The organism is Caproiciproducens galactitolivorans, assembly GCF_026672255.1.
In the GTDB taxonomy this organism is placed as follows: Bacteria; Bacillota; Clostridia; order Oscillospirales; family Acutalibacteraceae; genus Caproiciproducens; species Caproiciproducens galactitolivorans_A.
Map to the genome: position 1 here is coordinate 1 of NZ_JAPOHA010000006.1, position 57,671 is coordinate 57,671.

Sequence of the window (57,671 nt, forward strand, 5' to 3'; positions counted from 1 at the left end):
ACTTTTTCGAGACCTTTTGCGATACTTTCATTTTACCGAAAACACAGGTACTGCCTCTATATAGTTATTTCTATTAACTTTACCTAAATCATTGAATAAATCAAGTTGAGTTATTGAAGCATTTCCTTTTAAATATTTATTTGCTCTCAAATCAATTTGTGCTCCAATTGGACCTGAAGGTACATTTAATTTTATTCCGGGCTTCACTTTATATTCAACAACTTTCCCACAGTCTAGCTTCCAATCCAATTTAATTGCCATATCATTTCTAGCAAAATCTACACTAGGCACATCATTTAGTAATCCAAATCCGCCGGGTTTTGTTATTTTTTGTTTGCTATCCAAAACCATTTTAAATGTGTCTCCTTCCTTTAAAGTAATTATATTATTGTAGGGGTTATAACCATCAGGCCATGGTGACTGCTCTTTTATTAATTTAAAGTAATCATCAATTGTACCGTTTGGATTATATTTTGAAAATTCATTCCATGTCTTTTCTGAACCTATACCTGAATTCCTCCAAAAATTATCATATCTTGCCGCATCTTCTAAAGACATTAACTCTCCGGAATATACCCTGCCCTCAGCAACCTGTTTCGCTTCTTTTCCGATTATTTCAGGATTCCCTGCGGTTGTTACTTCATCGATTACACTTTTAGCCAGCTTTTCCTCTGCACATTTTGCTACTTTACCAAGTATCAGGGTTCCTCCGGCCCAAACGGCTGCACCTGTTACGAAATTACCCACGACACCTTCCGCGGTTACCGTTCTGCCGTCCTGAATACATCTTCCTGCATAAACAGCGCTGTCGATTGCCCCACCGGCATAAGAGCTTGCCACCAATCCTGCTCCGGAAACGATTACCGCTCCTGAAGCGAATCCCCCAATTGAGCCCCACATAAATCCGTCGCTGAATCCATCTATAAATGTTCCGCCGTTCTGTACACTTTCGATTCCTTCTGTTATTCCGCCGATTCCGCCTCCTACGACAGTACATACTGCGATGACCATCAGTTCCGGTCCGGCAATTACAACAGCCGCTATTGCAATCCCGGTAACCACGGTTCCCACCGCTATTTTGAACCAATTTTCTTGATACCATTCTTTTTTAAGTCCGGCTATGTCTTCCAGTCGATCGATAAAACTGTTTGATTCTTTTTCAAGGCGCGTTTCCATCTTTTCATATGTATCTTTTGAAGACGATATAAACAGGCTGATATTTTCTATTTCAGTATACAACGCTTTCATACTTTTTTGAATATCTGCGATGGACCCGTCGATATTTCTTCTCCGCTTTATCTTGGAATCCACGCTGCCAAATACATGATCCATAGAGGATTTTAAATCTTCTAATGTGATGGCTATCGTATGAAACTGCATTGCACAACCTGCCAGCTCGTCTAAAGATACTTTTATAGACCCCAAACCATAAATCCCCCTTTCGCTTAATTTTAAGGATATTTACATAAATTTATCTTGAGCCGTTTCTTGATCCCCGTTATCTTTTTCTAAAAGATAACGATTTAAAAATGCTTCCTCTTCCGCATCCTGATATCCCATAAAATATACTTTATGGATCTGGTCATGATTAAAAAGATACATGTAGTTTTCATTAATATTGCCTTCCGGGTAAAGACATCCTATGTAATCCCATTCTGTATCTGTTCCAACCTGAATCTGTTTGCGGCCATAAACCATAATTCTTTTTGTCCCGTTTTTTAAAATGACAACCGAGCCAATCGGTAAATATTTATCCATAAGAAATGCCTCCATAAATTTATTTTTTTAATCTTACTTATTGGGATTCTCTTTCTTTTTTCTTTGACTTATGAAAACGAGCGCGAATAATAGAATTGCAAATACACCTGTACCGGCAATGGAACCGACAAACAAGGGAGTATTGTTGAACCAACGCGTAAAAACGTTCGTAGTTACAAGGAAATTTTTAATTTCGACCGGAGTTTTATTCCCTGCCGCATCCAGCGCAACAATCCTTACGTTTTGTTTTGCGTTATCACTTGGAATACTGAAGCTGTAATTTTCACCATCAGCAGCATACTTTACCTCGTTATTGTTTAAATAGACGACAACTCCATCGAGAACTAAATTGTCTTTTACGGAAACGGTTGCATCTTTGCGCTCAAGGGCATATTGGCAGTTGCTTTGAAGGTCAAGCGGTTCAATGATCGGCGGGGTTTTATCAACACCGAATACAATCTCCGCTTTCTTTTTCTCATCAATATTTTCATTTACGTTTCCGGCGGAATCTTCCGAATAAATTGCTACCATATATTTCCCGTCACCCGAAAATAAGGATTTCTTTACCGTATAGATATACTGGCGCCACTGTCCGTTGCCGCCTTTTTGCGCTACGGTATAATCCTTGCCTTCCGTTAAATCGCTCGGAGTCCCGTTCTTTGTCATTTTCACGGAAATGGTATTCTGTTTCAGACTGTCAACATTTGTTTCCGTCATTACTACATCCATTTCATTCTTTACATATTTCCTGTCGATCTGCTGGAGGGAATTGTCCAAAGTATAAACAGAGCCAAAGCGGTTTACGGAAAAGGTGATGGTTTTATTTGTTGCATTCCCTGCAAGGTCCGTAATTTCGGCATTTAATGTATAGATATCATCCACATTCCGGGTTTTGGGGAAATTCACGAAGGTATAAACCCGGCCATTCGTAACGTTTTTATACCCGCCGTTCAGTGTTACTGCTTTTCTGTTGGCACCTTTCAAAGTGATCCGTACATTATTCGTATCAAAATTATTATCCGAATACGATACCACCGGTATGACATCGCCTTTATTCGCCGATTGATCTGCTATCCCTGTAATTTCGAGTGCCGGTGTTGTTTTATCAATATAGAATACCTGTTCCGCAAAATCAGCCGCTTTGTTTCCCGCAAGGTCGGAATACTGCGCTGAAAATGTGTATTTTCCGTCCGCCGCATATTGAATCGTTGCCGTATGTATGTCGCCGTCGGTCGTCCATTCGCTTAGCGCAGGAGCTGCAATCTCCCTGTATTCTCCGGTATCATTATTTTCGGCTTTTAAGTTTAATTGGAACGGAGCACCGTCAAGCCCCCAATTATGCTCGGTGACTTTTATGGTCGCGATTCTGTCCGCTTTGTAGTAATTGGTATTGCGTGCATCATTATTGTTGTAAGTAACTTCAATCACCGGTTTTGTATTATCAATTGTGAATTTTGTTGGATTGACTGAATTTCCGTAGTCAATCGCATTGCTTGCATTTTTTGCGAGATCCGTACAACTCACGGCAAATGTATAATCACCGTCGCCGAATGTGCCGTAATCAATCACCATCATCCATTTCTTTTGATTGTTACCCGTCTCATCGGATGCTACCGCCTGGAAAGCGGGAGTAATATTGATCTTTTTACCGTCCTTTTTAACATCCAAGATAACACCGGAATTTTTATAGTTCAACTCCGTAATGGTAATCATGGCTTTCCTGTTTATGTTATTTCCCAAATAGGTATTGTTTGAAAAGGCATTGTTGTCATAGGCAACTTGAATGACAGGCGGTGTAATATCCATTGCTAAGCCGATGCTTTTTTTATAAGAATTCCCGGTTTTATCCGTTGCAACAACCGTAATGGTTATATCATTGCTTTCAAATTCCTTTCCGACAATGAATGAGTCGTCCGCTTCGAACAGGTCTTTATCGACTTCATTCGAATCAAATTCGGAATCGCGGGAATTATATTCCTTCTCCTTGGCCTTTACCGTAATTACCTTATCCTTTTTACCCGGAGCAGAAATCGTTGTGACAACACTTTTGATTCCTGAAGCAATCCCGTTTGTTTTCGGATCTTTTACAACCACCCGGAAAGGAACATCGCTGTTGTACAATCCCACCTTTTCACTGGAAGGTAATGTGATTTGAATGGAATTCTCCGGTAAATTCGGTTCAACCGTAGGACTGATATTGTCAAACACCATTCCGTCCGAACGGAAGTAAGCGATATTTCCGGCGCCATCGGTTACCTTCGCGTAAATTACCGCCATTTTGTTTGACTTTTTAGACAGCTCAATTTTGGTTCCCGCCTCATACGGCCGCCAAGGAAATCCGGAAACATCCTTGCTTGATTCTTCATATTTCGAATTGCTTTCGTAATATTCAACGGACGAAACCGAAGAGAGATTGTCCGCTGCGGAAATCCGAACAGACTCCGATGAATCGTAAAAAAGCCCAAAGGATACCGTATTGATAAAAGAAGTCCAGATATTGTTGTCAACTGCGATTTTTGCCGTTGGTGCTGTTTTATCAAAACTGATTTTCTTCGTAACACGGTTTGTAATTTCATCGGTGGCAGACTTTTTCAGATAAAAAGTAGCCCTTATCAATTCATCGTTTGTATACGTCAGTTCATTTGTCCAGGCAGTACCGTCTGTACTGATCAGATCGTATCCGTTAACCGGTTTCACCACAATCTTTTCAAATTTTGAGTTATACCAGGCTGTTTCTTCCTTTATAGGGGCATCATTCACTGTAAAATCATGATTTGAAATATTGTCGCGGTCGATTGTTAATGGATAGGAGATTGTTTTCGCAAGATATAAGTCATCGGCAGCCCTTGTTGCGGTTACTATAATGGTCACCGAACCGGTCGCTGCATTTGCAGGCGTTTTTGCCATCGTAACGGTTCCACAGGCGTCAACATTTGCGTCGGCAGAATTCTCCGTGACCTGATAAGTTATTGGGCCGTTGCTTTGCCCGCCGCTCACAGGATTGGTAAACGTTTGTCCGTATTTAATATTTGCCGGTTTTGCCGTTGCAAAAGCCAGCCCGGTTTGCTCCGCTTTATCAATGGTTAAAGTATAGGAGGCATCAGCGGGATTATAAACTGCATTTCCGGCTTTCGCTGCCGTAACAACGACCGTTCCGCATTTTGTTACATTCCTGATTTCACCGGTACAAGAATCAATCTGCGCTTTTCCGGTATCTCCTGTAATGGAATACACAGGGGCCGCTGTCGTTTGGCCGCCGCTCACCGTATTGACAAACCGAAATCCAGAGGAATAGGTTTGTCGGGCAGGCGCAGGAGTAGTAAAAAGAAAATCGGTTTGATCGGCTTTATCAACCATCAAGGTATACGTCTTTGTTATTGGGTTATAAAGATCGTCTCCGGCTTTTGTTGCGGATACAACAATGGATCCGCAACTTGTCACATCCGTTATTTCACCTGTGGCCGCATTGATTTTTGCTGAATCCGACCCATCGATGATGGAATACGTAACCACACCGGTGCTCTGCCCGCCGGTTGCCGTATTTATGAAAGAAAATGATGGCGAGTATTTTATATTCCCAGGATTTTTATCTGTAAAATCAAAATCCGTTTGATCTGCCCGGTCAATTGTAACCGTATAGGCCGCACTCGTTTGATTATAATCGTCATCGCCTGCTTTGGTTGCAAGAATATCAATCGATCCACACTTTTTAACGTCTGTTAATACACCTGTAGAGGGGTCGATTTTTGCAACTCCTGTTCCTCCGGCGATGGAATAGGTTGGCTTCCCGTCTGTTTGGCCTCCGGAAGCTTTATTTTTAAAACTGAACTTAGGGAAATACGTTTGTTGTGGGGGGGCTGGATTCTCAAAAGCGAATCCGGTTTGTGAGCCTTTTTTAAAATTATACTCGAGTGGCAAACTGAATGAAGGGTAATATTTATCATCTCCACCGTATTCAGCCGTAAACGAATAGCGGCATACCGGCCCAATTGCCGCAAACTTTATCGAACGGTCTGGCAGTGTGACTGTTTTTATATTGATATTTGCGAATTTGAATGTTATTATTCCTGATGCATCTTTGGGAAGGCCTGTAGCAGTAAGTTCAATCGATTTCGGTCGAACCTGGCCGGTTGACGGGTTAGCGGCCAGCGTAAATGTTATGTCATTTTTCGAAACGTTGACCACCGCTTCCTGACTGCTCACATCTCCTAACACACCTGACATAACACAATAATATTTTCCTGCATCTGCTGAAGTGACCTTTGACAGGGAAAGGGTGGCATCATCAGAACCGATCATAATGATATCCGAAATATTTTTCTTGTACCATTGATAGTGCGTTGCATTCTCTGCCGTTACGGAAAGGGTCAATTGATCCCCAACATGTAAATTAACATTCTCTGGTTGCGCGGTAATCAAAACCGGTTTGGGAGAAATCACAATGGTTTGTTCCCCATCGGCCGGATCCGAATAGAAAGTATTGGCGGTGTAACTGCCGTACCCTGTTTTTGATACCGTAAAATGAGAGGAAGCTCCGCTGCCCTGGCATTCAATATTGGTTCGGTATATTTCATGGCATTTCGCATCGCCGTTTTGATCGGTTTCAATTTTAAATGCATATCCGCCCGAAGCCGTGTGCCCGGAGTCGTCAACGGAACCGGATTCCTTATACCCGGATTCTAACTTACCAGAATCCGTTACGTCGTCATCGTCGTAACCGTCAGGGATTGTCTGCCCGGAGACAACCGCGTTTTCAATCGGATTCTTACTATCCGTAACATGAATCGTATAGTATTTCGAAGTATCCGCCATATTGATTTTTACCGGATGATCGCCGGCCTGAATATGTTTTTCAACGGTATAATAACCCGTACGCTCCGCTGAAATATAATATTCATTTCCGGATATCAGTTCAAAAGTTGCGATACCGGAGGATGTATTCTGGGATTTCAGAAATTTCTTCATCGAATCTTTCACGGTAACTTTTACATCATCCAATGGATTTGTTCCATCCGATACATGGACCTCCACTTCGATATGCGTGGCGTAAGCGGTAACCCCATTTTGCGCTATAAAACCTGTAAACAGTGCTACGGATAAAATCAGTGCCATTACCCTTATCCTGAGTTTTTCTTTCGTACGGTTCATTTCGTGCATCCATCCCCGGTATTTTTATTTTTTGAATCCTGATACAAAACTTCATAGCGATTGCTATGAAAAATAAAATGCATTTCAAAATTAAAGAGCAAAGCAAACAATGCTGCTGCCTGCTGCCATAACGGCGGTCTGATAAAGAACATCAAAACATTTACAAAAACAGACAAAACAAAAAGAAGATTAAAGAAAAGCGCCGGTTTATTGGGATAAAACCATTTCGATTTTTTCTTTATTTCCGCCTTTTCCTGTCCTGTTTTTAAAGGAAATAAATAAAAGAAGGCGAATGCAAGAATAAGGAATCCCCAAAACACAGCGCCCGCGCATATACTGATCATTTTATTGTTATTTTCCTGTAGATATGGAAGCGCAAAAACAACAGAAGAGGAAGCAAACAACATGATGATGGTACCTGTCAGAATGATTTTCGAGCGCAGCAAGCTATATCACCTCATCCGAATGGATAACCTTAACATCTTTAACCAACTTGAACTGATATCCATCTTCCTTTTTATTCTGTTCATTATGGATTCCCGTTTCCGCCAGTACCTCGGTGGCATCTCCGTCGGCTAATACTTCTGTTGCATCTTCTGGAAGCACCTGTTCATCGAATAATACTTCTGTAGCTTGACGGGCTGCGTGATCTTCAATTGATTCTGCATCTTCTGCTAAAACATCGGTTTTTGGATATTCTTTAGGCAAAAAAACGGATTCTTCACGCAAAACTTCCGTTTGAAGGCTTTCTTCTTTAACCGTTTTGATTTTTTGTTTTGAATCGGTTGTCTTTTCTGTATTTCCTGACTTTGTAAATCGGGTACTTTTCCCCTTCGGTTTCGCGGATGGTTCCTGCTCTAAACGGAACACCCCCGGTTTATGATATTTGCCTTGAGCAGCAGTTTCCTCCCGGATTTTTTGAATTTGCTTTGATGCGGTACGGCCGCTCAAATCACCGATCACAGATACCATATTTTGTTTTAAAAACAGAAAAACCAGTACAAAGAGCAGGATTCCTGCAATTGAGAATCCGGCGATTGAAATCATCTGCCAGCTGGCTGCATCCATTTACATTCCTCCTATTGATTCCGATACGCATTTTCAATTGCCTTTTCCGTATCCGGAAAACGGCGCATGATACTCATTTTCATTTCTCCTGTTTTTTCTGTGGCGGCGGAAATATTCGCCGTGCTTTGTTTTACAGTATGAAATACGCTGTATACATCATTTTTCTGTATACCATCCGTCCGAAATTTCCTTGCATAGGTTTCGATGGAATAGGCTGCAAGCTTATAAACCTCCAGCTTTACGATTTCACTTTCCCCCTGATTCTTGTCAACGATGGACAGCAATTGTTTCATATTGTTCCAATACGGACCATACTTTCCTTTGTCCGATGCTTCTTCGATATTCAGCGTAATATCCCGGTTGAACTTTCCGATATCGCGGTACACCGCGGCCATGTAATAATAATCCGTATCTTTTATCCCGTAGCTCACCGCATCCTCAAACCACTGAATGGAGCTTTTCATTCTGGTTACTTGGTTATCACTTTGCTTCGTTTTGCCATAGTCGTAATAATACCAATACAGTTTTCCAACTTCAAAAGCCAAATCTGCGTAATCCTGCGTTTGCTTCAGCTGTGTTAAATGGGGGATTATTTCTTTTTTAAGCTTCTTTTCTTCCTCAACCGTAAACACCGCGTCTTCCTTGAACGCATTAATCATACCGATATACGCATCCTTGGAAGTCGGTTTAATTCCGGCTGCTTTCCTGTAATAATCAACCTTTTCAACGTCGGTCGACGCCTTTACCGCCATTTGAATATTGTTGCTGTAGTCGGCATTGTTCGTCCGCGTCTTCATTGCCTGTCCAAAAAAGCCCACGGCCAGACTCAAAAGAAAACAGGCGGCAACGATGCCAAACCTCCGTAATTTGGATTTTTGTTTTTCTCGGTACACGTCATCAATTTCTTCGTAATGGTTTAATGCGTATAGAAGTTCCGCACAGGATTGATACCGATCGTCGGGGTTGAGCTGTGTACATTTCTGTATGATTTTTTCCAGCCCGCCGGACAACTGCGGATTCCAGTGCCGAATGGGGTAAAGTTCATAAGGCGGTTCGCACGGATTTTGGCCCGTTACCAAATGATAAAGAGTCGCGCCAAGGCAATAAACATCCGTTCTTGCGTCCGTTTGTCCCTTTCCGCCGAACTGTTCCGGAGCCGCATATCCCTTCGTCCCAAGGCTCACCGTATCGGCCAGATTCTGTTCTTTATATTCTCTTGCAATACCGAAATCAATTAATTTCAAATAGCCATCGGGCTTAAGCATGATATTGGCAGGCTTCATATCCCGATAAATAATCGGCGGTTTCCGGGTATGCAGATATTCAAGCGCTTCGCAAAGCTGTTTTGCCCAATCAATCACTGCATCCTGCGGCTGCGCCCCGTATTCGTTTAAGACCTTGTCCAAAGGCTCTCCCTCTATATAATCCATGATTACATAGATCACATTTCCGTTATCGATGATATCCACGATTCTGGGCAGGCACGGATGATCGAGTTTCTTAATCATATTCGCTTCAACAATTGCGCTTTGAATGATCACCTGATTGTTTTTGTCTCTGGCTTTTTTTTCAATCTCTTTGACCGCCCATTGCTTGTTGAGACGTTTATCCATTGCAAGATATACCTTTGACATACCGCCCTGACCAATTAATTTCAGAATTTCATATTTTCCGTCTACAACCGATCCAATGGTTATCAAATTTCATTTCCCCCCGCTTGCATTTTCATAAGCAAAACCGTTATATCATCCGTTTCTCCCCGATGTTTGTTCCGTGCAACCAACTCTTTTGCCTTTTGTTCCATAATCATTTCCGTTTTCAGAACGCACGGAGAAAATGCCTCCAAAATTTCATTTTCCGTCAAGACATGGCGAAAACCATCCGTACAAAGCATATACACCGCATCCGGAACCGGCCTTCCTGCGACGAATTGCGGTACAAGCACTTTGGAAGCCCCGATACATTGCAACAGCATGTTCCTTCTCGGGTCCGCTTCCGCCTGTTGCGCAGTCATGATACCGCGTTTTACTTCGCGCCCTACAATCGCCTGATCTTCCGTCATGATTTCAATTTTATCGTGGATGACATACGCTCTTGAATCCCCCACGTGGCCGATGATGAAAAAGCGTTCTTCGAGGAGCAGCAGAACCGTCAATGTTGTACCGAGCTGAATATTTCTCTCTCTTCCGTAGGCGGCGATTTTTCTATTCTGCTCCTGTATGATTTGATTCCAGCGATACTGTATGGCATGAATATCCTTTTTGGCGATCTGCGAAGGGAGTTCCGCTTCAAACCATTTTGAAAAAGCATTGACAACGCTGGCACTTGCAACCTCTCCTTTTAAAAGTCCGCCCATGCCGTCACAAACAGCAGCCATCACGATTTCGCCGTATGGAGTATCCGCCGCCTTTATACAGAAGCTGTCCTGATTGATCTTTCTTTTTGTGCCTGCATCCGTACAAGATGCCGCTAACACTCTCATTTTTGCCTCCTGTTTCGTGCTCCGTTACAGATAGAAAACAAAGTTTTCATTTCCCAATCGAAGCTTTGTGCCGGAAAAAATTTCGGTTTCCTCCTGAGCAGGGATCGCCTTTTCATCAACATAAGTTTTATTGGTGGAATGATGATCGATGATATAGAAGCGGCCGTCTTTTGTAAGAATATCCGCGTGATTTCTGCTGACTGCGTTGTTATCGGAAACAATATAGTCACAATGCATTTCTTTTCCGATTTTAAAAATCGGTTGATCGATACCGATCTTTTCTTTTGTTTTATCCCGAATCAAATAGGGAGCCGTTCTTTTCTGTTCCTCATCGCCAAGTACCGTCGTGCCGTCAAACTCTTCAATTCCCAGCACAGAGGTTCCCTCGCTGAAACTTTGAGTATCGGTATGGTTTTCACATCCGTCCGGATTCTCAGCCAGTGCTTTTGAAAGAGGCGCCCCATTGAAATGCAAAGGATTGTATACTGTGCCTTCTTTGCTGTTTTGTTCGATTAACATCTCGCCGCAAGACGTACAAAAACGCACGCCGAAGGTGTTTTCCCTGCCGCATTTTTTACATTTTATTTTCTTTTGTATTGTAATTGGTTGACCCAATAATTCTTTTATGTATCCCTCTAATTCAAATAAGGAAAAATTGACTCCGCTGTTTATAATGCTTTTATATTTTTCAACATAACCTGTATCTTCGTTTTGCAAAAAAAGAACGGTATCGGCAATTTCCAGAAAAAAATCCTTTAATGTTTTATGATTATCAAAATGCTGGATTGGCACATAAATAAAAAAAACACGCCTTGTTGCGGGGTTTACCATAATATTTTTAAAATCCAGCAGCAAACATTTTTGATTAAAGAAAGATTTTTGCAGTGTTTGTAAAATCGTTAATATATTATCAATTAATACAGCAAATGCATTTTTATCCATGGGTGATTTTAAGTAAGCAGATAATGGTATATAGCCTGTTATGTTATAGCCAAGTTTAAAGGAACGTTCTTTTTGCTTTACGGTAACAGGAAGTAAACCGATGACTTCCTGATTTTTAATCGCTTCGATTTCACGCATCGTAAGCTGCTGCCCTTTTAAGCTTTTTATCCAAAAACAGGATTGGTTATCCCGGGTAATTGTTTTAAACTTGTTCATATTATCCTCAAATATTATGGGGTTTCATTCCTTGTTCAACAGCTCGTTGTGCCCTTTTTCTTGCTTCTCTCGCCGCTTCTTCCTCTTCTTCTTTTCGAATTTGCTTTGCAACCTCAAGGATATTATCGCTAAGTGTCTCTAATTTGCTGGATGTTGACTTTAATTTTGACAAGGCATTTTCAATTGCCTCGTTTACTTTTCCCATTTCTTCCGCCTGCCAATAACCGTTGAGCAGGTCTCTGGCGTCTGAAAGATTTTTATGGGACGATTTTAGTCGTACTACATATGTATTAAGCCGTGAAGACTGATCCCACGCTTTGAATACATTAATCATATACAGAGCCCCCATCTGAATTCTATTTCTGCCAATGGAACGCTTTAAGTACATGGGCGAAGAAAGGAATCTTCACCCACATACTTATTGGAGCATTATTTAAATAATCCGGCGTTATTCTGAATTGCACCTTCGGTTGTTTCATAGCTTTGTGCCGTAGCATCAAGAAATTTGCAATACGATTCAATAATCCCCTTGTATTCTTCAAAACGGGGTTTCAATGCGTTCATGTTCGCGCGGATGTCCGTCGCCGCATCGCTCTTCCAGGTTGCTTCCAAATCGTTCATTGACTTATTAATTTCCGCAAGCTTCTGGTCAAGCGTATTGTTGATTGTACGAACTTTCTGAGATGTATCCATCAATACTTGCGTTGTTACCTGAATTCCTTCAACAGCCATTTTTACTCCTCCTTCTTAGTTCACAAGCTTACGGGCCTGATCCATGATCGTCTGCTGTGTTTCCCGATATGCTTTGGCGCTTTTTTTAAGAAAATCCGCATAATTCATCATTAAAGTATGCATTTTTTCAAAGTCATCTTTGAAACCTGCAATTTGGTCGATAAACGCCAAATTATCCTTTCCGTTCCATGTTGATGCCATTGCGCCGGTTTCATTGTACAGCTGGTCATATTGTGTTTTATAATCCCCTGCAAGCCCCTCGATTTTGCCCGCAGATGTTTCCAACTGTTCCGGTGTTACCTGAATGATTCTTGCCATTGCATTTGACCTCCTTTTAAAAATTATATTAACATCAGCTTTGAGCCGTTTTTCAAACCGAGCTCATTCACCGATAGATTAATATTCAGGATTGTCCCATCTATTCGATTGCAGATCGCAGTATTCTCGTCTGCTATAAATAATCCTCCCGACAGTTGCGTCGCTAATTTACAGACCATTTCCAGCACCTCGTGCATCATAAGATGCGTTGGGATAAACATGTCATAGCATTTTTCAGCCACCGGTATATAAATTTCCACAAGCACTTTATTCATCGCCGTCACCCTCCGAACCGGAAGTTTTGGCACTGAGCGGCTTCACAAGCACCGGCTTGCCCCTTACAACGGAATAGCCGAAATCATCGCCGATTTCCTGATACAGGTCGCTCGTGATTTTACTTGCTTTCAGGACATACTGATCCGTAAAACCATCGCCAATCCAAATGCCGTCCGTACCGGACAGATGTTTTCTGTACCACGGTTCGCTGGAAAGGCTATTGAAATCATTTGCCGTATCCGCAATTACAATATGAATCCTATAAATCGCCTCGCCTCTTTCCAGCAGGACTTTCAGTTTGTCCCTGCCATCGACGGACAGTTGTTCATGGATACGTTTAAGGCCAAGGATTAGAATTGCTTTTCGATCGAATTCATCGAGGGATTTTGGATTCAGCTGGGATTCCTTATAGCGATTGTTTCGAATAAGAACCGTTGTAAATAAGTCCTGAACCGCTTTTTCAAAATCTCCCGACACATAGGTATAATCCGCATCCGGATCCGCTTTCAATAATTGTTCACCGTCCAGTACGGAAACCGCCGGCTTGCAGGCCGCGAGAACGTTTATGAAGCATTGCGTGAAGGACTGCAACTGACCGATATCCTGCGCAATAACGGGAAATAAATATTTTGAAGCCAGATTGATTTTTGCCGTTGCCAGCGACTTCTTCTCGATTCCGACCGGCAGCTGCTCAAGGTTTGAAATTTCAGCCCGAACCGTATCGAAACCGACGACATCCGGCAATACCGGTACCCGCTTCGCAAAGGTTTCTGCTTTTTCCGAAAGCTTACTGCAATACGCTCTGATAAATTCAAACTGATCATTGCATTTACAGCAATGCGCTGTCTGAAATTCATAAGTGCGGTCCAAATGGATGAGGCCCCTGCCCTTGCATTTCGAAGGAATCAGGCCGTCCGTTTTACCGACAATCGTGGAATAGTCATTAGGGTCGTTCAACTGCATGGTAAGCAGCTGCTTGAAATTTTGCAGGGTGCGGTAGCGGATTGCATTGGTGTTCCCTGCGGAAACGACAAAATGGATTCCACATTTGATTCCGTCCCTCGTAAGCTGTGTGAAAATTTCATCCAAATCCTCATATTGTTCTGCGAAGCCCAAATAGTTATTGAGGATCACAACAATGTTCGGCACAATTTTCCCGGAGTTCTTGCAATAAGAAGAATAATCCCCGCCAAATTCGGCAAAAAGCTGTTTTCTTTTTTCAAACTCCCTGTACAGCATTTTAAAGAGATTGGTAACTTTTTCGTTCTCATAGGAAAGCAGCACTCCCCCGACTTGAGGGGCCTTCTCAAATGCCCGAAGCGTTTCGGCTCCGAAATCCATTATGTAAATGTTTAAATCCTCCGCGGTATGGTTTTTCATCAGGGAATAAACCAATGTGGTCAGGAACGTTGTTTTCCCGTTCCCCGCAGCGCCGTATACTACACAGTTCCCTTCTTCGGACAGGGGAAGGGTCAATGCGCTCTGCCGCTGGTTGAACGGATCATCATATTCCCCTATGATCGGATTCAGCACCGTGGCGATCGTGCTGTGATGATATTTCTTTTCCAAAGTATCGACGTAAATCATGGGAGGGATTGGATCCAGCCATAGCTGGCGCTGTGTTATATGCTCTTCCGATGCCAAATCCGACAGATACTCCACAATGGCAACAACCTGTTCCGTTTTAGCGGCAGCATCGGTGGACTTTGTATTCGGTTTCATTTCTTTAACGACCCTGCCCATGTTATCAATGACCTGAATGCTGGAATCCACATGTTTTTCAACATTTTCTGTCGGTATGTATTTCGCCCCGCACCACGCCGACTGGCCGAGCGCAAACAATTCATTGAATCCTACCTGCAGATAAAACCTGCCCGTCTGCGATAACTCCGCTGCATCCGGACATTTAATCATATCCATACTGTCTTCTTTTTCCTGCACTTTCAGGCAAACCCGGAATTTACTGTTGCTCCAAATCTGATCGTTTACCACGCCCGACGGCTTTTGCGTGGCCAGAATCAAGTGGATGCCCAGACTTCTTCCGATCCGCGCGGCGCTGATCAGCTGGTCCATAAAATCCGGCTGCTGTGCTTTCAGTTCCGCAAATTCATCGGAAATAATAAACAAATGAGGAACCGGTTCCGTAACGACTTTATTTCTGTACAGCTGCTGATATTTATAAATGTCCATTGTACCTTCATTTGTCATTTTGCGGGCTTTATTAAAAATGGCCTGACGCCGCCGGAGCTCGCTTTGAATGGAAATTAAGGAGCGATTGATTGCCGCCCCGTCCAGGTTTGTGATCGTACCGGCAAGATGCGGAAGCTTGATTCCGCGGTCCTTATTTTCAAAAGCGCCCGTTAAGCCGCCGCCCTTATAATCGATGAGAATAAAGGCTACCTCGTCCGGATGATAGTTTACGGCAAGAGACAAAATATAAGTAATGATAAATTCACTTTTACCGGAACCGGTCATTCCGGCAACCAATCCATGCGGCCCGTGAAACTTTTCATGCAGGTCAAGCATAAAAGCTTCTCCAAGCGTATCGACGCCGATCGGCGTCTGGAGGGAAACCGTTGGATTATTTTCCTTCCATCTCGTCAGGGAATTCAAATGTTCCACCTTTCCAACATGAAACATTTCCAAAAAAGTAATCATTGTCGGCAGCGCAAACCGCTGACTTGACAAATCCATCTGAATATTTGCCAAGGACACGGCTACGTTTTCAACAACCGCATTCTTTACGGAATCCGCCGAAAAGGAAATATGTTTTCCCGTTATATCATCTTTCTCATAGATTCTGGATTGGGAACCGTTCACTTCAACAACAATGCTTGTTTCCTTGGGCAGGTTTTTTATTTCATCATAAAGAGTAAGGATGCTGAACCCGCGATTGTTTTTATACTTCAGCATCTGGCCGAATGCATCGCTTTTATCCGCAAGCTCTTTGCTGGCGGAAACGACGATATAATATGGCCAGAATTCGTTATACTCTTGATTCGAGTCGTCTTTTCTGGATAAAATATTTTTATCCAGAATCACGGAAAGCTCTTTTAACTCATCCAAAGTACTGGCGAAAAAACGAACGGTCTTTTCATCGTTCCATATATGCGGAAACCACTTTACAAAGTTCCACTCTTTTTGTTCTTCCCGGTCTACGATAAACATCAGTTTTACTTCGTCGTAGCTATGTAAGGCGGCCGTCTGAAGCAGCATGCTTTTTACCAGAGAAAGGACATCGGAACGATTTCCAATCAATCCGATGATAAAATTGTCCACCAAAGAGATGCTTATGGGAACATCGATCAACTGTTTCGGCTCATTTCCTAAAGAAAACAATGCGTCCTGTAAATTATCATCATCCATTGTAAAATGTTTTTCGGGATACTTGATATTGGCATCCAACGGCAGATTGCCTGTTCCCAGCTTCAACTGCAAAAAATCATCCTGACCCGGAATCCTTTCCCACAGGGTTCTTTTCACCATCGCTATGCGTTCCACACATTCTTCCACGGGAATAACGTTTTCGTTCAGGATATCGGTTTGCTCTTTACATTTCCTCTTAAACTCATCCCTTACCGAATCCAAATAAGCAAGATATTTTATCTGGCGTTTCTTCTCATTTTTTATGCGCATTTTCTTTTCATATTTTTTTGTAAGGATCGGCCATAAAACGGTGCCCAGCAGCATGCTGAAAGACATCATCAACGTGGGCATCGCCTGCATGATCTGCCCGCCGTTGTTCAGAACATTCAGTAACGTAAAAAGTCCCATGGAAAGGGAAGTAAGCCCCATCGTTATGGATGGACCCAACAGATAAGCAAGCGGTACCTGCTCGTTTTTTTGAATGGCCGGAGGAGGATCAATCACCATATCGGCCGTTTCGATTTCCCTTTTAAAACGCGGGGAACGGTAAAAAAATGTTATATCCCCGGTTTCATCACTGTCCTCTTTTTCTTCGATTTTCTGCCTTTTAAATTCGATTAAAGAATCGGACTTTACCGTAGCGGCATGATCGGGATTATTAATTGCAAAAAACTGATTTGCAACCACAATTTTAAGCCCCATGATGTAAATATAGTCTCCTGCATAAAGCGGCTGGGATTCTACCCGGTAGCCGTTTACAAAGGTTCCGTTCGTGCTGCCCATATCGATAATTGACCAAACGTTTCCGTCGTAAATCAGTTTCGCATGTTTACCGGAAACAAATTTGTTTTCAAAGTGAATACAGTTGTCGCCGGTTCTGCCGATCGTCAACTCACACGGTGATTGAACAACTATTTTCCGGAAGGTTTGTCTGCTTTCGGAAATTGGCTCGGAAAATAAAATGACTTTCTCATTGCTGTTTTTTATCTTTAAATTTAAAAAGCTTAAGGGATTTAAAATTGTATAATTAACCGCATTATTAGAAGAGTCCAGTACGGCAACCTTTTTGTTGCTTTTTATGACCCACTCCCCATTCACTGCTTCCACGCTGATAAGTTCCCTTGACTTCCCGCATTCATCAATATCCGAAATCCAGTATTGACCTTTAATTTTCGAGGGCAATGTCATGGAAAACATCTGTTTATTTTTAATTAAATTAACAACCAATCTTCAATACCTTCTCATGAATCGTATATTTTCTTAATCATAATTATCATATAAGATTATTATAATGATTCATAAATATTTGTCAAAGTATAAATTAAACAAAATTCTTCTAAATTTGGTAAATATATACAATGTTACATATAAAAAGTTACATAAAAAAAGCTAAACCTTCCTCTCACAAAAAGTTCAGCTTTTTTTATACCTTTTTTACTTTTAGGAAAATAATCAAATCAAAAGCACAATAAGAATTCCGCTCTTTCAGCGCCTGTGCTAAAGGTGAGGCCACGAAAAAGAGCATAGCTTTCGCCATGCTCTTTTTGTCGCTTAAATCATTGCTATTCGATATATTTTTCCTGCTCTGATGCGGGCACATTGAAGCGAAAAGCTTCCTCCTTTATAGAAGCCGGGTATCATTAATAATCAGTTCAAACTGCAGGCCGAGGTATTTTGCTGCCTGACGGCAAAGAACCATGCGCGTCATGAAAATTTCGAAATATTCCATTACCGGGCAGATTTCCGTATCAATTGTAATGTTGAGCGTGACGGTCTTTTTCTCTTCGTCCACTTCGGTGGAAGCCCGTTCAACGGCATAGTTTACACGGTCATGAATATCCGCGTGAACCGTCTCCCTGTCCCGCACGCGCGTCCGGCGCACATCCCCTTTATCGGATAGAATCAGCGCGGCGGCGACCGGATTGACGGCATTCGCGGTTCCCTCGTCATGGTTGCCGATTGCCGCGACGATCAGGGCGACCTCATCCGGCGGCATATGAAGGCGGTTCAGGATATCAAAAGCCATCAAGGCGCCGCTTTGCGCGTGGTTGGAACGGTTTACGACATTGCCGATATCATGCATATATCCTGCAATCGCGGCAAGCTCACAGGTTCGGGCATCATAATTCAGTGTCTGTAAAATGTAGCTGGCGTAGTTGGAAGAACGCTTCGCGTGGGCAAAGCCGTGCTCGGTAAACCCGATGACGCCGAGATTTTCATTTCCGTTTTCAATATACGCGTGAATTTCTTCATTGTGCAGAATGTCATCCAATGTGACGTGACTGTATTTTTCCATTATCTCCTCAGCTTATTTTGTGAACATGCGGTACATTGCCTCCAGGCAAATCTGTGCATGAACCATGAAACGGTCGATATCGATATTTTCATTCGTATTGTGCAGACGGCGGTCCGGCTCATCCGGGAAGAAGGGACCGAACGCCACGGCGCGGCCTTTGAATGCGCGCGCATACGTGCCGCCCCCGGTTGCGTATACGTCCGCCGGTTTCCCGGTTATCTCCGCGTAAGAATCCTGTAAAAGAGAAATAAACGGACTGCTCTCCGGGAGGAAAAGCGGTTTGGTATCGTTGTTCAGTTGGGATGCCAGCCCAAATTCCGCCGCCTGCTCCGCTATTTTCGAAAAGATTTTCTCTCCGTCTGCGGTAACGGGATACCGAATGTCAACTCCGACGGATGCTTCCCCGTCATGGATATTCACAAGCCCGATATTGAAGGTAAGCGGGCCTGACTCCTTATCCTGCTGGGAAACGCCAAGCGACTCGCCGTGAAGCTCCGTGCCGACCTTCGTATTCACAAACCGGACGAGACTGCCCAGTTCTTCTTCCTTGAAAACAACGCCGAGAAGTTTCATTAAATGTGTTGCAGAATTGAAGCCCTCCTGCGGCTGCATCGCATGCGACGCTTTTCCGACGGACGTAATTTTCGCGCCGTCCGTCGTTTTCTCAATCTCGAAATCCCCGGCAGCGTTTTTCGCGGCATCCTGCAATTTCCGGTATGTTTCTTCTGAACACACAACCTCCGCGATTGCTTTGGACGGTACGGCGTTCACGACCGTTCCGGCCGTGAATTCCTTGATTACGGAATGTTCCTTTTTTGCGGATATGGTAAAGCGCATAATTCCCTTTTCACGATTGCAGATACCGTAATCGGAATCGGGGGTAAAGGCCATAACCGGCATTTGTTCGGATTTCAGATACATTTCCAGGTCGTTGCTGCTGGTTTCCTCCCCCGCGCCGAAAATAACGCGAAGGCGGCGATTTCCTTTAATGTTCTCATCCTTCAGGGCTTTTAAACAATAAAGCGCAACGATCGCCGCACCTTTGTCGTCTGCGGTGCCGCGGCCGAAATACAGATTTCCTTTTTTGGTAAGCGTAAACGGGTCGGTGTCCCAGCCTTCGCCCTCCGGAACAATATCCATGTGCGCGACAACGGCGGCAACCTCGTCTCCCTCGCCGTACTCCGCGTGGCCGGCATACCCGCCGATATTCTTCGTTGCAAAACCCATCCGGTCAGCCATATTTAAAATCGAGTCCATGGCTTTGGCCACTTCCCTGCCGAACGGCATTCCCTCCTCCGGCTTGCCCTGAACCGAAGGAATCGCAACCAGTTCCGCCAAATCTTTTATAATATCCTCACGGTAATTTAAAATTTTACTTCCAAAACGCAATGCTGCCTCTTCCCTTCCTTAATTGTTGTTTTATTATATCACAAAATATCCCAAAAATTAAGAGCGAACCGAAGTCCGCTCTATAAAAAATCTTTGTAAAATCAGTCAATTGCAGACGGATTTTTCTCGCGAATCACTTTCAGCGCCGATTCATCGGCAACCACGGTCAGATCATTGTGAAGCTGAAGGATCGAAGCGGGAACTTCCGGTGTAACCGGCCCGAAAAGGGAACGGTACAAAATTTCCGCTTTGCTTTCTCCGTTTGCGACCAGCAAGATCTTTTTCGCCTGCATAATCGCTTTAATTCCCATTGTGATTGCGTAACGCGGAACATCCGCCGCATTTTCGAAAAAGCGTGCATTCGCATCGATCGTTTTCTGTTTGAGTTTTACGCTGTGCGTCGTTTTATCAAAATCAGAATCCGGCTCGTTGAAACCAATGTGGCCGGTATGGCCGATTCCCAAAAGCTGCAGATCGATTCCGCCAAGGCTGCTGATCACATGGTCATAGCGTTTGCACTCCGCGTCGAGATCCTTCGCCAGTCCGTTCGGAACGTTTGTGTTCTCCATCGGTATGTTGACATGTTTAAAAAAATTCGTATTCATATAATAACGGTAGCTTTGATCGTGATCAGGCGACAAACCGCAATATTCATCCAGGTTAACGCTGTGAACTTTGGAAAAATCAACATCTCCCTTTTTGTACCATTCCGCGAGCTGGCTGTAAACACCAAGCGGCGTTGATCCGGTTGCCAGACCTAAAACGGAATGCGGAAACAGAATAACCTGAGCGGAAATAATATTCGCCGCTTTTCTGCTCATGCTTTGATAATCCGGTGCGCTGATGATTTTCATTTGGATCTCCCTTTCCTTACATTAAAAAATAATTTTATTTTTATACCAAATATTAAAAATCTTTTCTACAACAGATTATAACACAAAATTCGAAAAAACTACAGAGCAAAATAGAACAATCTCACCCTGTAGTTTATTTCTTTTTAGCAAGTTTTTAATGTATCGAGCAGCGTAATCGCATTTTCGCCTGAAACAGGCTTGCTGATGTAATACCCCTGAATCAGGCTGCACCCGCAATCGGAAATACACTGCGCCTGTTCCTGCGTCTCCACTCCCTCGGCAATCACCTTGAGGTTCAGACGATGCGCCAGACGGATAATCATATCGACAATATCCCTCCCCACCTTGTCGGAAACAATTTCATCAATAAAGCTTTTATCAATTTTCACGGAATGGATCGGCAGTTCCTTTAAGTAAGCGAGAGACGAAAAACCGGTTCCGAAATCATCCAGATATACACAGATGCCGCAGTCCGTGAGGATGCGCAGTTTTTTCACCACTTCGTCAAAAGATTCAATCAGGCAGGACTCCGTAATTTCAATCGCCACACTCTGCGGCTCCAGTTCGTAGTAGCGGAAGCGTTCGATGACATAATCCGTAAAATCCGCCTGCATCAGCTCCACCGGTGAAGTGTTAAAGGATACCCGAATGCCCGGATTCTTTATCCTTTTTGCAAAGGCAAATGTCTGGTTGATAACCGAACGGCCCAGCTGCTTAATAAAACCGGTTTCCTCCGCCAGTTCGATAAACTGTATCGGGGGAACCATCCCGAATTTTGCACTATTCCAGCGGGCCAGCGATTCGAAGCCGACGATTGCTTTTTTGTCATAGTCGTACTGCGGCTGATAGTAACAGGTGAGTTCGTCGTTATATATGGAAAATTTCAGTTCCGACAGCATTTGAAAACGCCGCTCAATGGACGTGCCGAACTGGTCGTTAAAGATTTCATAGCCCCCTTTTGACGACCTTTTCGCCTCTTGCAGTACAAATTCTCCCCGGTTAATAATATCATCAAATTTATTTTCATTCACAACTTCGCTGTAATGAAAGAGGACGGCGCCGATACTGCAGGTTAACTGGATAACATTTTTCTGCACAAGAAAAGGTTTCTTAAATAATTCAACAATCTTTTTTGCGAATTCCTCCAGCTGCGCGGTTGTGCTGATATCGGAAATAAACAAAGCGTATTCATCGCCGCCGATTCTTCCGATAATATTCTTGTCGCCGGTGAACGCTGCCAGGCGCGCGGCAGCAGCGGCAAGAAACTCGTCTCCGATGTCATTGCCGAACGTATTGTTTACAGAACGAAAATTATCCACGTCGAGAAAAAAAGCTCCGCCTGTTTTGCAGTTCGTAAGGTTGAACCAGTCTTTTATATTTCTTTTCATTCCTTTTCGGTTCGGCAGATCGGTTAGCGCATCGTTATAGGTAAAATGACTGATTTCCTCTTCCTGGCGAAGCTTTGCTTCATATGTATTCTTTTTCAGCTTGAAAAAGTAAGCCGCGAAAACAAGAAATTCGAGGACCAGAAAGGCGATTAGAATCCCGCTCATAACAAGGATTTTGTTTGCCTGCGCCATAATTTTATTTTCATCTACCGTAACGGCAAACATCCAGCCGTCGGTACCCTGAATCGCGCTGTAACCGATCAGATTTGCCGCACCGTTTATAACACATGCACCCTTGCCGGATTGATTCTGCCGAAAATCCCTCTGCATTCTTTCCAGTTCATTTTTATCCGACTGCGCCCCGATATATTGAAAAAAATGATCGATTTCATTTTGGCCGGCTTTGCTGGAAATAACGGAACCATCCGGGGATAAAACATAAACGGAAGTATCCGCCCCGGCCACAATGTTATCCATAATATTCAGGTCACCGTTATTTTCGGCAGTTGCCACGATAACCCCGTTCACATTATTATTCCGGATAATCGGAACCGCATAAGCGATAATCTTACAATTTGCATCGAAAGGATCCATCAGCTCACCCGATGTATTTGCATATCCTTCCATTGCCCTTTGAAAATAATCGCGCTTATCCACCCGGACAGTTTTTCCGTCATTGGTAACCGCAAGGCCGGTTTTATCGGCATAACCGACTCTTAAAAAGTTTTTTCGTTTTGCTTCGCCGGAAAGAATCCGGATTTTATCCTCTGTATGACCGGGTTCTGAAAACTCTTCCTGATCGGAAAGGGTGCTGAGTGCATCCAGATTCCCCATAATGGACACATGAACCGCACTTGCACCCTGCTCGGAAATTTGCTGAAGCGAGGACTGGGTACTTGATGTAAGAATACTGCGCACCCCATAGACAAAACCGATCCCTATTGCAAGCAGTAATAGCACGATTATAGTGATTGCAGCAATTATTTTATTCTTTTTAAACACGCAATCACTCATTTCTATTTCATTATACGTTATTTCGACGTAATTTTTTGAATCATCTGAAACAGGTAGTTTTTAGTCAAAATATACTATTATAAATATTATCGGTCTTCTATTTTAAAATTTAAGCGAAAATGTATAAATTCATCCACCCTGCAAACAATTCGAATAGAAACCAAACGGGGTGATATAGGATGAAAAAAAATGCATTAATCTTTTTAACGGGAGGAACCATTTATCCGACACTGGAAATCCTTTGCAGAGGCAAAACGGATATTTCCATGGCCGCCGCGGGGGGAATCTGCCTGTGTTTAATCAACCGCGTCTGCAACCACGATATGAAATTGAAACCGCTGCCGGTAAAATGTTTCGTAGGTTCGGGAATTATCACAGTTGTGGAATTCGTTATCGGCATGATTGTAAATGTTGTGCTGAAATTAAACGTATGGGATTATTCCTCCATGCCCCTCAACGTAATGGGGCAGATCTGCGTTCCTTTCTCCATGCTGTGGTGCCTGCTTACCATTCCGGCAATGGGACTCTGCGCACTATGTGAAAAATCACATTTTATAGCGAAACAATGAAAATCCGCCCCTGTAATCATAGGGCGGAGAAAACTTTTCTTGGTAATTTGCACGAAGCAGTTTCGTTCTTTTCGTATACAATTTTGAAATATTTTCCTTGCCAAACTGTTAAATTACAAAACATCTCTTTTTTCGATTTTATTCGCTATTGAAAAAATAAAGTACATCTACTATAATTTAATCGTGGTAGACGGTTGTACAACAGGTCGTAAAGAGAAAGGAAGTGTTGTAAATGCAAAAAATTTTAGTAAGCCTTGACTCTGTAAAAAGGAAACTGTCGGAAATTGAAAATGATAATATGGAGTACATTGAGTTTAACATTGTTCCAAGGCAAGTAGATAATAAATACATACATCCTGCCTTTCTGCATTTCGATGGTCTGTCTGAAAACGGATTTCGAAAGGATTACGAAAGCATCGATGCTCTCCCACTGTGGACAGTCAGTCCATACAAATATAAACCGATTCTGATTCCTTTAACCTATTAATGGGATTTCGCTTACAACCAGCTGCCATAGAAACCGTAAAAGTCCCCCCGGCAAAACCGGGGGGCTTCATATGTACGGGCAAAACCCTGTATGAAAGTTTTTTGAACTCTTGGCAAGCCGGAATGATAAGACACTGACAGCGTTCCATAAAACCGTTTTATCGTGCTTGCCTCAAAGATGCATAAGAAAAAGCACCCTGCCGCCAAACAGGATGCCAATTTATTTTATCATTTCTCAGTTAATGTAACAACCCCTGAACAATAGGATATTTTATGGAATTTTGCACTGCAAAAATGCGGTGCTAATTTTTTAAAAATAATATAACTTTCATCGTTATCCCAGTTTTCCCCACTGTTTGCCTTACATTCTTCAAGTTCTTTTTCAGTTTCGAAAGCAACATCACCTATCAAGATTTTCCCATCCGGACGAAGAGACCTTTGTAATTTATGAATAAAAGCTATCTTTTGCTCATCGTTCAAATGATGGATCGCATAAGTGCAAATAATAAAATCAAACTTTATATTTTCGATCTCCGGCGGCAGTCCATTTGAAAAATCATATTGTATTAGTTCTGCTTTCGGCATTTTATTTTTAGCAATCTCAATCATCTTTTCTGAAAAGTCAATACCATAAATATCGAAACCATCATCGTAAAGCTTTTTTGTTAATATCCCCGTGCCAAAACCGATATCGAAAACAGATGCATTCTCCTTTTGTTTAACGGTTCTATAAATCTGGTTCAGAACGTTTTTATAGCCTGCGAAAGGATATTCATTTGTTTCTTCACTTAGGCTTACACTTTTATCATATCCGTTTGCCCATAAATCGAAGCCTTCTCTATCTAACATCATATTCCTCCCGCAAAATATCAATATATTATATAACGCTATAGTATCATAAAATTTGAAAGGTTTAAAGCTTTAAATAATTCTTATTTTTGATTTTTCCTTTTATTTGAATTAGAATTTGGAAATTTCCCGGACAGCCGTTTCCATTCTCACCGTGCTGATATAGATGGATAATTATTGTCGATCTACACATGCTAAATTCGAGGTGATGATTTTGGAATTTCCGAACGGATTTATGATGCCGATTTGGATACAACAGGCTTTCAGCGGCGATTCCGATCTTGAACGCTATTTTCATTCGCTCCCGGAAGAAGTTCAGAAAGCTTTAATCAATGAAGATATCCATTCTGAAAGAAGCCTTCGCGACAGCATCGAAAGGTATAAGCTTAAGGAATAGTTTTACAGTATTGCGGTCTTGCCTGATTGCGGGGCCGCATTTCTTTTCGTAATAAAAAGCAGGATGACCATTTCGCAAAGATTAAATTACAAAACCGCACCGTTACGAAAAAATCAGTAACGGTGCGGTTTTTACTTTGGTGCGCGAGACGAGACTTGAACTCGTACGTCATACAACACACGCCCCTCAAACGTGCCTGTCTGCCAATTCCAGCACTCGCGCGACTCAGCAAGGAGTATTATATCATTATCGGCTGGACAATGTCAACCCCATTTTATGAATTTTTAAAAAGTTTGTCGATGAGCCTGCAAAACGCATCGTAGCTGAGAATACTGTTCAAAACCCCAACCATCGAGTTCGGGGCCAGATGCTCGGGCAGGGAAAGTTCTTTCAGCAGAACCGCCCTTCTTTGCGCGCTGTTTTCCCCGCCGGAAAGGCCGGCCAGGTACAGATCCGTCTTTGTAATTTTGCGCCCTGCCGGTTTTTCATCCGAGTCGCAGACCACACCGGCACGCCGCAGGGCGTCAATGATCACTTCGGCGGGTACGCCCTCCACTCCAAGCTTTCCTTCCTGAGACGGCTTATCCTTCCGCCTTTCTTTGCCAAGAATGTCGGGAATATAGGCATGCTTGATCTTATCGGGGCTGACAGCACCCGAAAGGTAATGGCGGATCAGAAAGCCCGCGGAATCGCTGTCGGTTAAAACAAGGAGGCCGCGCGCATCCGCAAGCCGGCGGATCATATCCATCTGCTTTTTATTTTTAAATATTTGAAAGCCGTTCGTTTCAATAATCAGGCCGTCGATCATCGAAGACAGCTTGATTTTATCATATTTTCCCTCAACAATAACCGCTTCCTTGATTTTAATCAAGCCGTCCGCTCCTTTTCCGCAATCAGCAATAGCTCCGCAATCAGTTTTTCCATGACGATGCGCCGATCGCCGCGCGCGCCTTTCAGCGCGGTATCCGCTTGAAGAAGCGCCCGCAGACTCTGCCGGAGCATGTAAGTTGTAAGCCTTGCTCCGTCCCGTTCCGCATTGGTAAGCCGGAATTCTTTCCGGGCGTAATCAAAATATTTTGCCGGCTCCGTTGCGCCGAAGCCGCCCTGCACGGACATCCGGACACGGTACATATCGATATACGCGGAAGACAGGACCGCTAAAACGGATACCGGTTCTTCGTTCTGCTGAAACAAAAGGTCCAGCACCCTATACGCCCTGTCGTAATCTCCCGAAACAATCGCTTTCGATAGATCATATACCCTCGCTTCCAGATTTTTCACCACGAGCTGATCAATCGTCTGCGCGGTTATTTCTCCTTCTTTAACGTACGCACACAGCTTTTCCAGCTCATTAAAAAGCGTCTGCATGGAATTTCCGCAGTACCGAACGATACGGCCCGCATTCTGCCGCGAAAGCTCACAGCCGCGTTTTCCGGCCGCGGAACACAGCGCCTTTTCAAGATCGGGGTTGGAACGTTTCTTTATCTGAACCGTAACGCCCGCTTCATTTGCTAAACCGATAAACTTTTTCCATTTCTTATTGACTTTATAATCGATTTCAATAGAAGGAAGATAAATGACCAATACCGTGGAGTCCGGTATGTTTTTCACCAGTTCTTCCAGTTTCGCGGCTTCCTGCGCCCGCAGGCTTTCCACGTTCAAATCGGATACGGCAACGCACTTGCATTCCGCCATAAACGGGAGGGCCTCCACTGCGGAAGCAATCTCATCAATGGAAGCGGTATCATCGAACTGCTGTAGGTTAAAATCCGGAAAAACCTTTCCGCCCGCCTTTGCTGTCAATTTCTTCGCATAAAAGTCAATCAGATATTTTTCTTCTCCGTGCAGAAGGTACAGCCTGGAAAAACTGGATTTTTCGATTTGCTTTTTCAGTTCCGCTTCGGTAATCTCTGGCAAATTATTCCCTCCTTATTTTCATGGTTCGGTTCTCCTGCAACTCCAAAACCACATTTCCCGCGCCGCCGGTTACCACCGGGTTCCATCCGCGCACTTTTGAACCGGCCTTGCACAAGTCCTCCTGATCCATGGAAAGCACGGTACAGACCGGGTCCAGCAAATCCATTTGACCCGGCGTGGAATCGGTGACAACGAGGTCAGCGTCAAGCCATTCGATCGGCAAGCCGGACAGGTCCACTCCGTCCGGGCAAATCAAAACGGACACTCCGCTCGCCCGGATATGCGCCGCACAGGCATTCCCGTTCCATTGCACATTCACATTCGTATTGTTCCACAAATCCGAACGGGATACCGCGTTAAACACCGTTACCTCTCCGGTATTCGGCAATTCTTTCTGTAAAAAGCCGTCAATCAAACCTTCCTTTTGAATAACTACCTTGCGCGGGGTAAACGTATGAATCAGTTCCGATGCATTTTTCGACTCCTCGTTCGATAGTGTCAGCGGCTGAATGCAGTCCAGCCGGGTAATTCCCTCGCTTTGCAGATAGCTTTTGATGGGGCCGGAGGAAAATCCGCCGCAGCCCAGCACCGCCGCATGCCCGTTGCGCGTTAGGACAACGGCATTCGCGCTGCCGACGTCCAGCACGGCAAGGCGCGTAACATCACGAAGGAATATCTGGTTTGACAGAATCCCCGTTAAAAGCAAAATAGCGGAAAGCAGCGCGGTATTCTGATAAAGGCGCCGGCTTTTTTTCATCAGCATAGCCGCTGCAAACAGAAGGATTGTTCCGGAAAGCCACAGCATCACAAAACCGCCGGACGCGGGAACGCTGGCAAACGGAACCTGCGCAAGCATATGCGCACAGGCAAGCATAAATTTCGCCAAAAGCCCCGACGCCAGCGCAAACGGCATGGCCAGAAACGATTTGGGGCTTATCAGGTTAATAACGGATGCTATGGCGGAAAAATTCATCATCAGCGTGGAAGGAACCAGCTCCAGCAAATTCGCGGCAGGCGCCGCGAGGGAAACCCTTCCGAAGGTAAGAATGATGATGGGAAGTGTAAAAAGCACCGCCCAGACGGTTGTGCCCAGAATTCCGTTTATGCCCCGAACCAGCGATGAAATCTGCCGGACACGGTCGAATTTTGCATTCAGAGAATCGGCCGTTTTTCCGGAATATAAGATCAGACCCAGCGTCGCGGCAAAGGACAGTAAAAGGCCCACGTCCGCAGCCGCATACGGATTCCAAAGGCTGATCAGCAATACGGCGATTCCCAAAGAATTCAGCGAATCGGGGCGGCGGAAAACCACCATGCCCATAAGGTACAGCAGGCACATAATGCCGCTGCGCGTTACGGACGGGACGAAACAGGTAATTGCCATAAAGCAGATTACCCCCGCGCTGGCCAGGATACAAGCGGGTTTTTTCGGAATCCGCAGGAACAGCAAAAGCATCAGGATAAGCTGCGCCATTGTCGTCATGTGCAGGCCGGAAACGGACAGAATATGGGAAATTCCAATGGTGCGGAAATCCTCGGTGACCTGCTTGGGCAGACTGGCCGTATCCCCGAAAAGGACGCCGTTCACAAGCCCGGCTTCATCCGGCGGCAGCATGGAGCGCACCGATTTTAAAAGAGCCGACCGCAGACGGAGCGCGTAATAATACGGCGGCTTTTGCGTGGGCGGGCTTACCTTCACCCCTTCATATTCATACAGAAAAGCAAACAGGGGAATCCCTTTTGAAATATAGTATGAACGGGAGGAATAGCCCTCCCCACCGTTCGGCAGAAACAGATGTACCCTGCCTTTCACATGCGAATAAGGTTCCACATTCAATGCGTTCTGCGCGGAAAGGCGGATTTTAAACGGTTTCGGCGCGCTTTTCTGGGAAATGCTGTTTACTTCCACCACATAGTAAAAGCGGCCGTATGCTTTCGCAGGCAGCTCGCAGACCGTTCCTTCTATTACGGCGTCCTGCCCGGCGAGCTTCTGCACCGGCTCCACAACGGTTTCATGGAACCCATAAAACGCTCCAAACGCGATCGACACGGTCAGTAACGCGGTGGAAAACACGGCGGTGCCGCGCAATTTCGGGACAAATAGGGTTCCTATAAAACCCAATAAAGAGCCGCACGCGAAAACAAGCGACCATTTCGCACCACAATAAACGGCGGCCGCCAGCGTCAGCAGATAACAAAAACCTACCAACACCAGCGGCCGTTTCATGAACATTCCTCCGAATTTTGAATTGAATAGTCCGTTTTCCGCTTTTCAAAAGCATATCGGTTAAGGTGCGGCGTCTTTATGTATATGCGAAACAGGCTAATATTCAAATACTACTTCTTGTCTTTAAAGAAGAGGGGCAGGGGTTCCAGATAGATAATGTCGTCCCGGTCTTTCGCGTCGCCTTCGGCCAGTACGCAGGCACGGCCCACAATTTTGCCGCCGAACTGCCCGACAAGGTCTTCCATGGCGGCAAGCGATTCGCCGGTGCTGATTACGTCGTCCACAATCAGCACACGTTTGCCGTTCAGTCCCTTGTAATCGTCCTCCGCAAGGTACAGCTTCTGCACATGATCCGTTGTAATCGACTTTACCTCAACATGGATCGGATTGCGCATATACGCTTTTATGCTCTTGCGCGCCACGATATAACGGCGGCATCCCTGGCGCGCCATTTCATAGCAAAGCGGGATTCCCTTTGTTTCCGCGGTGACCACCACATCATGCTCCGGGCATTTTGCAAGAAGCGCCGCCGCGGTCTTTTCAGTAATTTCCACATCGCCGAGCATGACAAATCCCGCAATGTCCAGCGTGTCGCTGATCGGGCAGATCGGAAGACTCCGCTCGCAGCCCGCAATCGTCATCTTATAATACTCTTCCATTGTTATCGACCTTTCAGAATAAAATCATTCGGAAAATCAGCCCGGAGGCCACTTCATCGAGCGCCCGCCAAGCAGATGAAAATGCAGATGAGGAACACTTTGTCCGCCGTCTTTTCCAACATTGCTGACAACACGGAATCCGTTCGTTAGATTGTTTTCTTTCGCCAGCTTTGCCGCCACTTCAAAAATATGAGCGACAATCGCGCTGTTCTGCGGAGTAATTTCTTCCACAGACTGAATATGTTCTTTTGGAATAATCAGTATATGCACCGGCGCCTGCGGGTCAAGATCGTAAAACGCAAGCACTTTGTCGTCTTCATATGCTTTTTTACTCGGTATTTCCCCATTTGCAATTTTACAAAATACACAGTCCATACTGACACCTCCTTTATTGGCAATACAACAGATTCATTATAGTATTAATGAAGCATATTCGCAACCATTTTTTCTACTTGAGCAAGTGCCCCGTCCAGCTTTGAAAGATCTTTCGCCCCGGCCATGGCGCTGTCCGGCCTGCCGCCGCCGTTTCCGCCCGCAAGCTGCGCCACCTGGCGGACAATCTGTCCGGCATTTACGCCCTTTGCGAGCGCTTCTTTCGCAACGCAGGCGGCGATATTTGCCTTCCCGTCGTGGGTTCCGGCCAGTACGGCCACCATATTGGGTGAAAAATCACGCGCTTTGTCGCACATGACACGAAGGGCGTCCGGCTGAGCACCGGGAATCACCGCCGTAATCACCTGAACGCCGTTCACTTCTTTGGCGCCCGCAATCAGGCTGTCCATCCGGATGGCCGCGAGTTTGGAGTTCAGGGCTTCAATCGTCTTGTCTTTCTCCTTCAGTTCGGCGGAAAGCTGTCCCGCTCTCTGCACAAGCTCGGAGGAATTATTCAGCTTCAGCGCCGCCGCCGCATCTTCCATTTCCTGTAAAGTTGTATTCAGGAGCGAAAGCACGCCTGTTCCCGTAACGCCCTCAATACGGCGGACACCGGCGGCAACGGAACTTTCCGACACAATCTTGAACAGGCCGATTTTCGAAGTATTGTCTATATGCGTACCGCCGCAGAATTCCTTGGAGAAATCGCCGACGGAAACCACGCGGACAACCTTCCCGTATTTTTCGCCGAACAGCGCCATCGCGCCAAGCTTCTTCGCTTCTTCAATCGCCATTTCACGGCATTCTACCGGTGTGCCGCTTAAAATGACCAGATTGACAAGGGCTTCCACCCTCTGCAATTCCTCTTTTGTTAAAGCGGAGAAATGGGTAAAGTCGAAACGGACATGCTTTTCGTTTACAAGCTGACCGGCCTGCTCCACATGATTGCCCAAAACCTTGCGCAGGGAAGCCTGTAGCAGATGCGCGGCGGTATGGTTGCGCATAACCGCAAGGCGGTTTTCTTTATTTACAGATACTTTGACTTCTTCCCCGACACGGATTTCCCCGGCGGAAACCACGGCGTGATGGAGATAATTTTTCGCATGGTTTTTGGTCGTATCCCTGATTTCCAGAATCGCGTCGCCGGACTCGACCGTTCCGATATCGCCGACCTGTCCGCCGCTTTCCGCGTAGAACGTCGTTTTATCCAGCACCAGAACGATTTCATCGCCCGCCGTCGCGGACTGTGCACGTTCGCCGTCCCGGATGATGGCGATTACTTTCGCGGTCGTTTCAAACTCGCCGTAGCCAAGGAACTCCGTTTCCGGAACCCCGTCGAGAAGGTCGCTTTCGCCCTCCCATGCATCCGCGCCGGCGTTCTTTCTCGCCGCGCGGGCACGTTCGCGCTGTTCCAGCATCAGCCGTTTGAATTCTTCCTCGTGAACCGTCATGCCGCGCTCGGCAACGATTTCTTTGGTAAGGTCAATCGGGAAACCGTAGGTATCGCTGAGGCGGAACGCATCCGCGCCGGAAAAGATCTTTTTGTGAGCGTTTTCAATATACGTATTTAAAAGCTGGAGGCCCTGATCGATGGTTTTCGCAAAGCTTTCCTCCTCCACGCTGATCAGTTTCACAATCATGGCGCGCTTTTCATTCAGTTCCGGATATGCGTTCTTATTCTCGTCAATGACCGTATTGGCAACCTCGGAAAGGAACGTACGGTGAATGCCGAGCAAACGCCCGTGCCGCGCGGCACGGCGCAGCAGACGGCGCAGCACGTAGCCCCTGCCCTCGTTCGAAGGCATGACGCCGTCGCCGATCATAAAGGTGGTACTGCGGATATGGTCGGTGATGACGCGCAAAGAGATATCCTTTTTCGGGTCGTCGCCGTATTTCACGTCTGCAATGCGGCAGATATGTTTCATGATATTCTGAACGGTATCGACAAGGAACAGGTTGTCCACGTTCTGCATAATGCAGGCAAGGCGCTCCAAGCCCATTCCGGTATCGATATTCGGATGCTCCATCGGCGGATAATTTCCCTTGCCGTCGCTGTTGAACTGGGAGAACACGACGTTCCAGAACTCGACGTAGCGGTCGCAGTCGCAGCCCACGCCGCAGGTTGGGGAACCGCAGCCGTACTGCTCTCCGCGGTCAAAGTAGATTTCCGAGCACGGGCCGCAGGGGCCGGAGCCATGCTCCCAGAAATTGTCCTCCTTGCCCATGCGGACAATGCGGGACGGGTCGACGCCGACTTCCTTCGTCCAGATTTCAAACGCTTCGTCGTCGTCGGTATAAATCGTAACCCAAAGCCGGTCGACGGGCATCTCCAAAACCTTTGTGCAGAATTCCCACGCCCATGCGGTCGCTTCATGCTTGAAATAATCTCCGAAAGAAAAATTCCCGAGCATTTCAAAATACGTGCCGTGGCGCGCGGTAATGCCGACGCGCTCAATGTCCGGCGTACGGATGCATTTCTGGCAGGTGGTCACCCTTTTACGGGGCGGAGTTACCTCGCCGGTAAAATATTTCTTCATCGGCGCCATGCCGGAATTAATCAGCAAAAGGCTGTTGTCGTCCTTCGGTATCAGCGAAAAGCTTTGCAGGCGCAAATGCCCTTTCGATTCAAAAAACGACAGATATTTTTCGCGCAGTTCGTTCAAACCAGTCCATTCCATTGCAATAACTCCATTCCGCCTGTCAGGCAAAAATAATTAACATATTTGTTCAGCGCGCCGCAAAAAAAATAGACTTCACCATCCACAATGGGACGGAGAAATCCGTGGTACCACCCAAATTGCGCTGCCGCGCCGCTTGAATCCCTTAACGCGGGGAACGCCGCGGCTCGTCGCCGCAGGGCTGGGGGTTGGCTCAAGCGCCGGGCGATGCGGAAATCTTTCAGCCGGGGATTCCCTCTCTTTTGCAGTAACCGACGCGTTCGTACCCTTAAACGCCATTACATTTCCGACCGCCCGTTTCGAAAGCAGCCCAAAAATGCACATTGAATTTCATCCTGATTATAAACCGGATTCTTCCTCTTGTCAATAAATTTGACAGAGAAAGACTTGAGTACCGGAAAACTTGTCTGCCGACGGGAAATTGCGCCAAGGCGGTAAGCGCGGTAAATGAAGGAGCATACTTGCTGTATGTGACCATAACCTGCAAAGATGGACGAACAGAGGGCTTTCTGTAACAATTCCGTGGAGGAGCGACCGCTTATGCGGGCGCGGGGGAAACGGCAAAAGACGCTGTGCGTCTTATTTTTTGGCAAGTTCATCGGCAATCTGCCTGAACACCGGGCCGCAGGTTGCGCCGCCGCCGGTGCCGCCTTCGGCAAAAACGGTAATCACATATTTCGGGTTTTCATAGGGGTAAAATCCCGCAAACCATGATTCCACCGTTTCCACGCCGTTTACATATTTTCCTGTCTGCGCAGTGGCGGTCTTTGCACCCGCCCCGCCCGTTGTCGGTTTTCCTTTTTTGCTGGTACCGGTTTCTATGGATTCCTTCATAAAATCGCGAAGCAATTCCACCGTTCTGTCGGAAAGCACCTGCGTACTTTTTTGTTCCGGCGCTTTCGACGTGTATTTCAGATTTTCATCCACAAAACCTTCATAAAGGCTCGGCGCCGTAAATTTTCCGCCGCTTGCAACGGTATTGACCATCGCGGTGATTTGCAGGGGCGTTGCGGTAAGGTCGCCCTGACCGAAGGAAAAATTCGCAAGAGCGCGCGGAATACTCAGGCTTTCCAGCGTCGGCATATTTCCCTCGGAGGAGGAGATTCCGGGTGCGATTTCGAAGGCATGCCCAAATCCCATGTTCTGCGCCATCAACAGGAACTGCGCCTGCGGCACTTGCTGCATAATATTGACAAAGTATGTGTTGCAGGACTGGGCAATCGCTTTTTTCATTGTTTCAGCGCCGTGGCTTTCCCCGTTGAAGCAGTGGCACAACCCGCCATATACATCGATAGAACCGGTACAAGTGTATGGGGTATCCGGCGATATCCCGTACTCCAGAGCAGATGCGGCGGAGACAATCTTAAAAACAGAGCCGACGTTATAAGCGGAAAGACAGCGGTTCATCAGCGGAGAATCCTCCGATTTCAGGGCATCCGCAATATGATTCGGTGAAAAAGTCGGAAGGCTCACCATGGCCCGGATTTTACAGGAAGGAACCTCCGTAACGACAACCGCGCCTTTGGTAAGATATTTTTCAGCCGCCTGCTCCGCCGACTCCTGAATTTTTTTATCAATCGTCAGCACGACGCCCCTGTTTTCCAGATAGGAGGTATCGCTGATTTTTTTACTTTCCCCCTGTAGCACCCGGTTCAGGGCGTCCACCCGGTAGGTGACGGAAATTTCCCCCTGATTTTTCGTAAGCTGCTCATTAAACGCTTTCTCGATCCCCGTCGTGCCCGCCCCGGTGCCGTCCAGATAGCCGATAATATGCGCGGCCGTCTGTTTTTCATGATAGCGGGTATTGAGGCGGAACACGTCAATTCCGGGCGCGTTCAGATTTCCCGGCAGTTTCAGCGCGAAAGGCTTTCCCGCTGTTAAAGACGGATAAATTTCTTCCATTTCTTTTTCAGACAGGGTTTTACTGAGCGCCGCGGCGCCTTCCACACTGGGCGAAACCGCGGCCACATACTCGTTTCCCGACCTTGTAAACGGAACTTTATGGCAGTCGTAAATCGTACCTCTTGTTTTCGCAAGGACAAGCTTATAACTGCTCTGATTATTGGCGGTCGCCGCAAGCCGCGCTCCGCTGGATACGGAAAAGATACTTAATATGCTCAAAAACATGCACATCATCAGGATTGCAAAAAAAACAACCGTTCTTTTTTCCATAAAAAATTCCCCCGTATTGGATAGGATTCCCAATACGGGGGATTCTTATACATTATAGCCGTTTCTTACGCAGGATTGCGCCCTTTGCAATCGGGCGGTCCGTTTTATAATACACAGTCATCATGGCATGGGGCGCGGAATCGATCGGATTCCAATTTTCATCAAACAGCTCATTCAGCGTCAGAAGGTAAGGCTCCCTCCCTTTTTCCAGAACGTCGGCGGTATCGCCTTTGAAAAAGCGGTTCCGCTGGGACAGCGTGGCAACGCCGTTTTCGTATTTCTCGCAGACGGCGATCACATCATATTCCCGCACATAACCGCCGTTCTCATAGACCTGACCCGGCTCATTTCCAAAGTAAAAACCGGTGCTGTATTCGCGGTGGCTGATTTTATTCAGCTCTTCCACAATCCATGGGGAAACCTTTTGCTCCGGATGGCGGTAATATTCGTCAATGGCGTTTCGGTAAGCGTTCGTAACAACCGAAACATAGTAGGCCGATTTCGCCCTGCCCTCAATTTTCAGGCTGGTTACGCCGGCCCGAATCAGCTCCGGAAGATGCTCGATCATACACATATCCTTTGAATTCAGGATATAGGTACCGTTTTTATCTTCAAAAACCGGCATATACTGCCCGGGGCGCTTGGATTCCACCAGCGCATATTCCCAGCGGCAGGGCTGCGCGCAGTCCCCGCGGTTCGCGTCGCGCCCGGTAAGATAACTGGACAGCAGGCAGCGCCCGGAAAAGGAAACACACATGGCGCCGTGGACAAAGGCTTCGATTTCCAGTTCCTTCGGTGTTTTCGCGCGGATTTCCGCAATTTCTTCCAAATTCAGTTCCCGTGCAAGAACGACCCGCGAAGCGCCCAGATTGTACAGTTCCCGCGCGGCGGCGTAATTCGCGATTCCCGTCTGGGTGGACATGTGAATCGCCACGTTCGGCGCATAGGTTTTCGCCATGCTCATCACGCCGAAATCCGCAATAATCAGCGCGTCAATTCCAATGGACTGCGTAAACCGCAGAAAGTCCGGAAGGCGGGCAAGCTCCTCGTTATGGGGAACGGTATTGCAGGTGAGATAGACCTTCACATTCTTTTTATGCGCCAGCCGAACCGCTTTCTCCAATTCTTCGCGGCTGAAGTTAGAAGGGGCCGTGCGCATACCGAACTCCTGCCCGGCAAGATAAACCGCGTCCGCTCCAAATTCAATCGCCGCGTCCAGCCGTTCCCTGTCGCCGACCGGCGACAACAGTTCGACGCGATTGCTTTCGTCTTTCAAATTTTCCCCTCCAATTATTTCAGTCCCGCTTTTCTTAAATTCGCCTCGTGCTTTGCGTTCGTCGTCGCATAATAGGCCTTGCCGTTTTTATCGTGGCAGAAATAGAGGTAGTTGGTATTGGCGGGATTCAGCGCCGCGTCAATCGCATCCATACCCGGATTGCAGATCGGCCCCGGCGGCAGGCCCTTGATCGTATAGGTATCGTAACGGCTCTTATAAGTGGAACGGAGGTTGGACGGAACCGCGTCCTTCGTGCGATAAGGATAATAGGTTGTCGGGTCGGAACGCAGGCGCTGAAGGTCGCCCTCGTTCTTTGCAAGGCGGTTGAGAAATACCGATGATACTTTGTACATATCCTCTTTATCCGCCGCTTCGGCCTGTATCATGGAAGCCAGCGTCATCACCTGATCCAGCGACATGTTTTTCGCCGTCGCCTGATCCTGAATCTGTTTCGTCAGCTTCTTGCTGCAATTGTTCAGAAGCTTTTTGACAACCTGTTTCGGATCTTCATCCTTATAAAAATCATAGGTATCCGGGAACAGATAGCCTTCCAGTTTGTAATACCGGTCTTTCCCGTTGGAAATCGCCTTGATAATTTCAAAGCTGCTGTCAAAATCATTCGAATTTACGGCGGCAAGAAAGTCCTTTGCGCTGCAAACATTCTGCTTTTCAAATAGCGCCGCCATTTCGGAAACATTCATCCCTTCTTTGAGCGTTACTTTAATCGTATCGATGCGGTTCAGGTTGGACTGCAGGGTGGTGATAATCGCCTGATAATCCAGATTCGTATCGATTTTATAGCTGCCGTTCGTGTAACTTCCGTCCGCTTTGGTCAGCCTGGAATACAGCGCAAAGAAGTTGGTATCCCGAATCACTCCCGCATCCTTTAAAATATCCGCAACCTGCGCCGAAGTCGCTTTTTTCGGAATTTCAACCGTTACGCTCACCTTTTCTTTTCCGATTGCGAGCATGTCGTTAATTCCCGTAATCATATACTGCGCAAGCAGCACGGAAATAAAAAGCACCATGATAATCCAGAAAAAGCGAAAGAAGTTCTTATTCTTTCTTCCTTTTTCCAGGTTGCGGGCCTGGTGGGCGCGCTCGGCACGGATAGCGGCTTCACTTTGCGAAAGCTTCGCCTCGCGCGCCGCACGGGGGTCGCTGTAACTGTTGAGCACATTTTGATTCCGGGCGTCTTCCCCGCCGTCCGGCGGATCGGAAGAAAAATTTTCCCCCGGCGCCCCATAAAAATCCTCGTCCTTTATATTCAGTTTAAAATTCTGCACCCTTTTCTGATGGTAACCTTTTGGGTCCCTGTCATCATTCATGGATACAACCTCCTATAAATGCATTTCAGCCGTCTGTTCTTTGATTTGCCATTCGCCGAATGTACTTTTCGGTAATCAAAATATCCACGGGTTTATCATAATAGCCGTGGGGCAAATTCCACTGCACACAGCCGGAATAGCAGATACCGACCGTTGTTCCGCCAAAACCGGCAAGGAAACGGTCGTAATAGCCCTTTCCGTATCCAAGACGATAACCCTGCGAGTCAAAACTGAGTCCCGGTACAATGCAGAATCCTTTTGAAAAATCCGTTACCTTCCGGCATTTGGACAGAATCGGTTCCAAAACGCCAAAGTTGCCTCTTTCCAGATCATCAAGAGAAGTAATATAGAAAAATTCCATGTCATATGTATCCGGAATACACCTCGGCACGGCAACCTTTTTATGGTCGGCAAACGCGGTTTTAATCAGCGCAATCGTGTCAACCTCAATGGGTTTGCTGACATAAGTAAACATGGTATCCGCGCCCGCATATTCCCGCAGCGCAAGGAGCCGGCTTTGGATGTTGGAATCCATACCGCTTTTCTGTTCTTCACTCAGCCGCCCGCGGAACTGCCGGTAACGCGCGCGCAGATTCATTTTTATTTCTTTGATGTTTTTTATATACATTGCATCGACTTCCTAAGCGACTTTGATTTTTCGGAACCTAACAACTCCCCGACGATGGCCAGGGCAAACTCCACCGCTACGCCCGCACCCCGCGCCGTAATAATTTTTCCGCTGACGCAGACGGGGTCCATGGAAACGGTTTTTGCATTCAGCTCCGTTTCATAGCCCGGGAAGCAGCACGCGGCATGTTCCTTTAACAGCCCCATGTGCCCCAGAACGGACGGAGCCGCGCAGATCGCCGCAATGTATTTCTTATGGTCCGCGCAATAACGAACCGTTTCGCAAACGACCTTCGACCCTTCCAAATTCGGCGTGCCCGGACCGCCCGGCAGAATGACCATATCCAGACCGTTCAAAGAAACATCCTTCTCTTCCCGATCGGCGGTTACTTCGATTTTATGCGCGCCGGTGATTCTTTTCCCGCCCACGCCGACGGTAACCAGCTCCAAACCGGCGCGGCGTAATACGTCAACGGTTGCCAACGCCTCGATTTCCTCAAACCCATTTGCAAGAAAAAGATAGATCATAACAGAAACCTCCTAAATTAATCAAGCGGAAGTCCAAGATAGGGCATGTCCGTATCCTGTCCGATCTGGCGTATCGTGGAGCCCCCGATTGGTTTGATCATACCGAAATCCGTAACGCTGCCTTTTCGCCCCAGCGTACTGAACGCCGGCAGCCGGAAGATATATTGTTCAGCCGGCATATTATTGAGAATACCGGCAGCCAGATTCCGCATCGTATCCCTGCCTGCCATCAGTTCCAGAATCAGGCAGGAATTCTGCTCCGTTCTGCGGCAAAAAGCATAGGCGGGCCGATTCCCGGACCGGGCACAGATCATCCGGTCACCGTAAACCTTTCCCATCCCCTGCGCAAAAGCGAAGGATGCATCGCTCCATAAAACGCTTCCAGTCCGCCGAAGCAGGGCTTCATTCCGAACCGAATTCAGTTGCTGGTAGGTAAAAAGCACCTTCGAAGGACCGCCCGGATTGGCAAGCGTTCGCATGGTTTCCCGCGATACGGTATAATGGCTGACTTTAAAAAAAGGAGTATAGTCCGCTCTTTGATAGAAGCCGTAAAGCTGCGGCGTTGCCGGCAGTACGGCCGAATACTGATCGCCCCGTTTCGCGCCGACCAGCGCGGCGGCGGCCAGAAGAGCCGCCATATAGCCGCGGCCCCGGTAAGCGGGCAGCGTTGCCGCCGCATAAATATAATGCGCCTGTACCGGCTTCTTACCCGTGGAAATAGAAACAGGGAGCAGATAAACCACAGAAGCGATTCCCCTGGTTGTATGATAAACCAGGCAGTTCTGCGGCCGAAAACGATTATTTAAAAAGAACTTTGCCGGACGCGGCGGTTCCTGAAAGCAGGTTTCCCATATTCGGGCAAGTTCCCCGCGCATCCCCCAATCGGCAAAACAAATCATACCATAACACCCCAGAGATGACAAATGACAAACGGTGACCGAACTTTAAGCACAGGCAGCGCAGTAAGCATCTTTGTCATCTGTCTGAAAAATATTCTTTACCGCATTGCCTCCGTCACCCTTTGCATCACTTCTTCATGAATTTCCTCCACTGCCTTTGGATTTTCCCCCTGCGCACAGCGGATGATTTTCCAGTTTAAACGCTGCGCGGCATAGACCGCGCTTTCATGACAGGCGGCAAGATAAGCCCCGTTGCTCTCATGGATATCCTTTTTGCTCTCATTTCCGTGATAACGGCCGGTCAGGAGCTTTTGGGAGACTTCCAGCGGCATGCTGAGATAAATCGTCAGATCCGGCCGCGGAAGCCCCAGCTTGCCGTATTCGTAATCCTCCAGCCAGTCTATAAAAGAATCCCATTGCTCTTTTGGCAATTTGGAAAGCTGAAAAACAATATTCGAAGTGGTATAGCGGTCGGCGACAATGAAAGCGCCGTTCTGATAATCCTGTTTCCAGAACCGCTGGTAACTGGCGAACCGGTCTACCGCGTAAAAAGAAGAAGCGGCATAAGCGTTGACGTCATCGGGATTCGTTCCAAACTCGCCGTTCAGGTACATCTTAACCAAAGCGGACGAAGGTTCGTCGTAATCCGGAAAGGAAACGCGGCGCGGTTTCACGCCCTGCTCCGAAAGAGCTTTGCAAAGCAGCCCCGTCTGGGTAGCCTTGCCGCTGCCGTCCAGCCCTTCCATTGCGATTAATCTTCCATTCATCAGTTTTCCCCTATTCCATTAAAAAACTCTCGCACCTCTTTGCTTTTTCCGCAGGACATTTTTCCTTCGGGGCAGGCTCCGAGAAGGCACGCCGGACCGCTGTTCTTAAACAGATGCGGAGCCGCGCCGCGCGCCAGACGCAGCATTTCCACGGCAACGCCGCGGATTTCCCACTGGGCGCGGTTGCAGCAGCGGAGAGAAAAGAAATGCTGTAACGAGCGCGCGTTAAAAGTGCAGATCATTTTTGTATCGCATGCATTCGGCAGCACAAAACGCGCATCTTCAATGGATTGTTTCTGTGCGGCGCGGTCGGCCGACTTTTCATCCAATCCGGATGCAAGCAGTTCTTTCTTATGTTTTTCCTTCAGCAGCGCCGTCAGATTCTCATAGTGGCGCTGATCTTCCTCCATAGCGGCAAGAAATTCCGCCTTCGCCTCCGGAATCGCTTCGATTTCGGGAGGAATCACATATTCAAAATGCGATTCGGTTACATAACGCTGGCTTTGCACACTGTAAGAGGCAATGCGGTGGCGTGTAATCTGCGCTAAAAAGGAACGGGAAACGCCCTCGATTCCAAACGTAAAGGAAGCGTGTTCAATCGGGCTTTCATGCCCGATTTCCGAAAGCATGTCAACAAAGGAAGCCGTCTTTTCCTCCGTCAGGCCTTCGGATATCGTATCGATCGAAGCGGGAGAATAGCAGAGCTTTGCCGCCTGCGCAATCGTTTTTTCCGGATTTGGAGTATATGTAATCAAAGTTACCTTTGCCATGAGTCTTTCCCCTTTTTTTACATTTTAGTCGGTAATACTAGTATTATAGCAAACTATCGTATACTGTTCAATATAAAATAAAGGGCTCCAAAGTGCATAAAGAAAAGCCCACCCAAACAAAAGGTGAGCCTCGGATATTTCTGTTTTAAGTATTTGAAATGATAATCCGCTCCACAATATCGGCAACGTCTTCGCAATAATCCAGGGAACTTTCCAGCGTATTATATAAATTCTGCAAACGGATGACATCGATCATTTCCATTTTATTTTTGGGATCGAAAAGATCGCGCATCGCCTCGCTGAAAATCGCGTCACCCTCTTCTTCAAGATGGTTAACGTAAACGGTCTTCTCTTTGATTGTTTTATAATTCTTTTTATACTGCTCAAACTCATTCATTAATTCCTGAAGTCCTTCGCAGCTTTTTACAATCAGGTCCACCATTTTCACCGTAACATCGTTGCCCTTGGTTATATGCATCATATAAATCTGATTGCCGATATCGTCGATGCTGTCGGTGATCGCCTCAATTGCACCAACCATCGCCATCATGTCGGAACGGTCCAGCGGCGTAATAAAGGAATCTGCAATCAGGTTGGAACAAAAGTGGACGTGCCGGTCGCCCTCATGCTCGATTTCTTTGAGCTGGAGGATTTCTTTCTTATCGATTGGTCCTCCCGTAAACGAGGTTTGAAGCACTTTTGCAGCTTTGCACGAAATACCGATGCCCTTTTCAAACAATTCAAAATAGTCCGGCCCTTTAGAAAAAAAATTACTCATAACATTCCCTTACCCTTCAATAATAACAGATTATTTATTCTCTACATATTATATCAAAATATGAGTATAAACAGTTTGGTCATAACGTAACCAAGAATCATGCAGGCCGGGAAAGTGAGCACCCACGCCATCACCATTTCCTTGGCGATACTCCAGTTTACATCGGAAAACCGCCTTGCGGCGCCCGCGCCCATCATAGCCGTTCCTTTTGTGTTTGTTGTGGAAAGCGGTATCCCGGATTTCACCGTCGTAATCAGCATACAGAGGGAAGCGACGATCTCAGCGGAAAAGCCCTGATATTTTTCGAGTTTAACCATGTCGACTCCCATCGTTTTAATAATGCGGTAGCCTCCGATTGACGTTCCGATCGCCATAACAAGCGAACACAGAAGCATAATCCAAACATCGATGTGAACCGTAGAAGGAATCGGCTGATTATGTGCCAGCAAAATAACCAATACAAAGACGCCCATGAACTTCTGGCCGTCCTGCGCACCGTGGCTTGTAGCCATTAAAGCGGCGGAAGCAATTTGACCGATCGAAAAGAAGCGGTTTGCTTTTGCACGTTTTACGCGGCGGAACAGGTAACCGATCAGCTTTGTAACCAGGTAAGCTGCGATAAACCCGACAAAGGTTGAGATAAAAATGCCCCACAGCACTTTTTCAAATTCAGCCAGTTTAAAAGCGGAAAGCCCGTTATAAGCAATGCCGGAGCCCATAAGCCCGGCAATCAGCGCATGGCTTTCACTGGTGGGAATGCCGAACCGCCAAGCGGAAACGGACCAGATAACAATGGAAAGCTGCGCGGCGCAAATAGCGATAAGCGGATTCGAGCCGGTGCCGACATCGACCAGGTTTGCGATGGTGCTGGCTACGGCCGAGCCGAAGCACATGATGCCGACCAAATTAAAGATCGTAGCCATTACAACGGCCACCCTCGGAGAAAGAACCCTGGTTGAAACAACCGTTGCAATCGCATTGGGCGCATCCGTCCAACCATTGACAAAAATCGAAGCGCACACAAGTATAAGTGCCACGAAAAGTGCCGGTGACATTTAACAACCTCATTTCGTAGTCATATTTGATTGTCCTTTTCATTAACATAATTATAACAGAATCGTAACAAAATAGAAACAGAAAAAAAATTGTAAAAAGACGAATTAATGAACAAAATAGATTTGCATTTTGTACTTATTGTTCATTTAAAAAGGATTATTAATATATTTTAATGATTAATATTACTATATAAAAATGATTATATAATCATTTAAAAGTTCTTATCCTATTTTCAGTAATATACTTATAATCAGAAAATATTTCTGTAACACAATGAAACACCTACCATAAAATAGTATAGAGAATCAAGAATTCAACAACTGGAATAAAGGAGGATATTCTATGGATGGAAATTGCTCGGAAAACAGCACAAACGTTCAAAACAACGGAACTTTCAATGAAGCTGTATGCATAGACGGGTTACGTGTTTATGATTCATGCAGCGAACTGCACGCATCGGGATGGAAACCGTGAAAAAGCAAAAGAAGAACGGAGCAGTTCCGGATTCGGAGAACTGCTCCGTTCTTCTTGAAACTGTCCGGCTGCGGATCAATCCGAAGCCATACAGTCATTTTTTTGCAGATTACTCATACATTTTTAAAGTGGATAAGAGAAAAGCCGCCGCTTTCGCTTTTATTTCGTGAACCGGGCGAGCCGCCGGAACAGGTATTCATCAAGCTGCCGCTCAACGTCACGATGAAAAGCGCGTTTATACGCCGAACAGAACCGCCGGCAGGTTCGGTTGTTAAAACCGCTCTTGCACTTTTTGCACGGCATGCCGATCATTTCGTTATCCCCCCTTCCCGGACAGCATTGGCCGGTGTTTCGCCCGATTCGGGCATTTGCGCACCGTTCCAGTCAATTGTTGCCTTTATCAGGTAACCGTTTGCTTCACCGCATACCCATTCGGCAGCGCGCCGCAGTTCCTCCCGGTTCCGTTGTGCTTCGGCTGTCGTTCCGGAACGCAGATGAACGGTTACGCTTGGATTTCCCGCGTCACGCATGGTGATCACCTCATTCATAAAATATGATCGCCTGATTTGCCGTATGCTTTTATTCCTTTTCTTTCTCGGGTCCTTTTCCGGCCGGATGATGCAAATGAACTTATAAAGCGGGTGAAAGAATGAATATTGCCATTTATCTGCGCAAGAGCCGCGCGGAAGAATGCAGCGATTCCATTGAGGAAACTCTGAAAAGACATAGGGAAACCCTTTTGGAATTTGCCGAAAAAAACGACCTGAATATTCAGGAGATTTACGAGGAGGTTGTATCCGGAGAATCGTTATACGCACGCCCCCAAATGCTGAAACTGCTGTCCGATGTTGAGGCAGGAAGCTACGACGGCATCCTTTGCATGGATATCGACCGGCTGGGCCGCGGCGCAATGAGCGATCAGGGAATCATTCTGGAAACCTTTAAAAATGCAAACACCAAAATTATTACGCCGAATAAAACCTACGATTTAAATATTGAAACAGACGAAACATTTTCCGAATTCGAAACCTTCATGGCCCGTCAGGAACTGAAAGCCATCAAACGCCGCCTGCAGCGCGGAATCCGGAAATCCATCGAGGACGGGTGTTATATTGCAAACGCGCCTTACGGATACCGTAAAACAACGGTCGATAAACGTCCCACCCTTTCCGTAAACGAAGAGGAGGCGCGTTTTGTCCGGCTGATTTTTGAAATGTATGTGCAGAAAGGCTGGGGATGCCAAAAGATTGCGGATACGATTTATCTGATGGGTGCGAAGCCCCGGCGTTCCGATCGGTTCGGACGAACCTCCATTATGAAAATCATTCATAATCCTGTCTATATCGGGCTGATTGCCTGGAATCGAAAAACGCAGATTCGAAAAGGGGCAAGGGGCAATGCAAAGCAGATCACCATCTGCAACCCAAGGGAAAAATGGACGGTTGTAAACGGCATCCACCCGCCTATTATCAGCCGGGAACTGTTTGAACAGGCCCAGAAAATCTCGGCGGGGCGGAACCGTCCGCCTTCCAATACCGGTGTAATCGAAAATCCCCTTGCCGGCCTTCTATACTGCGCACACTGCGGCGCGTTAATGCAGCGGCAGGTTGTGCGGGGCCGCCCGTATTTGCTTTGCCAGAAGACCGGCTGCATGGCGTCTTCTTCCCTTTTGCTCGTGGAGGAAGCGGTTGTAAACGCATTAGAAGAGATGTTTAAAGAATGGAAAGTGAAACAGGAAAAGTCGCCGCGGGCCTTCGGGGACAACAAGATCATCCAAAAGGCATTTGAATCGGAAATCCGGACAACAGAGTATCAGATCAACCGGCTGCATGATTTATTGGAGCAGGGAATCTATGATGAAAACACCTATCACACACGAATTTCCCTGTTAGAAGAAAGGAGAGAAAAACTGGGAAAAAATAAAAGTGCTCTGTTCCGTGACCCGAAAGAAAGCGGCCGAAAAACAGGCGAATCGGAAATCTCGATTTGGGAGCTGTATAATTCGGCAGCGCCGCAGGGAAAAAACCGGTTAATAAAAGCTTTTGTCGACCGGGTCGTTTACAAGAAAGAAAAAGGAGCCAAACCAGCTCAGTTTTCCCTGGATCTTTATTTAAAGCCGTTATCATCGTTCCTAAATGGTTTCCAAATCTGATATAATCTTCCGATTCATTTCAATATTATCTAAATATACATAAATTTTTGTTCAAATCGCTTTTATTATTTGTTTATATATCCTATTTTTCCACATAACTGAAAAACACAAAAATTACGACTTTTTTCGCTATTGCAATTTTACAGAATATCTCTTAAAATACAAATTGTTGTGTAAATAAAAATTTTTGAAAGGATGTTTTAAAAATGCAGAAGATTAACATTGATACGAATTCCTTAATGGAGAAAGTAAGGGAAATTCAAAAGGACGGCATGGGTCTGGTGGAACTTTGCATCATAGCAGACCAGATCGACGGCAAATATAACAACCCCGCATTTCTTCATTTTGAAGGTGTTTCCGAAAAGGGGGAATACAAAGACTACGAAAGCATCGACGAATTTCCGATCGCACGGCATATGAACGTCAGTATGCCGGCATAGCAGGAGCTTTTTTATCTGGTACATACCCCCCGCACCGGGTACTGATAAATCGTTTTAACAAAGAATATCCAATGGGATTTATATCGAATATACATTTTTAAAGCTTCCATCCCGTTCACCCTTCCGATAAAGACTGCCTTGAAGATTTAAGGGTTTATTTCCCACCGGATAAGAATGAACTGATTGAACATGCGACCAATGTCCGGCTGAGAAGCGCCGAAGTCATTACGGTGTTCCTCGACCTGGAACCGGTACCATTTAACAAGGGTTTTTATTCGGTAGACATGACCTTTTTCTTCGATGTTTGTGTGGACGTATTTTGTCCGCTGGCTACAAGCCCCTCTATTGTTAATGGTGTATCCATATTCAGCAAAAGGGTCATTCTGTATGGCAGCGAGGGCAACGTAAAGATGTTCAGCTCCGACTGTGCAAAGGAAGAGTTAGTCGGGCAGAATTCAATGGGCGGCGATGTGCTTCCCAAAGCAACCTGCCAGGTTGCGGAACCGATCTGCCTTTCCGCCCGCATCTGCGACTGCCAGTCGCACTGCAACGAAGCCTGCTGCCAAATTCCGGACTGCATTTGCAGGCACTTCGGCGGACAGCTTGACTTTGCATCGAATCGTTCCGTCTACGTAACAATCGGTATTTTTACAATTGTTCAAATTGTCAGAAATGTTCAAATGTTGATCCCAGCTTACGACTTCTGCATCCCGGAAAAAGAATGTGTCACTACATCGGACGATCCATGTGATATGTTCCGCCGCATCGAGTTTCCGACCGACGAGTTTTTCCCGCCCAAGGTCAGTGACTGCGGCTGCAACAGTGATCGTACCCACAGATAAAAAGAAGCAAAAGTGCGCAGAGAACAAGTGAAGCCCGTCTGATTGTACAGACGGGCTTCACGGTTTTTTATTCTACGCCCTTTGCAGACGGGCAAAATTCGCCATCAGTTTCTTTGTTCCCACCTTGTCAAAGGCAATTTCCAAAAGGGTGTCGTTTCCCATCGGTGAAGCGGAAAGCACCATGCCTTTGCCGAAGGTCTTATGTGAAACACAGTCCCCCGCTTTAAACTGAGCGACAGGGGGTTCGCTGTGAATTAGGCTGGAAGGCCCGAAGCTGCGCGCGGATTCCATGGTAATCGCCCTCGCCTCAAATGCGGAGGTCGGCAGGCTTGTGCCCGGCTGCGGCTTCTTCCATTCCCTCGAACGGCTGCGTTCCACCAGCTCTTCCGGAATTTCTTCTATAAAACGGGAAGGTTTGTTTCGGGAGGTGCTGCCGAAAATCATGCGGCTCTCGGCATTTACAATATAAAGCTCCTCCTTGGCCCGGGTAATGGCCACATAGGCAAGGCGGCGCTCCTCCTCGATTTCCACCGGATTGTAAATTGCCTGCATTCCGGGGAAAATGCCGTCTTCAAATCCCGGCAGAAATACGACCGGGAACTCCAGACCTTTTGCGGAATGAATCGTCATCATGACGACGCTGTCGGAATGCTCATCGAAATTATCGATGTCGGTGATCAGGGACACTTCTTCCAAAAAGCCCGCCAGCGAAGTCTCCTTGCCGTTCTCTTCCTCATATTTTATCAGGTTGGAAGCAAGTTCGTTGATGTTGTCGATACGGTCCTGCGGGTCGTCGTTTTCAGAGGTGTAAAGGCTTGCGATATAATCGGTTTTATCAAGAATCAGATGATACAGCTCGTTCAGACTGGTATTTTCATCGTTCGACGCGTCGATCAGTTCCTGCATGATTGCGGCAAACTGCAGCAGCTTTGGCGCCGTGCGCTTAAGAGGCTCGTACTGGTCCGCGTGCCGGATAACCTCGAAGACGCTTTCTCCCAAACCGGCCGCGATTTCCGTCGCCTGCGCAACCGTCTTATCCCCGATGGAACGTTTTGGCTGGTTGATAATCCGGCGCAGGCGTATCTCATCATTCGGATTATTGATTACGCTTAAATAAGCGATCATATCCTTGATTTCTTTCCGCTCGTAGAAGCGCTGGCCGCCGATAATCCGATAGGGTATCCCGGATTTTACAAAGATTTTTTCAAGGATATTCGACTGGGAGTTCATCCGGTATAAAATCGCGTAATCGGAATATTTCCGGCCTTCCGCCACACCGGACAAAACTTTTTTCGCTATGAAATCGGCCTCGTCCTGCTCGCTGAAAGCGGTATGTACGCTGATCTGTTCGCCTGTTTTGTTATTCGTCCACAAGGTTTTTCCCTTGCGCTGGGCATTGTTTTCGATTACCGCGTTGGCGGCGTTTAAAATATTCTTTGTGGAACGGTAATTCTGCTCCAAACGAATTACTTTCGTGTTCGGGAAGGTGCTTTCAAAGCTCAGGATATTTTCAATGGTTGCGCCGCGGAATTTGTAGATGCTCTGGTCGTCGTCGCCGACAACGCAAAGGTTCCCGCTTTTTTGCGCCAGCAGCTTCACAAGCATATACTGCGCATGGTTGGTATCCTGATATTCATCGACCATAACATAATGGAATTTATTTTGATAATGATCAAGAACATCCTGATTTTTCTCCAGTAAAAGCACCGCATTGCAGATCAGATCATCAAAATCCATCGCGTCGGCTTCGCGGAGCCTTGTCTGATAAAGCTTGTACGCCTTGGCAATCAGGCACAGCCGATTGTCGCTGCCGGCCTGTTTCATAAACTCTTCCGGTAAAACCATGCTGTCTTTTGCGTGGGATATGGCGGATAATATGGATTTGCAGGAAAGAAGCTTATCGTCGATGTCAAGGGCCTTCTGGCATTCTTTCATCATACGGCGCGAATCGTCCGTATCATAAATGGTGAAATGGCTGGAATAACCCAGCTTTTCGCCGTCCCGGCGAAGCATGCGCGCACAGGTGGAGTGGAACGTTGAAGCCCAGATATCGTTTCCGGCTTCGCCGAGCATGTTGATCAGCCGGTTTTTCAGCTCACCCGCCGCTTTATTCGTAAACGTAATCGCCAGAATCTGCCAGGGGAGGCAGGGGTCCACCGACAGCCGGTCCACTACCTGCTGCGGCAAGGCCGTGTCATGGTCGATATACTCCCTGACGGCACTCAGCTCCTCATCCGATAAGGCGCCGGGAACCGTACGGCTGCCGTATGCATTTCCGTATTTTATGATATTGGCAATACGGTTTACCAGCACCGTTGTTTTCCCGCTTCCGGCGCCGGCTAAAATCAGCAGGGGACCGTTTACACTAAAAACCGCCTCACGCTGTCTGTCGTTCATTTTGTGAAATTCTTTATTCAGAACCTGTCTGCGAAGTTCAAGGATCTGCTCCGAAGTGATGTTGTTCATGTATTCACCTGAAATTCATTCAGGCGGCTTCCCGCCCGTTATTTATGGTTGATGTGTCTTTTTATTGTACAATATTTTCAGCATAATAGCAAATCCAAACCGAAACCATCAAAGAATACCCGCATTTGCATGCGGGTATTCCTGCTGAATTTTATTTTCTTTATCCTAAAATACTGATCAAAACACCCGCGGCTACCGCAGATCCGATGACCCCGGACACATTCGGCCCCATCGCGTGCATTAAAAGGAAGTTTCCGGGATTTTCCTCCTGACCGACCTTTTGGGAAACGCGCGCCGCCATCGGAACGGCCGAAACGCCCGCGGAGCCGATCAACGGATTCACCTTTCCATGGGAAGTCCAGCACATCAGCTTGCCGAAAAGAACGCCTCCGGCTGTGCCAAAGGAGAATGCCAGCAGCCCCAGGATGATGATTTCAATTGTCTGCATCGACAGGAAAACGGAACCGGTCGCCGTAGCGCCAACGGTAACACCAAGGAATATGGTGATAATGTTCATCAGTTCATTCTGCGCCGTATTGGAAATACGTCCCACAACGCCGCTTTCACGGAACAGATTTCCAAGCATCAGCATGCCGACCAGCGGGCAGGCATCCGGCAGAAGAAGCGAAACGATAACCGTTACAATAATCGGGAACAGAATCCGTTCCAGTTTGGAAACCGGACGAAGCTGCTCCATTACGATGCTCCGTTCCTTCTTCGTCGTCAAAGCCTTCATAATCGGCGGCTGAATAATCGGCACCAGCGCCATGTAGGAATATGCCGCAACAGCGATAGGCCCCAGCAGCTCCGGCGCAAGCCTTGAGGTGACAAAAATCGCGGTCGGGCCGTCCGCGCCGCCGATAATGCCGATCGCACCGGCCTGTTTCCCGGTAAAGCCCAGGAATATGGCGCCGATAAAGGTCGTAAAAATACCGAGCTGCGCTGCCGCGCCAAGCAAAAAGCTCTTCGGGTTCGCAATCAGCGGGCCAAAGTCGGTCATCGCGCCGATTCCAAGGAAAATCAGCGGCGGATAGATTCCAAGCTTGACGCCCTGATACAAGTAATAAAACAGCCCGCCCACCTGCGGAATCTGATAATACTGCTGGTTTCCGATCGTTACCATCGCATAATTTGCCGTGGCGCCGCCGTGGGCAGCCTGATAATCGCTGACAAGCTGCATCGTGGTCTGCGGCGCGGCCATAATGGCGGGGTAAAGATTCACAAGCAGCATGCCAAACGCAATGGGCAGCAGCAAAAGAGGCTCAAACTGCTTTTTAATCGCAAGATAAATCAGGATTCCGGATATCGCAATCATAACATAATTGCGCCAATCGTTGCTGACAAAGCCGGAAGCCTTGAAGATGCCCTCAACCGAATTGATAAATTCGTTCCAAATATCCATATCGTAGATCCGCTCCTTCCAATTTCTTCCACTGCTGAGCCGGTGTTAAAATGGACGAGTATTCTCCAATAAACCAGCCATTTTCCACGACGAACGTCCCGGCTGTACGGCACGGCGGATACTTTGTACTTTTCCGGCGGACGTACCGTACATAGCGTACACGGCGGCGGCAATCACCGCGACCGTTTCTTCCGGGATACCGGCTTCAACCGACGGAACCGGAACGAAAGCCTTTTGCGCGGCGGGTGCGGCTTTTGGAATATTCTTCGTTTTCTCATCCGGGTGAATGTTCCTAATAATCGCGCTATATCCTTTAATTAAATACGTAAGGAATATCAGCATAACAAATACGATAACAAGTCCGGTCAGTAAAACGATGATCGAAAGCTGTACTTTTTGATCGAAGTTCAATTTTATTCCTCCATTCCAATAAACATTCCAATAACTGATATTTTTTTATTTATAATTATTATACATTATGGAAAAATTTATTTCAATTCTTTTTGGTACTCTTTTTATTGCATAAGCTTTCGCCGCGAATTATAATGAAATTATATAGATTATTCAGCAGGAGGCTTTTAAAGAATGACAAGTGACGAATTCAGGCGTTCTTTCCGCGTTCCGTTCCATAACAGTCTGGGTTTGGCCGTATACAGCTGCGGGGTTCAGCGCTGCGGCTCCTGCCATTCATGGGGACCCGCCGTACGCGACCACTATCTGATTCACTATGTCGTTTCGGGAAAAGGTATTTTTTCCTGCGGTGGAACCGAATACCATCTGTCCGCGGGCGACGGTTTTCTGGTGGTTCCGTCCAAGGTCGTATATTACGCCGCAGACCGCGAAAACCCGTGGGAATACTGCTGGGTCGGCTTTAACGGAAGCGACGCAAAAAGGCTGATGGGACAAACGGGTCTGCTCGACCGCAGCCCGGTTTTTCATTACGATGACGACGCGCTTTTTGAGGAATTGTTAACGAAAGTCTGCAACGCCTCCGGATCGAAGCCAAGCGATGAAGCGCGCATGGAATCCGGCCTTCTGATTTTTCTGGCCGCGCTGATGGATCAGTTCGGGTCGCCGCCGGAACAGCACCCGGGCGGCTTTGAGTACGTGCAGAAGGCGATTAAATTTATCGAATACAACTATTCCAGCGATATCGGTATTACCGATATCGCTTCCAGCGTCGGCATCAGCCGCAGCCATCTATACCGGCTGTTTATGCAGCATATTTCCATGCCGCCGAACGAATATCTGATGCGCTACCGTATCAACAAGGCGTGCGAACTGCTGGAAAACAGCGGCCTGTCCGTGGGCGAAGTGGCCTATTCGGCGGGTTTTTCCGATCAATTATACTTTTCACGGGTATTTAAAAAATACATGAACACACCTCCCAGCCGTTACGCCGGCTATGAACGGGCGGAGAAAGTAAAGGAGAATTTAAAATGAGCGAAGCTTCCGATCGTATTACAAAATGGGCGGGGCAAATTGAAAAATACAGCGCAGTGGAATGGGACAGACTGCCTGAGATCTATTTATACATGGATCAGGTTCTGACCTATATGAATAAACAGCTTACTGTTTTTGAGCGGAACGAAAACACAAGCCTTCTGACTTCCAGCATGATCAACAATTATGTGAAGGACGGCATTCTTCCCCGCCCCGAGCAAAAAAAGTATTCCCGCGAACATCTGGCGCTTTTGATGGTCATCTGCATGCTGAAGCAGGTTCTTTCCATTCAGGATATTTCCTTCCTCCTGAAAACGCTTCTGGAGGACGCCGGAAAGGACGAAATGTACGCACGGTTCTGTGACGCGCATTCCGCGGCGATAAAGGAAGTCTGCGGACGCGTTGCGCAAACAGCCGAACAGGGCGATACGGAATTGACAAAGCTCGCCATCGAGCTGTCCATTGAAGCAAACGCCCGCCGTACGGCAGCCGAAAGGATTCTGAGCGAGCTTTCGGCCGCGGATGAAAAGGCGAAAAAAGAGCAGGATGACAGAGCAAAGAACGGGAAAAAAGAAAAATAAACCAAAACCGCCGGAAGGCCGTCCTGAAAAGGGCGGTCTTTTCTTTTCGAAAGCGAATTCTCCTTATGAACCATAACGACTGTTCCGCATAATATGAAGAGAAGCAAAAGAAGGAGAGGGATTGCTATGTGTGGAATTGCGGGATTCTGCGATTACAACGACGATCTGAGTGAAGAATCTTATTTCTGGGGCTCTCTTGCAAAACGGATGGGAAACCGTTTAAAGCACCGCGGCCCGGACGACAGCGGGGTCCATGTATCGGCTCACGCGGCGCTTGCCCACACACGGCTTGCCGTTGTTGATATCCCGGGCGGAAAACAGCCGATGACCGCCATTGCCGACGGCTTTCGCTATACCATTGTTTACAACGGGGAACTGTATAACAGCGCGGAACTGCGGGATGAACTGACCGCCCTCGGGCACACCTTTGAAACCAAAAGCGATACGGAAATCCTCCTGAAATGCTACATCCAGTTTGGATTTACCTGCGCGGAAAAACTGAACGGAATCTTTGCCTTTGCGGTTGACGATGAACGGCGCCGCTGCTGCTATTTATGCCGGGACCGTTTCGGAGTAAAGCCGCTGTTTTATACCATAGAAAACGACCGTCTGGTATTTGCCTCGGAAATCAAGGCGCTGTTTGAATATCCGGGTGTCAATCCCGTAATCGACCGGCAGGGCCTCTGCGAAATCTTCGGTCTGGGGCCCGCCAGAACGGAGGGCGTCGGCATATTCCAGAATGTCATGGAAATCAAACCCGGCTGCTGCGCCGTATTTGATAAATTCGGGCTGGAAACGGCTCCTTACTTTGAACTGAAAATCTATGAGCACCCCGACAGCTACGAAGACAGCGTAAAGCAGGTAAAATATCTGGTGGAAGACGCCGTAACAAGGCAGCTTGTTTCCGACGTTCCGCTTTGTACATTTTTATCCGGAGGGCTGGATTCCAGTATTATTACCGCCATTGCCGCCCGAAATTATCAAGCTTCAGGGAAAATTCTTTCTACTTATTCGTTCGATTTTATCGGAAATGAAAAATACTTCAAACCGACCGCGTTCCAGCCGGGCGCAGACCGGCCGTGGGTGGAAAAAATGGCGGAAATCTTCCAGACCGACCACCATTTTTTGGAGTGCAACAACGTTACGCTTGCCGATAAACTTTACGATTCGGTTATTGCGAAGGATTTGCCCGGGATGGCGGACGTGGACTCTTCCCTCCTGTATTTTTGCAGCCTGGTGAAAAAACATCATGTCGTCGGCCTCAGCGGCGAATGTGCGGATGAAATCTTCGGAGGATATCCATGGTTCCATAAAAAAGAAGCGTTCGAGGGGCACTGCTTCCCGTGGTCCCCGGATTTATCGATTCGTACCGGCCTGCTGCTGCCGGAGATCGCGGACGCCCTTCAGATAAACGACTACGTCAATATGCGTTATGAGGAATCCATTGCGGCCGTTCCGAAGCTGGCAGGGGAAAATGCCCGGGAAAGGCGCCGCAGGGAAATTTCTTACCTGAATATTCACTGGTTCATGTCCACGCTTCTGGACCCTGAAGTGCCGATTCCTTATACCAGCCCGATGTGTGCATAGCCGCCCGGCAGGAATTTTTAAAATCTGATTCATGTAACATTTAAGAAAAATCAGCCTGCCATGTGTGCGAACCTCCCCGGCAAGCGGACAGGCAATTCCCGCCCAAAGCCGTGCAAAGATTTATAGAACCGGTTTTCAGCGGACAATCTTTATTCCAGATACCGCCCACATATATTTTACCAATGAGAATTTCGCGAGGTGAAATATATGTCCGACGATTCAAAAAGAATTGAACTGCCAAAGACGTTGCAGGAACGGATGTTAAAATTCTTTTTGAAGGCGCAGCGCAACGCCGTGGAAGCGGATATGGACCGCGAAAAAAATGAGCCGCCGCAAAATCCTGTCAATCAAGATGATGGGAGCAGTGGCTGATGGAAACAGCGATCTATGTCCGCGTATCCACGGAGGAACAGGCGCAGGAGGGTTTCTCCATCCGGGCGCAGGAGCAGAAGCTCAAGGATTATGTAAGGATCAAAGACTGGTCCATCTATAAAATATATGCCGACGAAGGCATCTCCGGAAAAGACATCACCGGACGTCCTGCGGTCAAAGAAATGATAACGGACATAAAAGCCGGGCATGTAAAGAACGTGCTGGTGTTCAAGATCGACCGCCTCACACGCTCCACGGCGGATTTGATTTATCTGGTTGATCTGTTCAATGCCAATGACTGCGAATTCAACTCCCTGATGGAGTCCATTGATACGCAAACGGCATCCGGCAGGATGTTTATCAAAATCATCGGCATCTTTGCGGAGTTTGAGCGCGAAAACATTATCGAGCGAACAAGGGTCGGCGTCGAGCGTAAGGTAAAGGAAGGGTATTCACTCTGCACATCGTCGGCAAGTTTCGGATATGACCGTGTCAAAGGTCAAAAAATACAAACGGTAAATCCCGCCGAAGCTGAAGTCGTGCGGGATATTTTTGACATGTTTGTAGGCAGCGGATTGACGCTCACGGACATTGCGCGGCGGCTGAATCTGCGCGGGATATCCACGAAGCAAGGAAAAACATGGGCGTCCGGAAAAGTCAGGCGTGTCCTCGCCAATTGCAACTATGTGGGCGATGTGCGCCACCACATAAACGATTCCAGGCACAAACACGAATACGACGGCCTGCATAAAGCGATCATTCCACAGGAACTTTTTGATGCCGCGCAGGGCATCCTTGAGGGAAACAAAAAGGTGGGTATCACAAAGCCGCCGAATGACGATAAATATTTTGCCGGATTTTTGGTATGCGCAAAGTGCGGATACAAGTTGAAAACCTATGAATCCCGCAAAAAATTAAAGACGAAAATTCAAATCACAGTCGGATATGTATGCCGTAATCATACGCTCGGAACCTGCACCGTTGGCAGTATGAGCCACAAGAAAGTGGAGGCGGCTTTCGAGGAATATATCTCTGAAATTGCTGATTTTGACGCTGTGGATACACGTTCCCTTGCGGAAGAGGAAAAAATCAAGCATGACAACAGTGAAGCGATCTCATCGCTGGAAACCAAGCTGAAAAATCTGGAAGCGAGGGAGCGTGAAACGCTGGAACGGTATGTCCGCAATGAGATTGACTTTGAGGATTACCGCCAGATGAAAGACCTTGTCGCGTCGGATAAACAGGTTCTGGGCGCTGAACTGGAACGCCTCAAGGCAGCTCAGGATCCTGCGGCCACGAAGCCGCAGGAAATCGCATTGAATTTCAAAAAGAACTGGGATGGGTTATCGAACCCGGAACGCCGCGCTTTCCTGAAACAGTTTGTAGAGAGAATTGTCATTGAAAGCGTGAAGACGAAAGGCGAGTATTTTGGGCAGGTGAAGATTCGGGAAGTGCGGTGGAGAATGTAAGGGGATTTTATTTTTCGTATGATATTAGGCGGTTCAAGTCCTGCGAGGCCGTCCCAAATTTTGTGTAAACCATCATTGAGGTGTAGAATGGAAGCACCAAGATGGAGGTTTTTGAGCTATGGGAAGAAAAGGACGCAGTCCGGAAGAGATCGAGCGTCGGGCCAAAATCCGGGAGCTGCTGCAGTCGAGCAATATCAGCAGTATGGACGACATTCAGAACCTGTTCAAGGAGACCATTGCCGAGTTCATGGAGAACGGCCTTGATGCGGAGCTGGACGAGGAGCTCGGGTACAGCAAATACGACTACCGGAACAAAAATACGGACGACAGCCGAAATGGGCACAGCGGCAAGACCCTGCGCACCAGCTTCGGCAACGTAGACGTGGCCGTGCCCCGGGACAGGGACGGGCAGTTCGAGCCGCAGATTTTGAAGAAAAACCAGACCAGCGTCAGTCAGGACATTGAGGAAAAGATCCTGTCCATGTACGCCAAAGGGATGACCACCGGAGACATTGAGGCCCATATCCGGGATATCTACGGCCTGGAAGTCTCGGACACCACGGTCAGCCGGGTCACGGACAAGATTCTGCCCATTGCGAAGGAATGGCAGCAGCGGCCTCTGGAGAGCGTCTACGCGGTGGTTTTCCTGGACGCTATCCACTACCATGTGCGCAGCGAAGGGCAGATCGTCAAGAAGGCGGTCTACATCGCCATCGGCGTCGATCTGGACGGGCGCAAGGACGTTCTGGGGATGTGGGTCGGCGAAAACGAGAGCGCCAAGTTCTGGGCCACCGTGCTCAACGGGCTGCGGAACCGCGGCGTGGAGGACGTCTTCATCGCC

52 protein-coding genes and 1 tRNA gene (1 of these 53 running past the window's edge) are annotated in these 57,671 nt (G+C 46.8%); 12 read left to right on the forward strand and 41 right to left on the reverse strand.

Annotation, left to right across the window (positions count from 1 at the left end; all coding sequences use genetic code 11):
- Positions 1-27: 27 nt before the first annotated feature.
- The 17 genes from OUY18_RS06825 to OUY18_RS06905 form a co-directional block, all read right to left on the reverse strand.
- On the reverse strand, positions 28-1,425 hold the full coding sequence (locus OUY18_RS06825; protein ID WP_268058014.1) for a hypothetical protein: 1,398 nt from the start codon (positions 1,423-1,425) through the stop codon (positions 28-30).
- A 36-nt stretch (positions 1,426-1,461) separates the two neighbouring features.
- Entirely contained in the window at positions 1,462-1,758 is a 297-nt protein-coding gene (locus OUY18_RS06830) for a DUF4176 domain-containing protein (RefSeq protein ID WP_268058016.1), read from the reverse strand.
- Positions 1,759-1,791: 33 nt separating this feature from the next.
- Complete coding sequence (locus tag OUY18_RS06835; protein ID WP_268058017.1) at positions 1,792-6,906, reverse strand: immunoglobulin domain-containing protein; 5,115 nt, start codon at positions 6,904-6,906, stop codon at positions 1,792-1,794.
- Positions 6,903-7,352: a hypothetical protein gene (locus tag OUY18_RS06840; protein WP_268058018.1), complete on the reverse strand. Its 450-nt coding sequence runs from the start codon at positions 7,350-7,352 to the stop codon at positions 6,903-6,905. The genes OUY18_RS06835 and OUY18_RS06840 overlap by 4 nt, the downstream gene beginning before the upstream one ends.
- Before the next feature lies 1 nt (position 7,353).
- On the reverse strand, positions 7,354-7,974 hold the full coding sequence (locus tag OUY18_RS06845) for a hypothetical protein (RefSeq protein WP_268058019.1): 621 nt from the start codon (positions 7,972-7,974) through the stop codon (positions 7,354-7,356).
- Between the two features lie 11 nt (positions 7,975-7,985).
- On the reverse strand, positions 7,986-9,674 hold the full coding sequence (locus OUY18_RS06850; RefSeq protein ID WP_268058020.1) for a serine/threonine protein kinase: 1,689 nt from the start codon (positions 9,672-9,674) through the stop codon (positions 7,986-7,988).
- On the reverse strand, positions 9,671-10,456 hold the full coding sequence (locus tag OUY18_RS06855; RefSeq protein WP_268058021.1) for a PP2C family protein-serine/threonine phosphatase: 786 nt from the start codon (positions 10,454-10,456) through the stop codon (positions 9,671-9,673). The genes OUY18_RS06850 and OUY18_RS06855 overlap by 4 nt, the downstream gene beginning before the upstream one ends.
- Positions 10,457-10,480: 24 nt before the next feature.
- Positions 10,481-11,614 (reverse strand): DUF6382 domain-containing protein, encoded by a 1,134-nt coding sequence (locus tag OUY18_RS06860; protein WP_268058022.1) that lies wholly within the window; start codon positions 11,612-11,614, stop codon positions 10,481-10,483.
- 7 nt (positions 11,615-11,621) lie between these two features.
- Entirely contained in the window at positions 11,622-11,948 is a 327-nt protein-coding gene (locus OUY18_RS06865; RefSeq protein WP_268058023.1) for a hypothetical protein, read from the reverse strand.
- A gap of 95 nt (positions 11,949-12,043) precedes the next feature.
- A complete protein-coding gene (locus OUY18_RS06870) occupies positions 12,044-12,346 on the reverse strand; it encodes a pore-forming ESAT-6 family protein (RefSeq protein ID WP_268058024.1) in 303 nt (100 codons plus the stop codon).
- A gap of 15 nt (positions 12,347-12,361) precedes the next feature.
- Entirely contained in the window at positions 12,362-12,664 is a 303-nt protein-coding gene (locus OUY18_RS06875) for a WXG100 family type VII secretion target (RefSeq protein ID WP_268058025.1), read from the reverse strand.
- Positions 12,665-12,687: 23 nt separating this feature from the next.
- Positions 12,688-12,939, reverse strand: a complete 252-nt coding sequence (locus OUY18_RS06880; protein ID WP_268058026.1) for a methyltransferase — start codon at positions 12,937-12,939, stop codon at positions 12,688-12,690.
- Positions 12,932-17,533 (reverse strand): type VII secretion protein EssC, encoded by a 4,602-nt coding sequence (gene essC, locus OUY18_RS06885; RefSeq protein ID WP_268058027.1) that lies wholly within the window; start codon positions 17,531-17,533, stop codon positions 12,932-12,934. Before essC ends, OUY18_RS06880 begins: the two co-directional genes overlap by 8 nt.
- A 394-nt stretch (positions 17,534-17,927) precedes the next feature.
- A complete protein-coding gene (locus OUY18_RS06890; RefSeq protein ID WP_268058028.1) occupies positions 17,928-18,602 on the reverse strand; it encodes an HD domain-containing protein in 675 nt (224 codons plus the stop codon).
- A gap of 12 nt (positions 18,603-18,614) precedes the next feature.
- Positions 18,615-19,991: a Sapep family Mn(2+)-dependent dipeptidase gene (locus OUY18_RS06895; protein ID WP_268058030.1), complete on the reverse strand. Its 1,377-nt coding sequence runs from the start codon at positions 19,989-19,991 to the stop codon at positions 18,615-18,617.
- A gap of 101 nt (positions 19,992-20,092) precedes the next feature.
- Entirely contained in the window at positions 20,093-20,845 is a 753-nt protein-coding gene (gene nagB / locus OUY18_RS06900) for a glucosamine-6-phosphate deaminase (protein WP_268058031.1), read from the reverse strand.
- A gap of 143 nt (positions 20,846-20,988) precedes the next feature.
- Complete coding sequence (locus tag OUY18_RS06905) at positions 20,989-23,193, reverse strand: EAL domain-containing protein (RefSeq protein ID WP_268058032.1); 2,205 nt, start codon at positions 23,191-23,193, stop codon at positions 20,989-20,991.
- A gap of 233 nt (positions 23,194-23,426) precedes the next feature.
- Here OUY18_RS06905 and OUY18_RS06910 point away from each other — a divergent pair, with 233 nt between their 5' ends.
- Positions 23,427-23,816 (forward strand): putative ABC transporter permease, encoded by a 390-nt coding sequence (locus OUY18_RS06910; protein ID WP_268058033.1) that lies wholly within the window; start codon positions 23,427-23,429, stop codon positions 23,814-23,816.
- 232 nt (positions 23,817-24,048) lie between these two features.
- Complete coding sequence (locus OUY18_RS06915) at positions 24,049-24,303, forward strand: hypothetical protein (protein WP_268058034.1); 255 nt, start codon at positions 24,049-24,051, stop codon at positions 24,301-24,303.
- 227 nt (positions 24,304-24,530) lie between these two features.
- Here the strand turns inward: OUY18_RS06915 and OUY18_RS06920 are convergent, their stop codons facing one another.
- Positions 24,531-25,151, reverse strand: coding sequence for a class I SAM-dependent methyltransferase (locus OUY18_RS06920; protein ID WP_268058035.1), 621 nt, complete (start codon positions 25,149-25,151; stop codon positions 24,531-24,533).
- Positions 25,152-25,365: 214 nt separating this feature from the next.
- Here OUY18_RS06920 and OUY18_RS06925 point away from each other — a divergent pair, with 214 nt between their 5' ends.
- Positions 25,366-25,548 (forward strand): hypothetical protein, encoded by a 183-nt coding sequence (locus tag OUY18_RS06925; RefSeq protein ID WP_268058036.1) that lies wholly within the window; start codon positions 25,366-25,368, stop codon positions 25,546-25,548.
- A 137-nt stretch (positions 25,549-25,685) separates the two neighbouring features.
- On the opposite strand, the gene OUY18_RS06930 is transcribed toward OUY18_RS06925, so the two are convergent.
- The 20 genes from OUY18_RS06930 to OUY18_RS07025 form a co-directional block, all read right to left on the reverse strand.
- Positions 25,686-25,770: transfer RNA gene (locus tag OUY18_RS06930), tRNA-Leu, on the reverse strand.
- Between the two features lie 52 nt (positions 25,771-25,822).
- On the reverse strand, positions 25,823-26,419 hold the full coding sequence (locus OUY18_RS06935) for a toprim domain-containing protein (RefSeq protein ID WP_268058037.1): 597 nt from the start codon (positions 26,417-26,419) through the stop codon (positions 25,823-25,825).
- Complete coding sequence (gene holA / locus OUY18_RS06940) at positions 26,416-27,465, reverse strand: DNA polymerase III subunit delta (protein ID WP_268058038.1); 1,050 nt, start codon at positions 27,463-27,465, stop codon at positions 26,416-26,418. Before holA ends, OUY18_RS06935 begins: the two co-directional genes overlap by 4 nt.
- A gap of 1 nt (position 27,466) precedes the next feature.
- The gene (locus OUY18_RS06945) at positions 27,467-29,692 is read right to left on the reverse strand and encodes a ComEC/Rec2 family competence protein (protein WP_268058039.1); all 2,226 of its coding nucleotides are present in this window, start codon (positions 29,690-29,692) and stop codon (positions 27,467-27,469) included.
- 110 nt (positions 29,693-29,802) lie between these two features.
- On the reverse strand, positions 29,803-30,351 hold the full coding sequence (locus OUY18_RS06950) for a phosphoribosyltransferase family protein (RefSeq protein WP_268058040.1): 549 nt from the start codon (positions 30,349-30,351) through the stop codon (positions 29,803-29,805).
- A gap of 36 nt (positions 30,352-30,387) precedes the next feature.
- On the reverse strand, positions 30,388-30,726 hold the full coding sequence (locus OUY18_RS06955; RefSeq protein ID WP_268058041.1) for a histidine triad nucleotide-binding protein: 339 nt from the start codon (positions 30,724-30,726) through the stop codon (positions 30,388-30,390).
- Positions 30,727-30,770: 44 nt separating this feature from the next.
- Positions 30,771-33,401, reverse strand: coding sequence for an alanine--tRNA ligase (alaS, locus tag OUY18_RS06960; RefSeq protein WP_268058043.1), 2,631 nt, complete (start codon positions 33,399-33,401; stop codon positions 30,771-30,773).
- Positions 33,402-33,476: 75 nt separating this feature from the next.
- Complete coding sequence (locus OUY18_RS06965; RefSeq protein ID WP_268058044.1) at positions 33,477-33,725, reverse strand: hypothetical protein; 249 nt, start codon at positions 33,723-33,725, stop codon at positions 33,477-33,479.
- 255 nt (positions 33,726-33,980) lie between these two features.
- The gene (locus OUY18_RS06970) at positions 33,981-35,573 is read right to left on the reverse strand and encodes a peptidoglycan D,D-transpeptidase FtsI family protein (protein ID WP_268058045.1); all 1,593 of its coding nucleotides are present in this window, start codon (positions 35,571-35,573) and stop codon (positions 33,981-33,983) included.
- Between the two features lie 52 nt (positions 35,574-35,625).
- Positions 35,626-36,849 (reverse strand): peptidase U32 family protein, encoded by a 1,224-nt coding sequence (locus OUY18_RS06975; RefSeq protein ID WP_268058046.1) that lies wholly within the window; start codon positions 36,847-36,849, stop codon positions 35,626-35,628.
- A gap of 14 nt (positions 36,850-36,863) precedes the next feature.
- On the reverse strand, positions 36,864-38,177 hold the full coding sequence (gene mltG, locus OUY18_RS06980; protein ID WP_268058047.1) for an endolytic transglycosylase MltG: 1,314 nt from the start codon (positions 38,175-38,177) through the stop codon (positions 36,864-36,866).
- A 25-nt stretch (positions 38,178-38,202) separates the two neighbouring features.
- Positions 38,203-38,805, reverse strand: coding sequence for a 5-formyltetrahydrofolate cyclo-ligase (locus OUY18_RS06985; RefSeq protein ID WP_268058048.1), 603 nt, complete (start codon positions 38,803-38,805; stop codon positions 38,203-38,205).
- A complete protein-coding gene (locus OUY18_RS06990) occupies positions 38,796-39,332 on the reverse strand; it encodes a DJ-1 family glyoxalase III (RefSeq protein ID WP_268058049.1) in 537 nt (178 codons plus the stop codon). Before OUY18_RS06990 ends, OUY18_RS06985 begins: the two co-directional genes overlap by 10 nt.
- A gap of 17 nt (positions 39,333-39,349) precedes the next feature.
- A complete protein-coding gene (locus OUY18_RS06995; RefSeq protein WP_268058050.1) occupies positions 39,350-40,231 on the reverse strand; it encodes a GNAT family N-acetyltransferase in 882 nt (293 codons plus the stop codon).
- A 98-nt stretch (positions 40,232-40,329) separates the two neighbouring features.
- A complete protein-coding gene (locus tag OUY18_RS07000) occupies positions 40,330-40,998 on the reverse strand; it encodes a dTMP kinase (protein ID WP_268058051.1) in 669 nt (222 codons plus the stop codon).
- Complete coding sequence (thyX, locus tag OUY18_RS07005) at positions 40,998-41,768, reverse strand: FAD-dependent thymidylate synthase (RefSeq protein ID WP_268058052.1); 771 nt, start codon at positions 41,766-41,768, stop codon at positions 40,998-41,000. The genes OUY18_RS07000 and thyX overlap by 1 nt, the downstream gene beginning before the upstream one ends.
- 145 nt (positions 41,769-41,913) lie before the next feature.
- On the reverse strand, positions 41,914-42,546 hold the full coding sequence (locus OUY18_RS07010; protein ID WP_268058053.1) for a DUF47 domain-containing protein: 633 nt from the start codon (positions 42,544-42,546) through the stop codon (positions 41,914-41,916).
- Positions 42,547-42,599: 53 nt separating this feature from the next.
- Positions 42,600-43,601: an inorganic phosphate transporter gene (locus tag OUY18_RS07015; protein WP_268058054.1), complete on the reverse strand. Its 1,002-nt coding sequence runs from the start codon at positions 43,599-43,601 to the stop codon at positions 42,600-42,602.
- 634 nt (positions 43,602-44,235) lie between these two features.
- A complete protein-coding gene (locus OUY18_RS07020; RefSeq protein WP_268058055.1) occupies positions 44,236-44,388 on the reverse strand; it encodes a hypothetical protein in 153 nt (50 codons plus the stop codon).
- Complete coding sequence (locus OUY18_RS07025; protein WP_268058056.1) at positions 44,385-44,624, reverse strand: hypothetical protein; 240 nt, start codon at positions 44,622-44,624, stop codon at positions 44,385-44,387. The genes OUY18_RS07020 and OUY18_RS07025 overlap by 4 nt, the downstream gene beginning before the upstream one ends.
- A 101-nt stretch (positions 44,625-44,725) precedes the next feature.
- On the opposite strand from OUY18_RS07025, the gene OUY18_RS07030 reads away from it, so the two are divergent.
- The 3 genes from OUY18_RS07030 (at position 44,726) to OUY18_RS07040 (ending at position 47,510) form a co-directional block, all read left to right on the forward strand.
- A complete protein-coding gene (locus tag OUY18_RS07030) occupies positions 44,726-46,228 on the forward strand; it encodes a recombinase family protein (protein WP_268058058.1) in 1,503 nt (500 codons plus the stop codon).
- 206 nt (positions 46,229-46,434) lie between these two features.
- Positions 46,435-46,668, forward strand: coding sequence for a hypothetical protein (locus OUY18_RS07035; protein ID WP_268058059.1), 234 nt, complete (start codon positions 46,435-46,437; stop codon positions 46,666-46,668).
- Between the two features lie 230 nt (positions 46,669-46,898).
- Positions 46,899-47,510, forward strand: coding sequence for a hypothetical protein (locus OUY18_RS07040; RefSeq protein ID WP_268058060.1), 612 nt, complete (start codon positions 46,899-46,901; stop codon positions 47,508-47,510).
- A gap of 72 nt (positions 47,511-47,582) precedes the next feature.
- Here the strand turns inward: OUY18_RS07040 and OUY18_RS07045 are convergent, their stop codons facing one another.
- The 3 genes from OUY18_RS07045 to OUY18_RS07055 form a co-directional block, all read right to left on the reverse strand.
- Entirely contained in the window at positions 47,583-49,976 is a 2,394-nt protein-coding gene (locus OUY18_RS07045) for an ATP-dependent helicase (protein WP_268058061.1), read from the reverse strand.
- A 160-nt stretch (positions 49,977-50,136) separates the two neighbouring features.
- Positions 50,137-51,378 (reverse strand): sodium ion-translocating decarboxylase subunit beta, encoded by a 1,242-nt coding sequence (locus OUY18_RS07050; protein WP_268058062.1) that lies wholly within the window; start codon positions 51,376-51,378, stop codon positions 50,137-50,139.
- 45 nt (positions 51,379-51,423) lie between these two features.
- A complete protein-coding gene (locus OUY18_RS07055) occupies positions 51,424-51,789 on the reverse strand; it encodes an OadG family protein (RefSeq protein WP_268058063.1) in 366 nt (121 codons plus the stop codon).
- 174 nt (positions 51,790-51,963) lie between these two features.
- On the opposite strand from OUY18_RS07055, the gene OUY18_RS07060 reads away from it, so the two are divergent.
- The 6 genes from OUY18_RS07060 to OUY18_RS07085 all read left to right on the forward strand — a co-directional run.
- Positions 51,964-52,821, forward strand: coding sequence for an AraC family transcriptional regulator (locus tag OUY18_RS07060; protein ID WP_268058064.1), 858 nt, complete (start codon positions 51,964-51,966; stop codon positions 52,819-52,821).
- Positions 52,818-53,402 carry a DUF1836 domain-containing protein gene (locus OUY18_RS07065; protein ID WP_268058065.1) on the forward strand — a complete coding sequence of 195 codons (585 nt, stop codon included), beginning with the start codon at positions 52,818-52,820 and terminating at the stop codon, positions 53,400-53,402. The genes OUY18_RS07060 and OUY18_RS07065 overlap by 4 nt, the downstream gene beginning before the upstream one ends.
- A 126-nt stretch (positions 53,403-53,528) precedes the next feature.
- The gene (gene asnB / locus OUY18_RS07070) at positions 53,529-54,989 is read left to right on the forward strand and encodes an asparagine synthase (glutamine-hydrolyzing) (RefSeq protein WP_268058066.1); all 1,461 of its coding nucleotides are present in this window, start codon (positions 53,529-53,531) and stop codon (positions 54,987-54,989) included.
- 207 nt (positions 54,990-55,196) lie between these two features.
- The gene (locus tag OUY18_RS07075) at positions 55,197-55,361 is read left to right on the forward strand and encodes a hypothetical protein (protein ID WP_268058067.1); all 165 of its coding nucleotides are present in this window, start codon (positions 55,197-55,199) and stop codon (positions 55,359-55,361) included.
- On the forward strand, positions 55,361-56,830 hold the full coding sequence (locus OUY18_RS07080; RefSeq protein ID WP_268058068.1) for a recombinase family protein: 1,470 nt from the start codon (positions 55,361-55,363) through the stop codon (positions 56,828-56,830). Before OUY18_RS07075 ends, OUY18_RS07080 begins: the two co-directional genes overlap by 1 nt.
- Before the next feature lie 118 nt (positions 56,831-56,948).
- Positions 56,949-57,671, forward strand: the 5' portion of a protein-coding gene (locus OUY18_RS07085; RefSeq protein ID WP_268058069.1) for an IS256 family transposase. It continues 516 nt past the right edge of the window; only the first 723 of its 1,239 coding nucleotides appear in the window; it begins with the start codon at positions 56,949-56,951; its stop codon lies off the right edge, out of view.

What these genes read in the sequence shown, in the direction of transcription:
- OUY18_RS06830 (WP_268058016.1), bottom strand. Translation starts at nt 1,758, where the DNA reads ATGGATAAATATTTACCGATTGGCTCGGTTGTCATTTTAAAAAACGGG.
- OUY18_RS06835 (WP_268058017.1), bottom strand. Translation starts at nt 6,906, where the DNA reads ATGAACCGTACGAAAGAAAAACTCAGGATAAGGGTAATGGCACTGATT.
- OUY18_RS06845 (WP_268058019.1), bottom strand. Translation starts at nt 7,974, where the DNA reads ATGGATGCAGCCAGCTGGCAGATGATTTCAATCGCCGGATTCTCAATT.
- OUY18_RS06855 (WP_268058021.1), bottom strand. Translation starts at nt 10,456, where the DNA reads ATGAGAGTGTTAGCGGCATCTTGTACGGATGCAGGCACAAAAAGAAAG.
- OUY18_RS06860 (WP_268058022.1), bottom strand. Translation starts at nt 11,614, where the DNA reads ATGAACAAGTTTAAAACAATTACCCGGGATAACCAATCCTGTTTTTGG.
- OUY18_RS06865 (WP_268058023.1), bottom strand. Translation starts at nt 11,948, where the DNA reads ATGATTAATGTATTCAAAGCGTGGGATCAGTCTTCACGGCTTAATACA.
- OUY18_RS06870 (WP_268058024.1), bottom strand. Translation starts at nt 12,346, where the DNA reads ATGGCTGTTGAAGGAATTCAGGTAACAACGCAAGTATTGATGGATACA.
- OUY18_RS06875 (WP_268058025.1), bottom strand. Translation starts at nt 12,664, where the DNA reads ATGGCAAGAATCATTCAGGTAACACCGGAACAGTTGGAAACATCTGCG.
- OUY18_RS06880 (WP_268058026.1), bottom strand. Translation starts at nt 12,939, where the DNA reads ATGAATAAAGTGCTTGTGGAAATTTATATACCGGTGGCTGAAAAATGC.
- OUY18_RS06890 (WP_268058028.1), bottom strand. Translation starts at nt 18,602, where the DNA reads ATGGAAAAATACAGTCACGTCACATTGGATGACATTCTGCACAATGAA.
- nagB (WP_268058031.1), bottom strand. Translation starts at nt 20,845, where the DNA reads ATGAAAATCATCAGCGCACCGGATTATCAAAGCATGAGCAGAAAAGCG.
- OUY18_RS06910 (WP_268058033.1), top strand. Translation starts at nt 23,427, where the DNA reads ATGAAAAAAAATGCATTAATCTTTTTAACGGGAGGAACCATTTATCCG.
- OUY18_RS06915 (WP_268058034.1), top strand. Translation starts at nt 24,049, where the DNA reads ATGCAAAAAATTTTAGTAAGCCTTGACTCTGTAAAAAGGAAACTGTCG.
- OUY18_RS06920 (WP_268058035.1), bottom strand. Translation starts at nt 25,151, where the DNA reads ATGTTAGATAGAGAAGGCTTCGATTTATGGGCAAACGGATATGATAAA.
- OUY18_RS06945 (WP_268058039.1), bottom strand. Translation starts at nt 29,692, where the DNA reads ATGAAACGGCCGCTGGTGTTGGTAGGTTTTTGTTATCTGCTGACGCTG.
- OUY18_RS06950 (WP_268058040.1), bottom strand. Translation starts at nt 30,351, where the DNA reads ATGGAAGAGTATTATAAGATGACGATTGCGGGCTGCGAGCGGAGTCTT.
- OUY18_RS06955 (WP_268058041.1), bottom strand. Translation starts at nt 30,726, where the DNA reads ATGGACTGTGTATTTTGTAAAATTGCAAATGGGGAAATACCGAGTAAA.
- alaS (WP_268058043.1), bottom strand. Translation starts at nt 33,401, where the DNA reads ATGGAATGGACTGGTTTGAACGAACTGCGCGAAAAATATCTGTCGTTT.
- OUY18_RS06965 (WP_268058044.1), bottom strand. Translation starts at nt 33,725, where the DNA reads ATGTGCATTTTTGGGCTGCTTTCGAAACGGGCGGTCGGAAATGTAATG.
- OUY18_RS06970 (WP_268058045.1), bottom strand. Translation starts at nt 35,573, where the DNA reads ATGGAAAAAAGAACGGTTGTTTTTTTTGCAATCCTGATGATGTGCATG.
- mltG (WP_268058047.1), bottom strand. Translation starts at nt 38,177, where the DNA reads ATGAATGATGACAGGGACCCAAAAGGTTACCATCAGAAAAGGGTGCAG.
- OUY18_RS06985 (WP_268058048.1), bottom strand. Translation starts at nt 38,805, where the DNA reads ATGTATATAAAAAACATCAAAGAAATAAAAATGAATCTGCGCGCGCGT.
- OUY18_RS06990 (WP_268058049.1), bottom strand. Translation starts at nt 39,332, where the DNA reads ATGATCTATCTTTTTCTTGCAAATGGGTTTGAGGAAATCGAGGCGTTG.
- OUY18_RS06995 (WP_268058050.1), bottom strand. Translation starts at nt 40,231, where the DNA reads ATGATTTGTTTTGCCGATTGGGGGATGCGCGGGGAACTTGCCCGAATA.
- OUY18_RS07000 (WP_268058051.1), bottom strand. Translation starts at nt 40,998, where the DNA reads ATGAATGGAAGATTAATCGCAATGGAAGGGCTGGACGGCAGCGGCAAG.
- thyX (WP_268058052.1), bottom strand. Translation starts at nt 41,768, where the DNA reads ATGGCAAAGGTAACTTTGATTACATATACTCCAAATCCGGAAAAAACG.
- OUY18_RS07010 (WP_268058053.1), bottom strand. Translation starts at nt 42,546, where the DNA reads ATGAGTAATTTTTTTTCTAAAGGGCCGGACTATTTTGAATTGTTTGAA.
- OUY18_RS07015 (WP_268058054.1), bottom strand. Translation starts at nt 43,601, where the DNA reads ATGTCACCGGCACTTTTCGTGGCACTTATACTTGTGTGCGCTTCGATT.
- OUY18_RS07020 (WP_268058055.1), bottom strand. Translation starts at nt 44,388, where the DNA reads ATGATCGGCATGCCGTGCAAAAAGTGCAAGAGCGGTTTTAACAACCGA.
- OUY18_RS07025 (WP_268058056.1), bottom strand. Translation starts at nt 44,624, where the DNA reads ATGAATGAGGTGATCACCATGCGTGACGCGGGAAATCCAAGCGTAACC.
- OUY18_RS07030 (WP_268058058.1), top strand. Translation starts at nt 44,726, where the DNA reads ATGAATATTGCCATTTATCTGCGCAAGAGCCGCGCGGAAGAATGCAGC.
- OUY18_RS07035 (WP_268058059.1), top strand. Translation starts at nt 46,435, where the DNA reads ATGCAGAAGATTAACATTGATACGAATTCCTTAATGGAGAAAGTAAGG.
- OUY18_RS07045 (WP_268058061.1), bottom strand. Translation starts at nt 49,976, where the DNA reads ATGAACAACATCACTTCGGAGCAGATCCTTGAACTTCGCAGACAGGTT.
- OUY18_RS07050 (WP_268058062.1), bottom strand. Translation starts at nt 51,378, where the DNA reads ATGGATATTTGGAACGAATTTATCAATTCGGTTGAGGGCATCTTCAAG.
- OUY18_RS07060 (WP_268058064.1), top strand. Translation starts at nt 51,964, where the DNA reads ATGACAAGTGACGAATTCAGGCGTTCTTTCCGCGTTCCGTTCCATAAC.
- OUY18_RS07065 (WP_268058065.1), top strand. Translation starts at nt 52,818, where the DNA reads ATGAGCGAAGCTTCCGATCGTATTACAAAATGGGCGGGGCAAATTGAA.
- asnB (WP_268058066.1), top strand. Translation starts at nt 53,529, where the DNA reads ATGTGTGGAATTGCGGGATTCTGCGATTACAACGACGATCTGAGTGAA.
- OUY18_RS07075 (WP_268058067.1), top strand. Translation starts at nt 55,197, where the DNA reads ATGTCCGACGATTCAAAAAGAATTGAACTGCCAAAGACGTTGCAGGAA.
- OUY18_RS07080 (WP_268058068.1), top strand. Translation starts at nt 55,361, where the DNA reads ATGGAAACAGCGATCTATGTCCGCGTATCCACGGAGGAACAGGCGCAG.